Consider the following 56,921-nt stretch of genomic DNA (forward strand, 5'->3'; position numbering starts at 1 on the left):
AGCGCTTGATAGACAATCGCCAGGGGCTTTTTTTAATCACACCCCATGGGCTCGGGCAGTGTGCCCCGCTCAGAAGCTCTCCCAGCTCAGAAGCTCTCCCAGTCGTCGTCGTTGCCTCCCTTGGCTGCTGCGGGCGCGGGCGCGCTGGCAGCCGGGGCCTTGGTACTGGTTGCGGGGGCGGCTGCGCTGGTCTTGGGGGCCGTCAGGCTGGCCTGGGGTTTGGCGGGCTTTGTGCTGCCGATCTTGCCGACGCTTTTGTTCGCGGCTGCACTTCGTTGGGCCGTGAATGCGGGGGCGGCGATGGGCGCGCGGGGTGCTGGCGCTGGCGCGCTGCTGCGTGCCGTGCTGGCATCGAGCTTGAACACCGCCACGGCGTTCACCAGTTCGCCCGCCTGGGCGTTCAGCGCGCTGGCCGCTGCCGCCATTTCTTCCACCAGCGCTGCGTTCTGCTGCGTGGCCTGGTCCATTTGCGTGACGGCTTCTCCCACCTGGCCCACGCCTGCGCTTTGTTCGCTGCTGGCGGCGCTGATCTCTCCCATGATGTCGGTCACGCGCCGGATGGCGCTGACCACTTCGGCCATGGTGGCCCCGGCCTTGTCCACCAGGGCGGTGCCTTGTTCCACGCGTTCCACGCTGGCATTGATCAGGGCCTTGATTTCCTTGGCAGCCTCGGCGCTGCGCCCTGCCAGGCTGCGCACTTCTCCGGCCACCACCGCAAAGCCCCGGCCTTGCTCGCCCGCACGGGCCGCTTCCACCGCAGCGTTGAGCGCCAGGATGTTGGTCTGGAAGGCGATGCCGTCGATGACGCTGATGATGTCGGCGATCTTCTTGCTGCTGTCGTTGATGCCTTTCATGGTCTCCACCACTTCGGCCACCACGTCCCCGCCCTGCACGGCCACGGTGGAGGCGTTCACGGCAAGCTGGTTGGCTGCCCGCGCGTTGTCGGCGTTCTGGCGCACGGTAGAGCCCAGCTCTTCCATCGACGCGGCGGTCTCTTCCAGCGCGCTGGCCTGCTGTTCGGTGCGCGCCGACAGGTCGTTGTTGCCCGACGCAATCTGCGAGCTCGCCGATGCAACACCTTCNCGCGGCGGTCTCTTCCAGCGCGCTGGCCTGCTGTTCGGTGCGCGCCGACAGGTCGTTGTTGCCCGACGCAATCTGCGAGCTCGCCGATGCAACACCTTCAGCGTTGCTGCGCACGCCCGACACCACGCGCGCCAGGTTGGCACGCATGTCCCCCAGCGCCGTGAGCAGCTGGCCCATTTCGTCCTTGCCGCCTGGCGGCACCTCGGTCGTGAGGTCGCCCTCGGCAATGGCCCGGGCAGCCCGCACGGCATGGTGGGCCGGCCGGGAGACGGTGCGCGTGATGCCCACGCCCAGCAGCGCAGCCAGCACCACACACACCGCCAACGTGCCCAGCAACCACAGGCGCGCCCTGTCAAACACTTCCCGGGCGTCGGCATTGGCCTGCACCGCGTTCTCGGCGTTGATCTTCTGCAGCTCCCCCAACGTTTCCGCCGTGGCCACGAAGGCGGTTTCCGACTCTCCGGCGTACAGCATGCCCAGCGCGTCGCCCGTCAGCTCCAGGGTTTCGGTGGTGCTGAAATCCACGTTCTTGGCGATCTCGATCAGGTTCGCCTGCACCACGAGGTAGGCGGCCTTGCGCTGCTTGTACAGATCGAAGGCCTCGCGCTCGCGGGGCGTATCGACCAGGGGCGCCAGGGTCCCCTCGACCCGCTCCACATCCTTGTGCCGCGCCAGCACCTGTTCGGAAAACGCCTTCACCTCGGGGGCATTTCGCGCCGTGGCCAGGCCTCCCTCTGAGCGGCGCATGCGGTTGAGCAGCACCCGCAGCTCGCCCACCTGCGCGACGGTGGGCAACAGGTTCGTGGCCAGGTTGTCCGCGTTGCTGTGAATGCGCGACATCTGGACGAGCGCGGTCACGCCCAGCAGCGTGGTGAACAACACCATCAACAGAAAACCCGCCCCCAGCTTGACGCCGATGCGCAGATCGGAAACTTTCATGAATCACCCTTCACATTGCGTTGCCCACACAAGGCACTTCGACGCATGCCAATCCGTATTGCTCAGCACCACATATTTGTAACCAAATGCAGTCTAACAGTGTCACAAGTCCTGCAAAGCGGGCTTTCCCCCTACAGCGAGGCACCACGCGGCCATAAAAAAAGCATGCGGGTTGTGACCCGCATGCTTTTTCGAGGGAACCCCTTGATGCTATATTATTTATAGCTACAAATTAACTCCCGTCAAGCCATAGAGGCTATTTTTTATGCCAAACCACCTTCAGGCGTGGGCCTTCTTGTAGCTTTCAATGCCGTCGACGATTTCCTTCTTGGCGCCGTCAATGCCTTCCCAGCCCAGCACCTTGACCCACTTGCCCTTTTCCAGGTCCTTGTAGTGCTCGAAGAAGTGGGCGATGGCGTTGCGGCGCATGGCGTTCACGTCGTCAATGGTCTTCCAGTGGTCGTACATGGGCAGGATCTTGGACGTGGGCACGGCAATCACCTTGCCATCCACACCGGCCTCGTCTTCCATCATCAGGATACCCAGGGGGCGGCAGGTCACGACCACACCGGGGTGCAGGGGGTAAGGCGTGATCACCAGCACATCCACTGGGTCGCCGTCGCCCGACAGCGTCTGCGGCACGTAGCCGTAGTTGGTCGGGTAATGCATGGCCGTGGTCATGAAACGGTCCACAAAAATGGCGCCCGATTCCTTGTCCACTTCGTACTTGATCGGGTCGGCGTTCATCGGGATTTCGATGACGACGTTGAAGGCATCGGGAACGTTCTTACCTGGGGGGACGTTGTTGAGGGACATGTCTTTGGAGAGTGGTTTGTTGACGGTAACCCGCGAGGCATCCGGCGCTGATGCAGCGCAATGAAGCGTCGGGATTAACCCTGATTTTAGGCGCACGCCCCTTTCTGCCCGCTTGCAAACCAGCGTTTGCCTGTAAATTGGGCCTGTTGGCCAATCGACTCCTGCCGCGAAATGCACAGGGAGCACGAGGAAGCAACGCAACGGAAGCACCACCGTCCTGCGTTGTGTTTCCTTCCGTGCAACTGAATATTTCAAGGAGTGACGAATGGCTGGAAATACAGCGCTGACTGCCCCCCTGATACTGGCTCTGGTTTGCGGATTGATTGCGGTGGCCTACGGCATCTGGGCGCGGGGATGGATCCTCGCCAAGGACCCCGGCAACGCCCGCATGCAGGAGATTGCCGCCGCCATCCAGGCCGGTGCCGCCGCCTACCTCGCCCGCCAATACAAGACCATCGCCATCGTTGGCGTGGTGCTGGCGGTTCTCATCGGCATCTTTCTCGACGGCACCACGGCCGTGGGCTTTGTGGTGGGCGCGGTGCTCTCGGGCGCCTGTGGCTTCATCGGCATGAACGTATCGGTGCGCGCCAATGTGCGCACGGCACAGGCAGCCACACAGGGCATTGGCCCCGCGCTCGATGTCGCGTTTCGCGGCGGGGCCATCACCGGCATGCTGGTGGTGGGGCTGGGGCTCCTGGGCGTCACGGGCTTTTACTGGTTCCTGGCGGGCAATGGCAACCTCACGCCCACGGCCAACCTGGCCAATCTGCTCAACCCGCTGATCGGCTTTGCGTTTGGCTCGTCGCTCATCTCGATCTTTGCGCGGCTGGGCGGCGGCATCTTCACCAAGGGCGCCGACGTGGGTGCCGACCTGGTGGGCAAGGTGGAGGCCGGCATCCCTGAAGACGATCCGCGCAACCCCGCCGTGATCGCCGACAACGTGGGCGACAACGTGGGCGACTGCGCCGGCATGGCGGCCGACCTGTTCGAGACCTATGCGGTGACGCTGATCGCCACCATGGTGCTGGGCGCGCTGCTGGTGGTGAGCGCGCCGGTCAACGCCGTGGTGTACCCGCTGGCGCTGGGCGCCGTGTCCATCGTGGCGTCCATCATCGGCTGCTTCTTTGTGAAGGCCTCGCCCGGCATGAAGAACGTGATGCCGGCGCTGTACAAGGGCTTGGCGATTGCGGGCGTGCTCTCGCTGATCGCGTTCTACTTCGTCACGATGTGGATCATGCCGGACAACTCCATCCTGGCCAGCGGCAGCCAGATGCGCCTGTTTGGCGCCTGCTTCACCGGGTTGGCGCTGACGGCTGCGCTGGTCTGGATCACCGAGTTCTACACCGGCACACAGTATTCGCCCGTGCAGCACATCGCGCAGGCATCCACCACCGGGCACGGCACCAACATCATCGCGGGCCTGGGCGTGTCCATGCGATCCACCGCCTGGCCGGTGATCTTCGTGTGCCTGGCCATCCTCTCGGCCTACCAGCTCGCGGGCCTGTACGGCATTGCGGTGGCGGCCATGTCGATGCTGTCCATGGCGGGCATCGTGGTGGCGCTGGATGCCTATGGCCCCATCACCGACAACGCCGGCGGCATTGCCGAGATGGCCGAGCTGCCCAGCAGCGTGCGCGACATCACCGACCCGCTGGACGCCGTGGGCAACACCACCAAGGCCGTGACCAAGGGCTACGCCATCGGCTCCGCAGGCCTGGCCGCGCTGGTGCTGTTTGCCGACTACACGCACAAGCTCGAGAGCTACGGCCGCGCCATCACGTTCGACCTGTCCGACCCGCTGGTCATCGTGGGCCTGTTCATCGGCGGCCTGATCCCCTACCTGTTCGGTGCCATGGCCATGGAGGCCGTGGGCCGCGCCGCCGGCGCCGTGGTGGTGGAGGTGCGCCGCCAGTTCCGCGACATCCCCGGCATCATGGAAGGCACGGCCAAGCCCGAATACGGCAAGGCCGTGGACATGCTGACCACCGCCGCCATCAAGGAGATGGTGATCCCCAGCCTGCTGCCCGTGGTGGTGCCCATCGTGGTGGGCCTGGCCCTGGGGCCCAAGGCGCTGGGCGGGCTGCTGATGGGCACCATCGTCACCGGCCTCTTCGTGGCCATCAGCATGTGCACCGGCGGCGGCGCCTGGGACAACGCCAAGAAGTACATCGAAGACGGCCACCACGGCGGCAAGGGCAGCGAGGCCCACAAGGCCGCGGTGACTGGCGACACCGTGGGCGACCCCTACAAGGACACGGCCGGCCCGGCCATCAACCCGCTGATCAAGATCATCAACATCGTGGCACTGCTGATCGTGCCGCTGGTGGTCAAGTTTCACGGCGGATGAAGCGCACGGATCTGGCCTGACAAGCCGGAAATCCAGGTAAACAAGGGGCCTCAGGCCCCTTTTTGCCGCGTACCATGGCAGGCACCGGTTCCCGTCCTCCCAGAAGATGGCCTTGAAACACACCACACCGTCGGCCCCCGCCCCCTCCGCCAGTGATACCACGTCCTACCAGCACATCGTGCACGACGTGCTGGCACAGGCCCGGCCCTTGATGGAGCGCGTCGCCGAGGCCACGCGCATGGCCCTGCAGGCGCGCCAGGACCAGGCCCGCACACCGGGCGAACACCACGCCATGCAGGAAGCGCGGCAACAGCTGTCGCGGCTCACGTCCGTGATGGGCGAGCGTTACCCCGACGCACTGCGCAAGGCACTCGACCAGGAAGCAGCACAGAACGAGGAAAAACCCACGCGCTCCCTGTTCAGCATCCATTTCGACGACCTCGAACTGATGGACGAGGCACAGATCAACGACAGCGTGGAGCGCGCCCGCGCCCGGCAGGTACTGATCTCTGCAGTGGAGGGGCCACTGGCCGACCTCGACGCCCTGGTGTGCGCGGCCCTGGGCCTGCCCCGCGTGCAGCCCGAGCACAACCCCCTGCGCCCCGAAGTTTTCCTGCAGGCATTGCAGACCGTGGTGTCACAGATGCAGGTCACAGACCAGGTTCGGCACGACTGGATGGGACCCATGGCCCAGGCGCTGGGCGCTGAGCTGCGTGGGCTCTACCTGGCGCAGACGGATCGGCTCAAGCTCAGCGGCGTGCAGCCTGTGGGCTATGCGATGCGCCAGGCCGACGGCCAGGTGGTCTACGTTGCGCCGGCCGAAGGCGGCGTATCCCCCGGCTTTGCATCTGACAACGACCTGTCCACAGCGGAAGCCCACGCCGACCCCCTGCTCACACTCGACCGCCTGCGCCGCCTGCTGCTGGGCGAGTTCAGCGAGAACCCCGCGCTGGCGCAAGCATCTGCCACGACATCGACACCCGAGTCCGAAGAGAACTTTGCGGACCGGTTTGCCCGCGAGTTCGAGAACCCGGACCAACTTCCCCGCATCGACCCGCCCGCCACGGATTTCGCAGCCACCGTGCCCGCCGCCTTTGAGGCGCTGCAGGAGATGAACCAGGTCAGCCACATGATGGAGCGACTGGGAGGCCAGCGCTCCCAGGCAAGCGGCAGTGCAGGCGCCAACCCCGCAGCCCCGCCACGCAAACATTCCGGCGGGCTGGGAGAAGCCTTGAGCATGGAGGTGGTGGCGCTGATGGTGGACAACATCGCGCGCGACAGCCGGCTGCTGTGGCCCGTGCAGCAATTCATCCGCGCGCTGGAGCCCGCCTTGATGCAGCTGGCACTGGCCGACCCCCGGTTCTTCAGCCACAAGGAGCACGCCGCGCGCCGCCTGCTGCAGGACATCACCGACCGCAGCCTGGCCTTCAGCAGCACCGAGGCCCCCGGTTTCCAGAGCTTCATGCGATCGCTCATGAACATTGCAGGCCCGCTGGCCACGGCCACCATCGAGGGGCCCGACGACTTCGAGCACGTCCTGCAGCAATTGCATGCAAAATGGGCAGAGAAGGACCAGCAGCGCAAGCAGGAGCGCCAGCGCGCCATCGAAACCCTGCAGCATGCCGAGCAGCGCCACCTGCTGGCCGCCAGGATATCGCGCGACCTTTGGCTGCTGCCTGATTTCGGCAAGGTACCCGACGAAATCTCCCGCTTCCTGCTGGGCCCCTGGGCCCAGGTCATGGCCCAGGCGCGCCTGACCACCACCACCGGCCGCGCCGACCCGGGCCGCTACGAGGAACTGGTGGACGCCCTGATCTGGAGCGCGCAGCCCGAGCTGACCCGTGCAAACACCGGCCGGCTCGCGCGCCTGCTGCCCAAGCTGCTGGCCAAGCTGCGCGAGGGCCTGGCGTCCATCGACTACCCCGCCACCCGGACCGAGGCCGTCTTCGAGCTGCTGATGGAGCTGCACCAACAGGCCTTCAAGCCCGGTCCCAGGGTTGCCACCCAACCCCCCGCCCCCCCACCCGAGGCGCAGGCGGTGGCACCGCCAGTCCCCCTGGACGATGACGACCCGTGGGTGGCCCCCTCCGAGGCCAAGGAATCCGGCTATGTAGATATCTCGCAGTCCCCCGAACTGGAGAGCGTGGTACCGGCGCCAGAGTCCACCTCCAGCGATGCCACCGCGGCGCCCCACCTGGCCCCATTGGCGCCCTTGGCTATTGGCACCTGGGTGAACCTGCAGGTGGCAGGCCATTGGGAGCGCACCCAGTTGTCCTGGATCGGCTCACAAGGCAACCTTTTCCTCTTCACCAGTGCCTCTGGCCGAACCCAGTCGATGACCCTGCGCCTTCTGGACAGGCTCTTCCAGCAAGGCGCAATGCAGGTGCTGACCGAACAGACCGTGGTGGACGAAGCCCTGGACGCCGTGGCGCAGGCGGCCATGCGCAACAGCGTGGAGAGCAGGTTGTAATTTGCTCCTGAAAGAAGAGCGCCTAGCGCTTTATGGATAAGCGCCAGGGGTCATTTTTATCCCAAACATATCCTGAAAACCTGGCGCAGAACCCTGGGGGGCGGGCCCGTCACGGTCGCCGCGCTGCCTATCGTTCCTCTGGTAGTCAAACGCCATCCGGAGTGATACGCTGGGGGCGTCCAGTCCAAGGCTTTGCGACATTCGAGAGATCGAGGGGATTTGTCAGGGCCTTAGCCCGCTTCGGCGGGCTTTTTTACGTCTTCTCCGCTGCGGCGGGCCACTTTTCGTCTTTTCAGCTCTGGCGGTTTTTCACACCGACTCTCCCGCAGCGGGCAACACAAGCACCACCCTGAGGCCGCCAAGGTCGGCGGGTTCCAGGTCCAGCCGCCCTCCGTACATGGCCGCCAGGTCCTGCACGATGGCAAGGCCGAGTCCCGTGCCCGGCACCGTTTCGTCCAGCCGCACGCCGCGCTCCAAGGCCTGCGCGCGCTGCGCGGCACCGATGCCGGGGCCGTCGTCTTCTACCTTGATCAAAAGCTGGCGCAACGGTCCCTCAGCGCCCTCACCCTGCGCGTGTGCTGTCAGCCGCACGGTGGACTGTGCCCATTTGCAGGCGTTGTCCAGCACGTTGCCGAGCATTTCCTGCAGATCCTGCGCCTCGCCCGCAAAAAACAGCGGAGCATCGGGCAGTGCAATGGTGATGTCTACGCCCTGCCCGGCATGCACCTTGTTCACGACACGCACCAGTCCACCCACCACCGGCTCCAGCGCCGTGCGCTGGCCGGGCAGGTGCGCCGAGGCGGCCACGCGTGAGCGTGCCAGGTGCCAGTCGATGTGGCGCCGCGCGACCTGCACCTGGTCGTGCACCAACGCAGCCAACGCTGCGCCATCACTGGGTGCTGGCGCGCGGGCCGCGTTCTCCAGCACGGTGAGCGGTGTTTTCAAGGCGTGCGCCAGATTGCCCGCCTGGGTGCGCGCACGCTCCACCACCTCGGCATTGCGGGTCAGCACGGCGTTGAAGTCATCCACCAGCGGCTGCACCTCGGCAGGGAATGCGCCCTGCAACTGGGTGGCGCGCGCCTGTTGCACATCCTGCAAGCCCCGCTGCAGCGCCTGCAGAGGCCGCAGGCCCACGGCCACCTGGGCCCACGCGGCCGCTGCCAGCAGCACCAGCAAGGCCGCCAGCGACAGCGCCAGCACGCGCGTGAACTGCGCGGTGGCCGCCTGGGTGGCCTGCAGATCGGCCGCCACGATCAGGCGCCAGCGCGCCGCATCCACGCCCTCGGCACGCACGGTGCGCTCCAGCACCAGCAAGGGCGCGCCCTGCGGGCCTGCCACCTCATGCACATGCACCGCGCCATCGGCCAGGGCATCCACCTGTAGGGCCAGGCTGGTGTCCCACAACGAGCGCGAGCGCAGCATGCCGGCACGGCCGTTACCATCGGGCGCCATGGCGTCCACCTGCCAATACAGGCCGGAATAGGGTTTGAGCCAGCGCGGGTCCGACAGCGCCTGCGCAGCGATCACCGGCTGGCCCTGGGCATCAAACCCCAGCCGCGCCGTGACCTGGTCCAGCTGTTGCACAAGGGCCGCCTCGAACTGGCGCTGCACATGCTCGCGGAACAGCCCGCTCAGCACAAAACCAGCCAATACCACGGCCACAGCCACCCCCACCACCGTCACGGCCAGCAACCGAAACCGCAGGGAACGCGACCAATGCAACCCACCCCGGTTCATGGTGGCACCAGGCGGTAGCCCATGCCACGCACTGTCTCGATGCGGGCAGAGTGGTTCCGGTCTTGGGAGAAAGCTTGCAGTTTTTTTCGCAAGCGCCCCACAAAGACTTCGATGGTGTTGGAGTCCCGGTCAAAGTCCTGCGCATAGATGTGTTCGGTCAGCTCGCTGCGCGACACCAGCACGCCCGGCCGGTGCATGAGGTAATCGAGCACCTTGTATTCATGCGCCGTGAGCGCCACGGGCTGGCCCGCGCAGGTCACGCGGCCACTGCGGGTGTCCAGCGACCAGTCGCCACACTGCAGCACCGCCGACGCCTGCCCGCTGGCGCGGCGTATCAGTGCGCGAAGGCGTGCCAGCAGTTCTTCGAGGTGAAAGGGCTTGGTCAGGTAATCATCGGCACCGGCGTCGATACCCGCCACCTTTTCGTGCCAGTTGTCGCGCGCGGTCAGGATCAGCACCGGCATGTTGCGCCCCTCGGCCCGCCAGCGCTTGAGCACCGTGAGCCCGTCCACCACCGGCAGGCCCAGGTCCAGCACCACGGCATCCACCGCCTCGGTGTCGCCCAGAAACTGGGCGTCGCGCCCGTTGTCGGCCTCGTCCACGGTGTAGCCCGCCCCGTGCAGCGCAGTGCGCAACTGGGTGCGCAGCAGCGTGTCGTCTTCTACCAGGAGGATGCGCATGGGTGGCTAATTGCGAGGCCGCTCTTGCCGGTGTTCTCGGCCGGTTCGTTGATCGTCGCGCGATTTGATGCGCAGCACCTCGGCCGTGCGTGCATCCAGCTTGACCTTGGTCAACTGCCCGGCAGGTGTGAGCAGCTTGATCTCGTAAATCCAGCGATCCCACTCCTGCTCCAGCTCCACTTCCAGCACCTGGCCGGGCACTTCGCGCTGCAGGCGCTCCAGCACTGCGGGCAAGGGCAGCACCTGGCCTGCCTGCACGGCCTGCCGGGCGCGGTCATGGTCGTCATGGCCGCTGGCCGCAGCGGACGGCGCGACCAACGCCGTGCCCCACAGCGCCCACGCAACCGCCGCCAGGCGTGCGGCGTGGCGGCGTGGGGGTGTGCGGCAGCTCGTCGAAAACATGGGCCATTGTCCTGCGCAGTTTCTGAACGGCCGATGAACGGCTCTTTCACGCGCCGTTCAGGCCGCCGTTTCAACAATGGCAACACACGAAGACACTCAAAAGGACCCCACGATGACAACCGTTCGCCACCTGGCAGTTGCAGCACTGTTTGCTTGGACAGTAGCCAGCCCGAGCCATGCCGCAGACACCACCGCCGCCCAGCAGCTCGCCCACTGGAGCGCACAGGCCGGCAGTCCAGGCAACGCCGACAAGGGCCAAGTGCTCTTCACCACCCGCCACGGCGGCGAGTGGTCCTGCGCCTCGTGCCACGGCACGCCGCCCACCGCGCAAGGCAAACACGCCAGCACTGGCAAATCGATTGCGCCCTTGGCCCCGGCGTTCAACCCTAGGGCCTTCACCGACACCGCCAAGGTCGAAAAATGGTTTCGCCGCAATTGCAACGACGTGCTGAGCCGCGAATGCACGGCCGTCGAAAAAGCCGACGTGCTGGCCTACCTCAACGCCCTCAAGCCTTGAACTGCAGCACCATGAAAAAACTTTCCCACCTCCGCCCCGCTGCCATGGCCGCCGTCCTCTGCGTGCTCACCACGATGACGCTGTCCGACGCCCATGCAGACAGAGGGCGCGCCATGCCCCGCAACGTGCCCAGCGCCTACACGCAGGAATGCGCCGCCTGCCACACCGCCTACCCGCCTGGCCTGCTGCCCGCAGCGTCGTGGAACCGCGTGATGGCGGGCCTGGACAAGCACTACGGCACCAACGCATCGCTGGATGCCGCCACCGTGCGGCAGCTCAACCAGTGGCTGCAGGCCCACGCAGGCACCTACAAGCGCGTGAAGGAAGAGCCGCCCGCAGACCGCATCACCCGCTCGGCCTGGTTTGAACGCAAGCACCGAAAGATCGAACCCGCCACCTGGAAGCTCGCCAGCGTGAAAAGCGCCGCCAACTGCGCGGCCTGCCACACGGGCGCGGACCAGGGGCAGTTTGACGACCACGACCTGCGCACGCCGGCGGGGCTGGATGCCCGCTCACGCCGCGCCTGGAACGACTGACCGCCACGCACGGCCCTCCTCCGGAGTCCCACAAGGAGAACACGATGAACAACACACCCACCCTCCATCCCGCCGACGCAACGGCGCAACCCACTCTGGCCAAAGTGCCCAGCCGCCGGGTCATCGACGCACCCACACGCATGTTCCACGGGCTTTTTGCGCTGTGCTTTGTGGGCGCCTACGCCACGGCCGACGGCGAGCACTGGCGACTGCTGCACGTCACCCTGGGCTACACCATGGCGGGGCTGCTGGGCTTTCGCCTGCTGTACGGCATCTTCGGGCCGCGCACCTCGGGCCTGGGCCTGCTGTGGCGCAAGCTGGCGGGGGCGCCCGCATGGCTGCGCGCCCTGCCCCAGGCGCCATCGGTCACCCAGATCAACTGGCGCCAGGGCCAGAACCTGCTGATGGCGCTGGCCATCGTGTTGCTGCTGGCGCTGGTGGTGCCCCTCACGCTCAGTGGCTACGCCACGTACAACGACTGGGGCACTGCGCTGGGTGGCCACTGGATGGGAGAAGTGATGGAAGAGGTGCATGAGTTCTTCGGCAACGCCCTGCTGTTTGTGGTGCTGGCCCACATCGCGCTGATTGCAGGCTTGAGCGTGCTGCGCCGCAAGAACCAGGCACTGCCCATGCTCACCGGCCGGGTGGAGGGCAAAGGGCCGGACCTGGTCCCGAAGAACCGCACCTGGCTTGCAGCCCTGCTGCTGATCGCGACACTGGCCTTTGGTGCCTGGCAGTGGCAGCAGTCGCCCAGCGGCGGGGTTGCCAGCGGCATATCACCCGAACGCCAACGGCACCACGATGACGACTGAGTGACGACTGAGTCATAGCCACAGACCACGAAGAAAACACCCCATGAAAATCTACATGTGTGCCGTTTGCGGCTGTATCTACGACGAGGCTGCGGGCCTGCCCGACCACGGGATCGCGCCCGGCACCCTCTGGGCCAACGTGCCCGCCGACTGGCGCTGCCCGGAGTGCAATGTCGGCAAGGCAGACTTTGTGATGTGCGAGGTGTAAGAACCTGTTCAACGTCTTTTTGGAGTTGCACAAGTACCTTGCCGGGATGGGATGCTAGGCGCGGTGCGCAGCCAATAGCTCGGCTATTGGCAAGCGCCGCAACGCCGCAGACCGCTCGGCAAGGCACTTGCCCGAAGGGTTGGAGTGAAATCGGGCGATTGGGCGCCTCTGCTGCTTGCATGGGCACGAGCCCATGCGGCGCATCCGAAGCATCCACTCATCCCGATTGCACTCCAATGCAATCTCCAAAAAGACATTGAACAGGTTCTAAGGAAAGGACACCGGGCGCGGCGCACTGCGCTGCATCAGGGCTGCAGACACCAGCGCGCGGTATAACGGTTGCACCGTTGCGACCCTCCTTGCAACGCAGCTTCACGGTCCACATGCCCACTACCGACTCCACTACCGGCCTTGACCCAGCCGTTGCCGCCCAGCGCCTGCGCGAGGAAGGCCCCAACGAACTGGGCATCAGCCAGCGCCGCACGCTGCGCGACATGGCCTGGGACGTGGTCACGGAGCCCATGTTCCTGCTGTTGCTGGGCGCAGGCGCCATCTACCTCGCGATGGGCGATGCGCACGAGGCGCTGATCCTGCTGGGCTTTGTGGTCATCATCATGGCGATCACGGTGCTGCAGGAGCGCCGCACCGACAACGCGCTGAATGCCTTGCGCGACCTCTCCAGCCCCCGCGCGCTGGCGTTGCGCGGCGGCACCCTGGTGCGCATTGCGGGCCGCGACGTGGTGCGCGAAGACCTGCTGATGATTGCCGAGGGCGACCGCATTCCGGCCGACGGCACGCTGCTGCAGGCGCACGAGCTGGCCGCCAACGAGTCGATGCTGACCGGCGAATCGGAGCCAGTGGCCAAGCAACCTGCCGACAAGGTGTTTGCAGGCACGCTGGTGGTCAGTGGCCAGGGCCTGCTGCGGGTGACTGGCGTGGGACGCCACACCGAACTGGGCCGCATTGGCCAGTCGCTCGACACCATTGCGCTACAGGCCTCGCCCTTGCGCGACGAGATAACCCGGCTGACCCGCAAGCTGGTGGTCATCGGCCTGTCGCTCTGCGCACTGCTGGTGTGCCTGTTCTGGGCACTGCGCGGCGACGCGTTGCAAGCCGTGCTGGCAGGCATCACGTTGGCCATGGGCATCCTGCCGCAAGAGCTGCCGGTGATCATGATCGTCTTCCTGGCCCTGGCCGCGCGGCGGCTGGCGGCGCAGCAGGTGCTCACGCGGCGGCTCAACGCCATCGAAACGCTGGGCCAGACCACCGTGCTGTGTGTGGACAAGACCGGCACCCTCACACAAAACCGCATGGCGGTGGCGGCGCTGTGCATTGCAGGCCAGGAGCTGGATGTGCAGAACCTGCCTGCCGCAGCCGACGGCAGCGCGCTGCCCGATGCCTTCCACGAACTGCTCGAATACGCCGTGCTGGCCAGCGAGATCGAACCGCACGACCCCATGGAGCAGGCCTTTCACCGCATGGCTGCGGACCACCTGGTGGACACCGAGCACCTGCACCCCGCATGGTCGCTGGCACGCGAATACGAGCTGTCGCCCCAGCTGCTGGCCATGAGCCACCTGTGGCGCGACGGCATCTCGGCGCACGACACGGTAGCCACCAAGGGCGCGCCCGAAGCCGTGGCCGACCTTTGCCACCTGCCCGACGCCGAGCGCGCCGCCGTCAGCGCCCAGGCTGCGCGCCTGGCCGACCGGGGCCTGCGGGTGCTGGGCGTGGCCAAGGCACGGCACCACACACAAGACACCTGGCCCGACGCCCAGCACGACTTTGACTTTGAATGGCTGGGCCTGGTGGCCCTGGCCGACCCGCTGCGCCCCGAGGTGCCCCTGGCCATTGCGCAGTGCCGCCAGGCGGGCATTCGCGTGGTGATGATCACTGGCGACCACCCCCGCACCGCGCGCGCCATTGCAGCCCAGGCGGGCATCCCCAACGACCGCGTGGTCACCGGCGACGAGCTGGCCCACATGCCACCGCAGGTGCTGGCCGAGCAAGTCCGGCAGGTCAGCGTGTTTGCGCGCATCAAGCCGCACCAGAAGCTGGCGCTGGTGGAAGCCCTCAAGGCCCAGGGCGAGGTGGTGGCCATGACGGGCGATGGCGTGAACGACGCCCCCGCCCTCAAGGCGGCACACATCGGCATCGCCATGGGCCAGCGCGGCACCGATGTGGCGCGCGAGGCCGCAGCCCTGGTGCTGCTGCACGACGACTTCGCGGCCATCGTGCTGGCGATTCACCGGGGGCGGCAGACCTTTTCCAACCTGCGCCAGGCCATGGTCTACACGCTGGCGGTGCACTTGCCCATCATTGGCCTGGCACTGCTGCCGGTGCTGTTCGGGCTGCCGCTGGTGCTGGCACCGCTGCACATTGCGTTTCTGGAGCTGGTCATCGACCCGGCCTGCTCGATCGTTTTCGAGGCCGAGGAAGGCGCTGCCGACCTCATGCAGCAGCCGCCGCGCGAGGCGAACGAGCCTCTGCTGTCATCCCGCCACGTCCTGCTGAGCCTGCTGCAGGGCAGCGTGGTGACAGCAGCCGTGGTGGGTCTGTATGCCTGGCTGCTGGGCCAGGCGGCACATGCCGCCACCGCCAGCACAGCCGCCTTTGTCGTGCTGGTGGCCGCCAACGCAGCGCTCATCCTGCCCAGCCGCAGCAGCCAAACCAGCTGGCGCAGCCTGTGGGCAGGCCTCACGCCCGTCAGCCTTTGGGTGCTGGGTGGCACGCTGGTGGGGCTGGCAGCTGTCACCACGGCGCCCTGGCTGGCCGCACCTTTCAAATTTGCGCCGCTGTCAGTGCTGCAGTGGCTGGCCGCACTGGGTGCCGGGTTGGCCACGGTGGCCGTGTTACAGGGCTGCAAACGCTGGTTCCGTGTAGCAGCCACACCCCCTTAGAAATCTGCAGAAATCGCGGCCCGAAGCAGCGCCGCAGACGGCGCTACAAGCTCCTGCAGGGCCCCAGCCCGACCCTGCTCGATGGACTGCAGCACCATTTCATTGATGCCTCCCACCACCGCCACGGCCATCGCGGGATGCAAAGGAGCCCCCCGGCTCTCGCCAGTGCGCTGGTTGATCACTTCCAGCATCAGGTCCACCAACTGCTGATTGACCCGCCTCCGCGCGGCTAGGCCGGGCATGCCCAGGCCCAGGATTTCAATGAACAGGGTGCGCAGCAAGACCGGGTTGCAGGCCAGTGCACCGAAATACGCCGAAAGTGCCTGCTCCAGCTGTGCCTGCCAGTCGCTTTGGCGGTCGATGGCGCCGCGCAGCACCGCCAGTGCGTTACCGCTGGCGGATTCGTACAGCGCCGTGAGGCATTCGGCCTTGTCGGCAAAGTTCTCGTAGAAGGTGCGGCGCGACACACTGGCCTCGCGCACGATGTCGGCGATGGTGGTGTCGGCATAGCCTTTGGCCGCCACGGCGCGGGCCATGCCCTCCAGCAGGCGGGCGCGGTGCTCGGCACCCACTGCGGCGCCTGCTCGGGTGGTTTCTTGCACGGCAGTCATGGCTTGCGGATTCCCTCGTTGATCACAGGTACTTGACAGTACCACATGTACACCCCATGATTCCAGCCACTGGTACCACAAAGTACCAACAACCCCGGACTTTCTCTTTTCACTGTGCTCCCGGAGACCCTTTCTCATGACCGAACTCGTCGTGCGACGCCTGCTCATTGATCTGGAAACGCCCTTTGACCGCCACTGGTGCGGTGGCGATGCGTTTCGCACGGCGTTCTTCAATGCGCTGTCGATGAGTTTTCCGGTGGGCGAACAATTCTTCATCGACGCGGTGAAGGGCGGGCACAAGGCCATGCCGCCCGAGCAACACGCGCAGTTCGCTGACGAGGTCCGGGGCTTCATCGGACAAGAGGCGACCCACCGCCGCATCCATGCGCTGTTCAATGGGCACCTCGAAAAGCAGGGCCTGGTCAACGAATGGGCATCCCGCGCGCAGGAACGCATGCAGCTTTTCGCCGGAGCCGACCCCCGCCACCCCCTGGCCGTGACGGCTGCCAACGAGCACTTCACCGCCCTGCTGGCTGAATGGCTGCTGGCCCACCCCGAGACCCTGCAGGGGGCGGAGCCGCGCCTGGCCACCATGTGGCAATGGCATTGCGCCGAAGAGTCCGAGCACAAGAACACGGCCTTCGACATTTACCAGGCCCTCGGCGGCAATCACGAGTGGCGCATCACCTGGTTTCGCCGCATCACCATGGTGTTTGTGGGCGATGTGCTGCGCCAGACGGTGGGCAACCTGCGCCGCGATGGCACGCTGTGGCACTGGCGCACCTGGTCCAGCGCCGCGCGCACGCTGTTTGGCAAAGGGGGGCTGGTGCGGGAGACATGGCGCCCTTGGCGCGAGTACCTGCGGCGCGACTTCCATCCCAGCCAGCACGGCACCGACCTCTCTCAGCGCTGGCTGGCCGAGCACAGCGAGCAGTACGTGCCGGTTGGCGCGCAGTGAGCCGCCAAAATCGGTAGGACTTGCCTTTAACGGCTCTGCGCCAACCCGGCCCACACATCCATCGGCAGCCATTCCAGCGGCAACCGCACGTCCACCCCCTCGCGGTTGCCCCGAGCGCGCAGGTAGGCCATGGACGCATCGAAGTCGTCGAGCGGCGGCGGCATGGGCTGCATGGGTTGGCCGGGCGGCTGCCAGAAGTCGTCCCAGTGGATGGGGATGACGCGCCGGGCACCCACGGCAGCGATCACCTCGGTCCACAGCGCGTCGCGGTAGCTCTCGGGCCGCGGACCCAGGGCACCGATGCCCTGCATCACCACGTCGGCGTGCACGCCCCGCAGGGCCCCGGGCTCAAAGCCCGCGCTGCCCACGATGAGCAAGGTCTTGCCCCCATGTTCGATGTGCAGCGCATAGCTTTGGCCTTCCTTGTAGTCGCTGGCACGCACGGGCGGGTGCAAGGGCTCCGTGATCTCGCCGCCGGTAAAGCCGGTGGGCGCATGCCGGCTGGGGTACAGCGTGGCGGTAAAGCGTCCAAAACGCAGGGGCTCCCCCAGCTTCGCGGTGCGGATCTGCGCCTCGGGCAACCCCGCGCCCCGGCCCACGTTGGCCGTGGACGGCGAGCCCAGCAGCAACGCACCCGTGCGCCGTGCGACCTCTGGGGCATCCATGGCATGGTCATAGTGCGAATGCACGGGGATCACCGCTGCGAGCCTGCCGGTCTTGCCGGTCAGCCCGGCACGCTCCAAGCCCTGGGCGATGGCCTGCAGGTCGGGCTCCACCTTGCCAAGGAAGGTCTGCAGCTTGCCGGGGCGCGAGAAAAAGCCGTCGGTGAGCAAGGCCGTTTCTCCATCGTCCAGCAGCACGGTGGAGACCCCGAGGAAAGTCACCTTCAGCGGCGCCGGCGGCCCACTACCAACGGGCGCCTTCCAATGCAGGTCCGCGTAAGGTGCGAGCGATGGATGCTGCTGCAGCGCCCACCAGAGCGCAGCCAGCGCCAGCAGCAGCAGGGCCAGCACCGCCAGCAGTGCCCTCTTGAACACCGCCCGCACTATGGCACCGCCTTCACAAGGGCCTTGGCCTGCCGCCGCAGCACCAGCGTGCCAAACAACGTGGCCAGGACGTACATGCTGACCGAGTAGATCGCCGCAGGCAGCGCGAGCTGGAAATTGCCCAGCACCGACAACGCAATAAAAATCGCCAACGTGGAGTTGTGGATGCCGATCTCAAAGCTGATGGCCGTGGCCATCGATTTATCCAGCCCCGCCGCGCGCGAAAGGTAGTAGCCCGACGCGAGGCTGATGGCGTTGAACAGCAACACGGCCGGACCGATGACCGCGAAGGATTCGACCAGCGCTGTCCATTCCTTGGCGATCGCAATCAGCGCAAACGCGGCCAGCACCACGGCGCTGAAGATCTTCATGGGCTTTTCCATGCGCGCGCTGAAGGCCGGCGCGCGCCGGTGCACCGCCATGCCCAGCACCACGGGCACCAGCACGATGATGATCACCTCGACCACCTTGCCAAACTGCAGCGGCACCACCTGGCCGGTATGGGCAAAGGTGTTGATGGCCCAGTTGGTGATGACCGGCAGGCTCACGATGGACAACACGGTGTTGATGGCGGTGAGCGAAATGTTCATCGCCACGTTGCCGCCAAACAGATGGCTGAACAGATTGGCCGACACACCGCCCGGTGATGCAGCCAGCAGCATCAGCCCCACCGCGTAGAGTGGCGCCACACCCAGCAGCACGATGAGGGCATAGCACGCCGCAGGCAACACCAGCACCTGCAGCACCAGGGCCAGCACCACGGCACGTGGGTGGTGCATGAGGCGCTGGAAATCCCCCACCGTGAGAGAAAGGCCCAGGCCGAACATGACCAGCCCCAGGGCGATGAACAACAAGGTGGGAAGTACGGAAACAAAGCTCATGGGTCACACACGGTCAGACGGCTGCCGCGCTCCATTCATGCAGAAACCAAAACGACAAAACCCATGGCACCGCTGAGATGCCATGGGTCTGGCAGGGCGGATCCCCCCTGACAACAAGGGAACACGGAGAAGGGAGACCGGCCTGGGCTTACGCGGCTGCCTGGCTGGTGCGCAGCCGCACCGGGCCGCTGCGCTGCTCAATCGCCGCCTGCACTTCCTTGCGCAAACCCAGCGCAAAGGCCCACTCGGCCACCACAAACAGCGGGCCGACAATCAGGCCCACCAGGTCGTCCACAAACGCGGGCTTGCGCCCTTCGTAGTAGTGGCCCACGAACTGAATCACCCAGCCCACGGCAAACAGCCCGATGCCCGTGGCCAGCCACACCGCCAGGCTTTGCATTGCCACCCATTGGCCGCCTGCCAGCATGGCGGCCAGCAGCGCCGCCATCACCAGGCCAAAACGCGCATCCAGCCGGAAGTAGAAGACACAGCTGGCCAGCGCACCAAACAGCGCCGGGCTCAGCGGCAACTCGCCCGCCATCCACGTGGGGCGCGACAGCAGGATGACCACGGCCAACATGATCATGGGCACGCCCACAAAGTGGGTGTGGATGTTGCGTGGGTCGCGGTGGTAGTCGGCGTACTGGGCCAGGTGGTCGATCAGGGTTTTCATGGGTGTCTCCTGGTATTGTTTTGAGCAGGATCAATGGTCGCCCTGCGACGGCGCCTGCGTCTGTCGGACACACGACAAAAGAAAGTCAAAGCCCGCAAGCCCAAGACCCTTCCCGTACACACGCTGGCGGACTTCCCTCGCCGCTCCCTTTTTTGTTTTGCGCCCCTTCTTTCCCGCATGACCGACCCTGCCGCCTATCTGCCCGTGCTCCAGTCCGGACGCTGGTTTGCCCACCTGCCACCCGACTTTGCCCAGCCGCTGCTGGCCATGGCACAGCTGCGCCATCTGCAGACGGGCGAAGTGCTGTTCCTGCGCGGCGATGCGCCGTGCGGGCTGTACGCGGTGGTGCGCGGCGCGGTCAGCATCTCGGGCACCGGGGGCCGGGCCGACGAGGCACGGGCCGCGCTGCTGATCCGCCTGGAGCCGCCGCAATGGTTTGGCGAGATCTCGGTGTTCGACAACTCCGCCCGCACCCACGACGCGCAGGCCACCGAGCCGACCACGCTGGTGCACATCCCGCATGAGCGGCTTCAGCACTGGCTGCAGGCCCACCCGCAGCACTGGCATGCGCTGGCCCTGCTGCTCACCGACAAGCTGCGTTCGGCGTTTGTGGCCATGGAAGAGCTGGCGCTGCTGCCCGCGCCGCAGCGCCTGGCGCGGCGCCTGGTGATGATGGCCGAGGGCTATGGCCAGTGGACGGCCGAGGGCCAGTCGCGCCGCGTGATTGGCATCTCGCAAGAGCAGTTGTCGCTGATGCTGGCCATCTCGCGCCAAACCACCAACCAGATCCTCAAAGACCTGGAATCGCGCCACCTGGTGCGCGTGCAGCGCGGCGAGGTGGAGATCCTGGACCTGGCAGCGCTGCGTGCCACCTGCTATTGAATTGCTATCAACTATGTAGCTACTAGCGCTTTACCAACAAGCGCCAGAGGCATTTTTTACTCAAATAATAAGCACACATTCCATTTCCGGGCAAAATGACGGCCATGCAACTGAACTACATCGCCAACGCCTCGGTTCCGTCCGCCTCGGGCCGCACGATTGCCATGATCGACCCGTCCGATGGCCAGCCCTTCGACGAGATCCAGCGCAGCAACGCCGACGACATCGATGCGGCGGTGCATGCGGCACGCCAGTGCTACCACGCGGTGTGGCAAAAACTGGCGCCGGTGGAGCGCGGCCGGTTGCTGCAAAAGCTCTCTGCCAAGATCCTGGAGCATGCCGACGAGCTGACCGCGCTGGAGCAGCGCGACTGCGGCAAGCCCACCAAGCAGGCACGCGCCGATGCGATTGCGCTGGCGCGCTACTTCGAGTTCTACGCCGGCGCCTGCGACAAGTTCCATGGCGAGACCATTCCCTACCCCGACGGCTACAGCGTGCTGACCTGGCGCGAGCCCCACGGCGTGACGGGCCACGTCATCCCCTGGAACTACCCCATGCAGATCTTCGGCCGCAGCGTGGGCGGCGCCCTGGCGGCGGGCAACGTGTGCGTGGTCAAGCCGGCAGAAGACGCCTGCCTGTCGCTGATCCGCGTGGCGCAGCTCGCGGCCGAGGTGGGTTTCCCCTCGGGAGCGCTGAACATCGTCACCGGCTACGGCCACGAGGTGGGCGACGCACTGGCGCGCCACCCCGGCATCGACCACATCAGCTTCACCGGCAGCCCCAAGATCGGCACGCTGATCCAGCAGGTGGCCGCCGAGCGCCACTGCCCCGTGACGCTGGAGCTGGGCGGCAAGAGCCCGCAGATCATCTTTGCGGATGCGGACCTCGATGCCGCCATCCCCGTGGTCATCAATGCCATCGTGCAGAACGCGGGGCAGACCTGCTCGGCGGGCTCACGTGTGCTGATCGACTCACTGATTTACGAGCCCCTGCTGGAGCGCCTGGGCAAGGCGTTTGAAAAGCTGCGCGTGGGCCCCGCCGCCATGGACCTCGATGTCGGCCCGCTGATCCGCCAGACGCAGCAGCAGCGTGTGTGGGATTTTCTGTCGGACGCACAGGTGGCCGGCATCCCCATGGTGGCCCAGGGCGTGGTGGTGGACGAAGCCCCCGAGACCGGCTACTACCAGGCCCCCACCCTGCTGCGCGATGTGCCCGTGGGCCACCGCCTGGCGCAGGAAGAAGTGTTTGGGCCCGTGCTGTGCGCCATGGCCTTTCAGGACGAAGACCACGCCGTGGAGCAGGCCAACGCCACGCAGTTCGGCCTGGTGGCCGGCATCTGGACGCGCGACGGCGCCCGCCAGTTCCGCATGGCCAAGCGCGTGCACAGCGGCCAGGTGTTCATCAACAACTATGGCGCTGCCGGTGGTGTAGAGCTGCCGTTTGGCGGCGTGAAGTCCAGCGGCTACGGGCGCGAAAAGGGTTTTGAGGCGCTGTACGGCTTTACCACCCTCAAGACAGTCGCCATCAAGTACGGTTGATGGCGCAACGGCAGCGTCTGTCGCGCCCGCGCGCGACGGCTCGGCTGTGCACCGCTAACCTTTGCCTTTTTGCACGACGCTTTTCCCCATGCCCCTGAGCCCTCCCGCCCCCCGCACCTTGAAGCACGTCCGCCGGGTGAACTACCAGGGCTTTGAACGCAACGATGGCCTGTGGGACATCGAAGGCGAGCTGCACGACAGCAAGGCCTACGACGCGCCCTCCTTCCGCGACGCAACCCAACAGCGTCTGGCGGGCGAGGCGATCCACCACATGTGGCTGCGCGTCACGGTCAACCGCCAGTTGGTGGTGCAGGCCATCGATGTGGCCATGGATTCGCACCCGCTTAAAGGCTGTACCGAAGCCCAGGCCGCGCTGCAGCAGATGGTGGGCTGCAGCATGGCGCGCGGCTGGCGCCAGGCCATCCAGAAGCACCTGGGTGGCGTGGCCAGCTGCACGCACCTGCGTGAATTGCTGTTCAACCTGGCCACAGCGGCCTTTCAGTCGGTGCCGGCCGTGTTTTCGTCCAGCAACCCCGACGAGCCACCCCGCCACCTGGGCCAGTGCACGGGATGGGACTTCAACGGCAGCGGCGTGAAGGAATACTTTCCGCAGTTTTATGGCCGGGCGCCGCAGGCGCCTGCCGCCGTGGCCGCAGACACCTCCCCGCAGTCACCCACCCCCGAAATATCCTTCAAATCGGCCTCTAGCGCTTTATAGACAAGTGCTAGCAGCTATCAAATTTGATACCCCCAACAAACCCATCGGAGAGCCCATGCGCGCACAGAACAAATCCATCATCGTCACCGGCGCCGGCAACGGCATTGGCGAAGGCATTGCCAAGCGCCTGGCCGCCGAGGGCGGCAAGGTCATCGTCAACGACATCAACGAGGTCGGTGGCCAGCGCGTGGTGGCCGAGATCACGGCAGCGGGCGGCACGGCGGCCTTCTTCAAGGCCGACGTGACCAAGTCCGCCGAGGTCAAGGCCCTGGTCGATGAGGCCGTGCGCCTGTATGGCCAGCTCGATGTGGTGGTCAACAACGCCGGCTGGACGCACCGCAACCGCCCCATGCTCGAGGTGAGCGAAGACGAGTTCGACAAGGTCTATGCGATCAACATGAAGAGCATCTACCTGTCGGCCATCCACGCCGTGCCGGCGCTGCGCCAGGCGGGCGGCGGCAGCATCATCAACATCGCCTCCACCGCCGGCCTGCGGCCCCGCCCGGGGCTGACCTGGTACAACGGCTCCAAGGGCGCCGTCATCATCACCAGCAAGTCCATGGCGGCCGAGCTGGGCCCCGACAACATCCGCGTGAACTGCATCAACCCCGTGTTCAACCCCGACACGGGCCTGGCCGCCGAGTTCGCGGGTGGCCCCGTGGACGAGGCCCGCCGCGCCAAGTTTTTGGCCACCATTCCGCTGGGCCGCTTCTCTACCGCGCTGGACGTGGCCAACGCCGCGCTCTACCTCGCCAGTGACGAGGCATCCTTCATCAGTGGCGTGTGCATCGAGGTGGATGGCGGACGCTGCGTGTAAAGGCTCCAAGCGCGCTCGCAAGCCACTATCACTTGCGTTTGCGCGCGCCCAATCCGCACCAAGGCAGTGCGGATTGATTTGACGGTCTTGAAGCCACTGCCTATAGTGCCGCCGATGTTTGCGAGCCACTCCCACGACACAGCCGCCAGCGCGACCGCGCCGCTGCGCCGTGCCGCGCGCTCGCAGGCCACGCTCCAGGCCGGTGACCGCCAAGTCTGCACGCTCGCTGCAGATTCCTGAGCCCGGCGACACCCCTCCCCTCCGCGCACCTCCTGTCGCCGGGCCCCTCGCCCAGCGCCAGCTTGCGTCTTGGTAGCAGCCAGGGCGCGAACGTCAGGAGTGTCCATGCCCCCGTTTCCTTCGGGCGAGATTTCGCTCGCCCCGTGCGCCCCTGCGCTCAGCCTTCCCGCCGATGAGGCAATCGCCAACACGGCTATCGCCACTGACATCACCCGCCAGTTCATCCGTGCCAAGCGGCCCTGCGCCGACGGCTACCGCTGGTACCTGCGCCGCCAGGAGGGCGCCAGCAACTACCAGGCCCTGCTGGACGACCTGGTGCGCGAAGGCCGCGTGGAAGACGCCTGCTGGATGCTCGACCAGTTCGGCCCCACCAACGATGTACTGGAGGTGGAGCATCTGGGGGCCGATGCGCTGGTGTTTGCCGGCAGCGTGCGGTGCGGGGGCAGCGCCGATGTGGATGGTGTGCTGCGCACGGGCCGCAGCCTGAGCGTGCGGGGCGGCCTGCGGGTGGGCGGCGCACTGCGGGTTGGGGAAGATCTGCGCGTCTCGGGCGCGCTGCGCTGCGATGGCGGCGTGCGGTGGCACGGCGATGCGCGCGTGGGCGGGTCCCTGGTGGTCGCGCAGCGCCTGCAATGCACGGGCAGCCTGCGGGTGGGCGGTGAGCTCGATTGCGGCGCCTCGGCCCACATCGGCGGCCCATGTACGGTAGGTCAGGACCTGCGAGTCACCGCCGATCTGGACTGCGGCAGCGGCATCAAGGTGGGCGGCCACCTGCTAGGCGGGGCCTCCGTGCACGCCGTGCGTGGACTCCAGGTGGCGGGCGACGTGGACTGCCAGAGCCACCTGCAGGTCGGCTGGGGCGTGCGTGCGGGTGGGCACATCCACGCCGGAGGGGCCATCCGCGCGGGTGAAAGCCTGTGGGCGGGAGAAACCATTGCAGGGGGCGAGGCCTATGGCGTGTATGCGGGCCTGGTGGTGCCCCTGACGGACTGGCCAAACAGCGCCAGGGTATGCGCCCGCGAACAGCCAGCGCGGTTGTTGAGCGGCTGCTGGACCGAGGGCCATGGGGAAGCGCCATGATGCCCGAAGCCTGCGCCCTGCCCCTCGCGCCCCGCATAGCCTCCGGCACCCCGTCCGCAGGCGGCTGGCTGGGCCGGCTGGGGGCGGTGGGCCACCTGCTGACCGAACTGCGCATCGACGTGGACCTGTCGGGCCGCGACATCCAGCGCGAGTTTGACGCCCTGTACGACCGCATCCGCACCAACCCTCGCACCCGCGATGCGATGCGCCCGCTGGCCCTGCCCCTGCCCGGGCTGGAGTTCCGCCTGCGCGAGGCCGACGGCGAATATTTTGTGTATGCCATCGACCCGCTGCGCAACCGCATCGTGGCGTACACCGTGTTCAACCGGCTGGTCGAGGTGGACCGCCACACCGACCGCCACCTGCGCACGCCCCACGCCAAGGTGGTGGATGGCTACCGCCGCATGGGCATTGCATCCGCCATCTACCGCTGGTGGCTGGACTCGGGGAGGAGCCTGATAACAGGCGCACGCCAGTCGGCCGGCGCCCACGGCCTGTGGATGGCCCTGGCCCGCGACTACGAACTGGCGGCGGCGCGCATCGACACCCACAAACGCGTCCAGCAGCTGCAGCTTCCACCACCCCCGGGGTTTTTCAACGCGCTGGACACCCGGCTGGTGCTGGTGGGGCGCGATTGCCGCCTGGCGGACTTCATGCAGCCCGGGGCCTTGGGCGGCTGACCGGGTGACCCTGCCGCTCCCAGGCTCTCAGCCCAGCACCTCGCGCAGGGCAGCGTCGTACAGGCCGGTGAGCTTGTCCATCACCCCCAGCAGCCGCTCGCTGGTGGTGGCCACGGCGTTCAGCCCTGTGTCATCGGCAGGGCGGCGCAGTGCGGATTCAAAAAACAGCCACTGCGAATCGGCCAGCTCCAGCTCGTTGCGGATGGAAGGGGTGGAGACGGGCGCCGCCTTCAGCGTCTGCAGGGCCTGGCGGAAATCCATTGCGTCTGACGCCAGTTGCGCCTGCACCACCTTGGAGTCCACCTTGGCAGCACTCAAAAAGTAGTTCTTGGCCAGGCGCTGCGACAGCATGCGCTGGCGGCCCGCCAGGTTCACCAGGCGGGCACTGGGTGCCTGTGCCATCTTCTCGACGGCCTCGGTCACGGCCTGCGCAATGAGCAGCGTGCGGTCGGCCTGCTCCGAGGCCGCCACCACCAAGGCCGTGGTGGTGGCAGGCGCAGAGGTCATCTGGTTGAGCAGGGCAAACTGCTTTTGCACTTCGGCCAGCTGCCGCCCGACGTCTGCGGGCCATTGGCCCGACTGCATGCCCTTGGCCAGTTCACCGCTGCCCGTCTGCACCATCTTGCGCGCCAACCCCATCACATCCACGGCCGCACCGGGCAGCACCTGCAGGTACTGCTGGCAATAGGCCTTGGCCATGCGCTGTGAAAGGGCGCGAAACCAGCCCGCATAGTTGATGGCCCCCGACAACCCCATCTGCGCCTGGGCCCCTGTTGCCCAAGTTGCCCAGGTGGGCAGCAGAATGCCGGCCGACACCCACTGAAGGGCCACGCGGCGCTGGCATGGCGTGGCATCGGCTGAAAATTCACGCGTCAACATGGAAATCCCCTTGAAATCGGATGTGCAGATTGTTGCAATGCAGCATCCAAAACGCACTGCGCCATGTCAAAGGAGGGCCATACCACCGCCTTCGCAAAACTTGACCGCGATCAACTCCGCGCGCAGGGGCTTGCCCCCTCTGCAGGCGCCCATGCGGCAAAATCACGCCATGGCCGAACGTGTGATTCCTCTGGTGGACCAACGCATCGCCGCTCTGGCGGCGCGGGTGCCCACGCATCCCGTGGCCCCCACGGGCCTGCTCACCGACACCCGGGGCCGTCCGCTGCGCGACCTGCGCATCAGCGTGACGGACCGCTGCAACTTCCGCTGCAACTACTGCATGCCCAAGGAAGTGTTCGACAAGGACTACCCCTACCTGCCCCACGGCGCCTTGCTGAGCTTTGAAGAGATCACACGGCTGGCGCGCCTGTTCCTCGCGCATGGTGTGCGCAAGATCCGCCTGACGGGCGGCGAGCCCCTGCTGCGCAAGAACCTGGAAGCGCTGGTGGCCCAGTTGGCCGAACTGCGCACCGTGGACGGCCTGGCACCCGACCTCACGCTGACCACCAATGGGTCGTTGTTGGCGCGCAAGGCCCGCGCACTGAAGGATGCAGGCCTGAACCGCGTGACGGTGAGCCTCGATGGCCTGGACGACACGATCTTTCGCCGCATGAACGACGTGGACTTTCCGGTGGCTGACGTGCTGGCGGGCATCGAGGCCGCGCATGCGGCGGGTCTGTCGCACATCAAGGTCAACATGGTGGTCAAGCGGGGAACCAACGACCACGAAATCTTGCCCATGGCACGCCACTTTCGCGGCACGGGCACCACGCTGCGGTTCATTGAATACATGGACGTTGGCGCCACCAACGGCTGGCGCATGGACGAGGTGCTGCCCTCGGCCGAGTTGATCGAACGGCTGCGCGCCGAGCTGCCGCTGGTACAGCTCGACCCGAGCAGCCCCGGCGAAACCGCCGAGCGCTGGGGCTATGCCAATGCCCAGGGCCAATACGACCCCGCCCTCGGCGAGGTGGGCGTGATCAGCAGCGTGACCCAGGCTTTTTGCCACGACTGCAACCGCGCGCGCCTGTCCACGGAAGGCAAGCTCTACCTGTGCCTGTTTGCCTCGGAGGGCTACGACCTGCGCACCCTGCTGCGCGGCGGCGCCAGCGACGAAGCGATTGCCTCGGCCATCGCCCCCATCTGGCAGCAGCGCAGCGACCGCTATTCGGAACTGCGCAGCAGCCTGCCTGCGGACACCACGCAAGGCGGCGCGCGGCGGGTGGAGATGAGCTATATCGGCGGCTAGCTGTGGGGCCAGCCCCCCGTGCATCTCGATCCTGTGGAGCCCCTGCACCGCGCCAGGGTACGGGCGCCGATTGTTTTAAGGCACCATGGGTGGCTGCGGCCTTCACCCTTTCCTCACCCCCACCCCATGCCCCTTCAACCCACGCACCGCGCCCTGTTTCTGGCCAATGCCACCGTCCTGGTCACGCACCAGATCGATGCCGCGTACTGGCACGAGTGGGAGCTGTTCCACATCCCCGGCGGCAACCAGGTCAACCTGCTGCTCAACCTGCCCATCATTGCGCTGGTGCTGTATGCCCAGGCACAGGTCGCCCGCGGCGAAGGCCCGGCGGCCCTGGCGTTCTACAAGCTCATGCCCTGCCTGGGGGCCTTGACCGTGGCGATCCACGGCCTGTTTTTTGCCCTGGGGCACGAGGCGTTCGCGCGACCCGTGTCCCTGGGCCTGCTGGCCTGCACAGCCGTCCTCTCGTGCCTGCAACTGACCGCGCTGCGTGCCCGGCAGCCGCTGTAGCGCCCTGCTTTTCACCCATCGCCCACCCCCCCCATGATTGAAACCCAAGACATCACCGGCCTCGTGCTTGCAGGCGGACGCGGCAGCCGCATGGGCGGCGTCGACAAAGGCCTTCAGAGTTTTCGCGGCCTGCCTCTGGCGCTGCACACGCTGATGCGGCTGCAGATGCAGACCGGCGCCACCATGGTCAATGCCAACCGCAACCTCGCAGCCTACGAGGCGTTTGGTGCCCCCGTGTGGCCTGATGTACTGGCCGACTACGCTGGTCCGCTGGCGGGCTTTCTGACCGGGCTCGAGCGTTGCGAGACTCCCTGGCTGCTGACGGTGCCCTGCGACACCCCCCTGTTCCCACTGGACCTGGCCCAGCGCCTGGCGGCTGCGGCCGACGCCCAGGACGCCGACATCACCATGGCCGCAGCGCCCGAGGACGATGGCACGGGCCACGCCACCGTGCGCACCCAGCCGGTGTTTTGCCTGCTGCGCGTGGACCTGCTCGAAAGCCTGGTCGCCTTCACCCAGGCCGGCGGCCGCAAGATCGATGCCTGGACGGCCCAGCACCGCTGCGCCATCGTTGCGTTTGACCAGCCGGGCGATGACCCCAAGGCCTTCTTCAACGCCAATACGCTGGCCGAGCTGCACTCGCTGGAAAACACCAGCGCGCCGCAGGCTTCACGGGCCTCATAGACCTGACCGCCCCTTCAACCGCCATGAACGCGCGCCCAACCACGGCTATCAGTTCCGTACAGATCCGCCCCTTGGTCGCCGCAGATGCCGTGGCCTACAAGGCCCTGCGCGACGAGGCGCTGCGCACCGCACCGGATGCGTTCACGTCGGACTATGAATCGTCGGTGGGCCGCGATGCCAGCGAGTATGTGGCGCGCTTTGGCACCGTGGAATCGGGCCAGTTCTTCCTGGGTGCCTTCGATGCCGCAGGCCAGTTGCTCGGCTGCCTGGGCTGCGAACGCGAGCAGCGCACCAAGCAGCGCCACTGTGCCGTGCTGGTGGGCATGATGGTGTCGCCTGGTGCGCAGCGCCAGGGCATTGGCCAGCAGCTGGTGGCCGCCTGTGTGGCAGCAGCCCGCCGCGTACCTGGCCTGACCCAGTTGGTGCTGACGGTGACGGCCTCCAACATGCACGTCGTGCACCTGTACGAGCAGGCCGGGTTCCGCGCCTGGGGCCTGTTGCCCAACGCCATCACGGTAGACGGCGTGGGCTTCGACAAGCTGCACATGGTGCGCGTACTCATCCCTGATTCCAACGACACAGATCCATGAAAACCATTGCCCAGATTGCCGCCGAGCTGCAAGGCTACGACCCGCAGGCCCTGAGCGCTGCCGATGTGAATGCGTTTCTGCAGCGGCTGGTCGAGCCCGTGACCACCACCGAAGAGCTCCCCCTCTTCGACGCCCTGGGCCGCGTGCTGGCGCGGGATGTGGTCTCGCCCCTCAGCGTGCCTCCGCACGACAACTCGGCGATGGATGGCTATGCCTTCGCGGGCGCGCGGCTCGTTACAGGGCAGCCCCTCTCACTGCGGGTAGTGGGCACGGCACTGGCGGGCAAGGCCTGGGTGGGCGCCGTGGCAGCGGGCGAGTGCGTGAAGATCATGACCGGCGCCATCATGCCCACGGGCCTGGACACCGTGGTGCCGCAGGAGTTCACCAAGGCCGCAGCCGATGGCCACATCACCATCGCAGCCGATGTACTGAAGGCCGGTGACAACCGCCGCTTCAAGGGCGAAGACCTGATGGAAGGCGGTCTGGCGCTGGCCCAGGGCACGCTGCTCAGCCCTGCCGCCCTGGGCCTGGTGGCCAGCCTGGGCCTGCCCACCGTGACGGTGTTCCGCCGTCTGCGCGTGGCGTATTTCTCGACCGGCGACGAGATCCTGAGCCTGGGCGAGCCACCGCGCGAAGGCGCCGTGTACGACAGCAACCGCTACACCGTCTTCGGCCTGCTCACCCGCCTGGGCGTGGAGGTGATCGACCTGGGCGTGGTGCGCGATGAGCCGGCACTGCTGGAGGCGGCCTTTCGGAACGCCGCACAGCGCGCCGATGCCATCATCACCAGCGGCGGCGTGAGCGTGGGCGAGGCCGACCACACCCGCACGATGATGAAAAAGCTGGGCGACGTGGCCTTCTGGCGCATCGCGATGCGGCCCGGCCGCCCGATGGCGGTAGGGAGCATTGTCGCTACTGAAAGTCAAGAAAAAATGGCCCCTAGCGCTTATCCATCAAGCGTTAATAGCTACCAAAATAATAGCAAACAATCCCACGGCGGCGCTGTGCTGTTTGGCTTGCCCGGCAACCCCGTGGCCGTGATGGTGACCTTCCTCGCCTTCGTGCGCCCCGCCCTGCTGCGCATGATGGGCAGCACATATACCGCCCCGCCCCTGGTGCGCGCCACCAGCGCCGAAGCCCTGCGCAAAAAACCCGGCCGCACCGAGTACCAGCGCGGCACCATCACCACCGCCGCTGATGGCACGCTGCAGGTGTGCACCACCGGCAACCAGGGCTCGGGCGTGCTCAGTTCCATGGTGCAGGCCAATGGGCTCATCGTGCTACACCACGGCCAGGGCAATGTGGCGGTGGGCGATGCGGTGGATGTGATGGTCTTTGACGGCGTCATTTGACCCCCCCTGAGTCGCGTCGCGCCTTCCCCCCAGGGGGACGACGCCCTCACTGCGGGGCGGCCCTTGCTCAGCGCCCCTCCCAGGTGCCGCGCCCGTGGCACCCCGCGCAGGCGAAGCACCGCACAATGGGTTTTTCCTTTGCACTTGTTTGGAAATCTTGCACTTATGCCCTACGCCGCCCGACACCTTGCCCAACCCCCATCCCGCGATGACGTGGACCGCCTGCCCGGTGCCACCGTGGTGGAATTCGGTACCCCCTGGTGTGGCCACTGCCAACGTGCACAGCCCCTCATTGAGCAGGCACTGAAAGACCGCGCAGACGTGGCACACATCAAGGTGGAAGACGGCCCCGGCCAGCGCCTGGGCCGCACGTTTGGCGTCAAGCTGTGGCCGACGCTGGTGTTTTTGAAGGACGGAAAAGAGGTGGCGCGCCTGGTGCGGCCACAAACCCTGCAGGATGTGCTGGATGCGCTACCGGCAAACGGGGCGCCAATCTGAGCCCCCCAACGCCCTGAATGAAAAGAAGCCCCGGCGGGGCTTCTTTTCATTCTTCTTGCGCCAAGCTCTCTGGCTCGGGCCAAGGGCTACTTGGCCACGTAATTGTGTGGATGCAGCGGATGCCCTGGCTCCTCGGCTGCCACGGCCGTGTTGGCCCCCGGCACCGCCTTGCGCGCGAACAGGGTGTACATGGTAGGCACGACAAAAATGGTGAGCAGCGTGCCCAGCGACATGCCGCCCACAATCACCCAGCCAATCTGCGTGCGCGTCTCGGCACCAGCGCCCGAAGCCAGCGCCAGCGGGATGGCGCCCAGCACCATGGCGCCCGTGGTCATCAGAATCGGCCGCAGGCGCTGGGCCGAGGCTTTGACCAGCGCATCCACCATCTCCATGCCCTGCTCGCGCAGCTGGTTGGTGAATTCCACAATCAAGATGCCGTGTTTGGTGATCAGCCCCACCAGCGTGATCAGGCCAATCTGCGAATACACGTTGATCGACCCGCCGCTCCACTTGAGTGCCAGCAATGCGCCAATCATCGACAGCGGCACCGAGACCATGATGACCAGGGGGTCGATGAAGCTCTCGAACTGCGCCGCCAGCACCAGGAAAATAAAGACCAGGGCCAGCACGAAGACGATGCCCAAGGCTCCCTGCGAGCTCTTGAACTCCCGCGAGGTGCCGTTCAGGTCCGTGGTGTAGCCGGGCTTGAGCACCTTGGCGGCGGTGGCGTCCATGAAGTTCAGCGCCTCGCCCAGCGAGTATTCGGGCGACAGGTTGGCCGTGATGGTGGCCGAGCGTCGCTGCCCGAAGTGGTTCAGCTCGCGCGGGCTCACGCTCTCGCGCACCTTGACCAGGCTGGACAAGGGAATCATGGATTCATTGCGGCCCCGCACGTAGATGGTGTCAATGTTCTCGGGTGTGGTGCGGCCCCGGGCCGCCGTCTGCACGATCACATCGTATTGCTCGGCATCGCGCTTGTAGCGGGTCACGGTGCGGCCCCCCAGCATGGTTTCGATGGCCTTGGCCACCACGTCCACATTCACCCCCAGGTCCGCAGCACGCTCCCGGTTCACCTCGATGCGCAACTCGGGCTTGTTCAGGCGCAGGTCGACGTCGGGCCCCACGATGCCGGGGTTCCGCGAGATTTCGGCCATGAAAGCGTTGGTGACGGCATTGAGGTTTTCGTAGCTGTCCGAGGTCTGGATCACATAGGTGAGCGGCCGCGCCCGGAAGCCCTGCCCGAGCGATGGCGGCGTGATGAGAAAGGCGCTGACGCCCGGCAGGCCCGAAACCTTGGGCTGCAGCTCCCGCGCCAGCTCCAGGGTGGTGCGGTTGCGTTTTTCCCAATCGACGGTGCGGTAAATCACACTGCCCTGGGCAACGGTGGGGTTGCCGATGTTGGCAAAGATCCGGTCGAACTCGGGGTAGTCGCGGCCGATTTTCTCCAGCTCCAGCGCGTAGCGGTTGGTGTAGTCCAGCGTGGCGCCGTCGGGGGCGGTCACGCTGGCCAGGATGGTGCCCCGGTCTTCCAGGGGCGAAAGCTCTTGCCGCATGCTGGGGTACACCACCACCAGCGCAGCGCCACTGATGGCCATGACGGCCAACACGATCCAGCGGGCCTGAAAGATGGCGCCGCGCACACCACCACGTTCGCTGCCCTGGCTGCGCCAGCGTGCGGTGACCAGCCACCGCAACAGGCGGCCATAGGCATCCGACAGCGCGTTGAGCCAGCGCTCCATCGAGCGGTCGAACCAGTTGGGCTTGGGGTTGTGCTTGAGCAGCAGCGAGCACATCATGGGCGACAGGGTCAGCGCCACAAAGCCCGACACCACCACAGCGCCTGCCAATGCCAGGGCAAACTCCACAAACAACCGGCCGGTGCGCCCCGGGGTAAAGGCCAGCGGGGCATACACCGCCACCAGCGTCAGCGTCATGGCCACGATGGCAAAGCCGATTTCGCGCGCGCCTTTGATGGCGGCCGAGAAGGGGTCCAGCCCCTCTTCGATGTGGCGGTAGATGTTCTCCAGCATCACGATGGCGTCGTCCACCACCAGGCCAATGGCCAGCACCAGCGCCAGCAGCGTGAGCGTATTGATGGAAAACCCGGCCAGCGACATCAGCGCAAAACTGCCCACCAGGCTCACCGGGATGGTGATGATGGGGATGATGGACGCGCGGAAGGTGCGCAAAAACACAAAGATCACCAAGGCCACCAGCACCACGGCCTCGGCAATGGTGCTGTACACGCTTTTGATCGAGCGGTCGATGAACAGGGAGTTGTCGTTGGCAATGTCGATGCCGATGTCCGGTGGCAGGTCGGCCTTGAGCGTGGGCAGCATGGCGCGCACACCCTGCGCCAGTTCCAGCGGGTTGGCCGTGGCCTGGCGGATCACGCCCACCGAAATGGCCTCGCGCCCGTTCAGGCGCACCCGGCTGCGGTCGCTGGCGGCCCCTTCCTCCACCTTGGCCACGTCACGGATGCGCACCGGAAAGCCGTTCACGGTGCGGATCACCACCTCGGAAAACTGCGACGGCGTGGCCAGGTCAGTCTGCGAGGTGACGCTGAACTCGCGTTGCTGCGACTCGATGCGGCCTGCAGGCAGCTCCAGGTTGTTGCGGCGGATGGCGTCTTCCACATCCTGCGTGGTCAGGCGGTAGCCCGCCATGCGCTCCGGGTCGAGCCACACGCGCATGGCGTATTTGCGCTCGCCATAGATGGGCACATCGGCCACACCGGTCACCGTCTGCAGCCGGGGCTTGACGATGCGGTTGATGAGGTCGTTGATCTCGAGCGGTGTGCGTGTGTCGCTGCTGAAGGCCAGCCACATCACGGGCGAGGCATCGGCCTCCACCTTGGCGATCACGGGCTCGTCCACTGCGTCTGGCAGGCGGTTGCGCACCCGTGCAGTGCGGTCGCGCACCTCGGCGGCGGCGTTGTCCGCGTCTTTTTCGAGTCGAAAGCGCACGCTGATCTGGCTCTGCTCCGCGCGGCTGATGGAGGTGATCACATCCACCGCATCGATACCGGCGATGGAATCCTCCAGCGGCTTGGTGACCTGCGATTCGATCACCTCGGCCGATGCGCCTGCATAACGCACGCTCACCGTGACCACGGGCTCATCGATCTTGGGGTATTCGCGCACCGAAAGGCGCGTGAAGCTCACGGCACCAATCAGCAGCACCAGCAGCGACAACACGGTCGCAAAGACCGGTCGGCGTATCGATATTTCAGCGAGTTGCATGGCAGTCCTGGAACTTCATCGATCACGCGGGATGGCGTGGGCTGCCTTGTGGTGCCCGGCTGGGCGTGCCTGCAGGCTGGCAAGGGTTGGGGCCAGGCAACGGAGCCACGACGGCATTGGGCGATGCTGCAGTAGTGGTAGTGGCGGCCACGGGTGCTGCAGCCATCGGCTGCGCCGCCGCGCGGGGGCCGCCGGCGGTGTCGGCCGCCGTGGGCACCGGTGCATCAGCTGCCGCTACCGCACTGCCAGCACTGGCTGCGCCCATTGTCACTGCCGCTCCAGATGCAGCGCGCGCAGGTGATGGCGACGGCGACGCACCATTGCCCGGCTTGCCCAGCTCCACCACACGCACCACGGTTCCGTCCTTCTGGATGCGCTGCTGCCCTGCGGTGACCACCATGTCTCCCAGGGCCAGGCCATCCACCACCTCCACAAAACCCGGGGTGCGGGCCCCCAGCTTGACGGGGGTGCGCTGGGTCGCGCGGCTGCCGGGCTCCTTGCCATCGACGATCTTGAGCACATAGGGGCTGCTGCCGTCGGGCACCACGGCCTCCTCGGGGATCACGCGGGCATTGCTGCGCTCCGAGAACACCGCCGTCACGCGCGCAAACATGCCGGGGCGCAGTTGCAGGCGCCGGTTGTCGATGCAGCCGCGAACCGCCACAGCGCGGCCGTCGGTGTCAATCTGGGGGTTGATGGCCTGCACCACGGCGCTGTAGCGCACGCCCGGCAAGGCGTCGAACACCACCTGGGCGGTCTGGCCCGTGCGGACCTTGTTCTGCAGGCGCTCGGGCAGGCGGAAGTCCACGTAGACCGCGTCCAGGTCTTCGACATTGACGATGTCGGCGCCATCTTTCAGGTAGTCGCCTACGTTCACGCCGCGAATACCAGCAATGCCGTCAAACGGCGCCACGATCTTCAGGCGTGAGGCCGTGGCCTGCGCCAGGGACAGCTTGGCCCGCGCCACTTCGAGGTTGGCAGCGCTTTCATCGACCGAACGCTGGCTGATGAAGCCCTGGGCCACCAGCTCCTGGTTGCGTTTGTGGTTGGCCTGCGCAATTGACAGTTCGGCCTGGCTCTGCTGGACCTGGGCGCGGGGCAACTGGTCGTCAAACTGCACCAGCACCTGCCCGCGCCGCACGCGCTCACCATCGCGGAAATTGAGCGCCGTGATGCGCCCGCTCACCTCGGGGCGCAGCACCACGCTTTGGCGCGATTTGAGACTTCCCACCGCTTCGGCATCGTCGCGCAGCGCCATCTGCCGCACAGCCACGGCCTCCACCGCCACGGGGCGGCCAGCGCCCCCTCCCTTGGCTGCAGCGCCGGCGGGTGCATTGCCCCCTGCACCGGGCGCTAACGACTCGCTGCGCGGGGACTGCGCCGGTTTTTGAAGCCACCAGGCAGCGCCCGATGCGGCAGCGATGCCGATGACAGCGAAAACGATGTATTTGTTCTTGGACGCCATGGGTCAATGAAAGCGGGTAGTGTGGGGAGCGCAATCAAACAATGTATCAGTGCGTGTCTTGCGCTGCATCCAACCACGGTATGACCCCAAGGGCAATTGCGGCAGATTTACGCAGGCTTTACATGCTGCAGAAACAAAAAAAGCCCCCGAAGGGGCTTGTGGCGCAGAAACGCCGCCGCGCTGCGCTTTGGCATACGCCGGCGATCACGCGCGCCCCAGGGCCTTGTCCACGCCCCGGTTGGCCAGCGCATCGGCACGCTCGTTGCCAGGATCGCCAGAATGCCCTTTCACCCACCGCCATTCGATGCGGTGTCCACCCGTGCTCACGAGGGCATCCAGCCGCTGCCACAGCTCCACGTTCTTGACCGGCTGCTTGGAAGCCGTGCGCCAGCCCTTGGCTTTCCAGCCATGGATCCACTCGGTGATGCCCTTGCGCACATATTCGCTGTCCAGGTACAACGTCACGGCACAGGGCCGCTTGAGGGCGGAGAGCGCCTCGATCACGGCCATCAGCTCCATGCGGTTGTTGGTGGTGCCCAGCTCTCCACCAAAAAGCTCTTTTTCCGTTGATCCCGAGCGCAACCATGCACCCCACCCTCCGGGGCCCGGATTGCCCTTGCAGGCGCCATCTGTGTATATCTCTACCTGGTTCAAACTGTGTTCCTGTCTCTGTCATCGCTGCCTGTGAATAGGCGGGAGGTGCGGCCCGTTGCCCCCACCGGGCCGGCGCGGTTGGCAATGGGCACTGTGGCTGCGGACCGCTGCCGGGTGGACCGCCAGGCGGGTTCCAGCAAACGCATGCCATGGACCCGCTTGACCGCAACCAGAAAATAGGCCGCGCCAAAAATGGGCCACCACCGCTCGCCCAGGGGGTCCATGAAGCCAAAACGCTCCAGCCACTGGGTGCTGCGCACCGCTGGACGATAACAGCCAAACTGGGCCGACTCGACCTCGAAACTCAAAAGCCTGAGCCAGTCGCGCAGGCGCCGGTAGCCAATGAACTCGCCCACGTCGGGCAGGTACAGCGTGCCCTTGCCCATGCGCTGGTACATGCGCGCACGCCACCGGCGCAATCCCCACAGGCTCGTGGGGTTCAGCCCGCTGATGACCACCCGCCCCTCGGGCACCAGCACCCGCTCCACTTCGCGCAGGGCCGCATGGGGGTCCATGCTCAGCTCCAGGGTATGGGGCAGCACCAGCAGATCGAGGCTGGCCTCCGCAAACGGCAAGGCCACGGGCTCCGTCAGCAGATCCACCGCGCGGCGCTGCAGGGGGGCGTCGCCGTTACCGGTCTCCAGAAAGGCGATGGAACCCTGCACCGCCTCCTGCCCCAGCGCCAGCCACTGGTGGGGCATGCGGTTGGCACGCAGGCCATCCAGCAGGGGCATTCCGAGCTGCAGGCTGTGGTACCCAAAGATATCTGCCACCGCTTCGTCGAAGCGCGCCTGCTCCCACGCCAGCAGGTACCGGCCCGGCGGGGAATCGAACCAGTGGTGCAAACCTATAATTTGATCGCTCATGAACTTGCTGCCGCTACCCGCCTTTACCGACAACTACATCTGGATGCTGCATGACGGCCGCCAGGCGATCGTCGTGGACCCGGGAGATTCCGCGCCCGTACTGCAGGCCCTGCAGCACCTTGGTGTGCAGTTGCGGACCATTCTAGTCACGCACCACCATGCCGATCATGTCGGCGGCGTGGATGCCCTGCGCAACGCCACTGGCGCCACGGTCTATGGCCCCGCCCGCGAAAAAATTCCCGAGCCGCTGCACCGCCTGGCGCACGGCGATGCGGTGGAAACGCTGGGGCTGCGCTTTGAAGTCATCGACGTGCCGGGCCACACCGCCGGCCACATTGCCTACTACTGCCCCGACATCGACGGTGCGCCCCTGCTGTTCTGCGGCGACACACTTTTTTCGGGCGGCTGTGGCCGGCTGTTTGAAGGCACGCCCGCCCAGATGCTGGACTCCCTGGACCAGCTCGCAGCGTTGCCGGGGAACACCCGCGTATGCTGCACGCACGAGTACACGCTCTCCAACCTGAAATTTGCCCGGGCCGTGGAACCCGGCAATGCGGCATTGCTCCACTACAACCACCAATGCGAGGCACTGCGGGCCAGCCAACAGCCCACACTGCCGTCGCGCATGGCCCTGGAGCGAGACATCAACCCCTTCCTGCGCGTGCGTCAACCTGCGGTGGCCCAAGCCGCCCAAGGCTACGACACGCAGGTGAATCAAGACGATGCAGTGGCGGTACTGGCCGCACTGCGCCAATGGAAAAACGAGTTTCGATGAAAATTTTGCACATCGCCTGCCTGGCTTGCGCGCTCTGGCTCACGGGCTGCGCCACCACCGGGCCTTCGCAGGACAGCGCAGCTGGCACCGCCCCTTCTTCCTCCACCGGCGCCCCACCCCGGACCTCCCACACCCCCGTCATTCCCAACGGCCCGCTCAGGCCGATTACGGCAGCGCAGGCTGCCAGTGGCGAGGTCGCATCGCTTTCGACCCCCGCCGACCTGTGGGACCGCATCCGCCGGGGCTTTGCGATGCCAGACCTGCAGCATGAACTGGTGCAGGACCGCGAGCAATGGTATGCCACGCGCCCCGACTACATGCAGCGCATGACCGAGCGCTCCAGCAAGTACCTGTTCCACATCGTTGAAGAGCTGGAGCGGCGCGGCATGCCCACCGAGCTGGCGCTGCTGCCCTACATCGAAAGCGCGTTCAACCCCCAGGCTGTCTCCAGCGCCAAGGCGGCTGGCATGTGGCAGTTCATGCCCGCCACGGGCAACTATTTCGACCTCAAGCAGAACGCGTTCCGCGATGACCGCCGCGATGTGCTCGCATCCACACGCGCCGCGCTCGACTACCTGCAAAAGCTCCACGGCATGTTCGGCGACTGGCACCTGGCCCTGGCCGCCTACAACTGGGGCGAAGGCAGCGTGGGACGGGCCATTGCCCGCAACCAGAAGCAGGGACTGGGCACCAGCTACACCGACCTGAACATGCCGGCTGAAACCCGCATGTATGTGCCCAAGCTGCAGGCCGTCAAGAACATCGTCGCGAATCCCGAGGCCTTCCGCACCGAGTTGCCACTCATCGAAAACCACCCCTATTTCCAGACGGTGGACATCACCCACGACATCGACGTGGCCCTGGTCGCCACGCTGGCCGGCGTGCGCGAAGAGGACTTCCGGGCATTGAACCCGTCCTTCAACAAACCGGTGATCCTGGCAGCAGGCACGCCACAAGTCCTGCTGCCCTGGGACAACGCCAAGGTGTTCCAGCGCAACCTTGAAGCGCGCCGCGAGGGGCAATATGCCAGCTGGACCGTGTGGTCCGTGCCGTCCACGATGACGGTGGCTGAGGCCGCCCAGCGGGCGGGCATGAGCGAGAACGACCTGCGCAGCATCAACAACATTCCCCCGCGCATGCTGATCAAGGCGGGTTCGGCACTCATGATCCCGCGTTCGTCCGCCATTCGCCAGGATGTGTCCTCCCACCTGGCAGACAATGGTCAGGTCGCTTTCTCGCCAGAGATCGTCACCCGCCGCACGACGGTGAAGGCCGGCAAGGGCGAGACCGTGGCCAGCATTGCCCGGCGCTACAAGCTCACGGCGGCCAACGTGGCGGACTGGAACGATGTGCGCGCGACGGCGGCCTTCAAGGTAGGCCAGCAGGTGGTGGTGTATCTGCCCGTTCGGCAGGCCGCCCCGCAGGCACGGAACGCACGCACGCCGGTGGCGCGCTCCGGCGCTGCAGGCAAGCGCGCAGCCGAGGCGCCGGTGCGCCGTGGAGGCACGCCCTCCAAGGTCAAGCGCCGCTGAAACGCCACAGACGAAGCGCGAGAGGCGTGCCGAGAACCAGCCTCAGAACTTCAGGGAGTGCATGCCCAGCAGCCCCAGGATGCCCATGATGATGAGATACAGCGCCACGATGGTGCTGAGCAGACGGGGCATGACGAGGATGAGGATGCCCGCGATCAAGGAGACGAGTGGGCCGACGCTGAGGGTAAAAGACATGGTGCAATCCTTGTGGGGTAGGTGACTGGTAGGCCGAGGCTACGGCAAACCGAACGCCGACGAATGTAAGCCATCTTCCCGACCCGAATGCCCGCACCGCCACCGGAAGTGCGCGGCCTCACTTCAACATCCAAGGCTCTGGCGAACCCACCGGCACGCCAGCGGCCAGCTCCAAGCGCCCCCAAGGGGCGCCTCGCATTCAGACGTTGAATTTCTGCCGCGCCTTGCGCACAAAGTCGTTGGTGTAGGTGCGAGTCAGCTCCACCTTGAAATCCGCCAGCTCGGGGTGCACCCGCGACAACACGCGCAAGGCCGTGGCCGCGCCATCGTCGGGCATCATCCCATGGGTCGAATAGGTCTCGCGCACGCGGCTGAAGGCGGCCAGGTACAACCCCCGGTCTCCCATCAGATAGCCCGCGGGCACCGCCTTGACGATGTCTGCAGGTCCCGCCGTCTGCAACCACTTGAGGGCATGCACGATGCCGTTGGCCAGCGCCTGTGCCTGTGCGGCATGTTTTTGCAGGAAGGCTTGCGGTGCATAAAGGCAGCTGGCAGGCATGGCGCCGCCAAACATCTCCTGTGCGGCCTTGAGCGAACGCATGTCGCCGGCAATGCGTGTGTCTGCCTTTTGCTCCAGCAGCGTCATGATGGGGTCGGCATGGCACAGCGCGTGCACCTGGCCGGAACGCAGAGCGTTCATCGCGGCCATGCCCGAACCCACGCCGACAAATGCCACGTCGCGTGGGCCCAGGCCTGCCCGCGCCAGCACCAGGCTGGCCGCGAGGTGCGTGGACGAACCCACGGACGACACACCAAGTCGTCGCCCCCCCAAATCCGCCAGATCCTTGTAGGCAGGCAGCGAGCGCAGCGAAACCCCCAACGCCAGCTGGGGCGCACGCCCCTGCACCACCAGCGACCGATAGGCCTGGCCCCGCACCTGCTGCCGGATGGTGTGCTCGAAAGCCCCGGCACAGACATCCGCCACGCCGTCCTGCACCGCCTGCAGCGCCAGTGCACCTGCCGAAAAATCGCGCACCGTCACGTCCAGCCCTTCCGCCCGGAAGTAGCCCAGTTGGTCGGCCAGCGCCAGCGGCAGGTGGTAGAGCACGCCCTGCCCACCCACGGCGATGGTGACGCTGCCCAGTGCTGCGCCGTCCACCTGCGCCCGCACCATGGCAGGCGCAAACACCCCCGCCGCCGACAGGGCAGACACGGCACCAAAGGCGCGGCGAGTGAGTAAAGGACGGGTCATGAAAATCAGTGAAAATTGCAATGCTGCATTGCAACAATCGTGCCGCAGAGCCAGCAAGCCCGCATCAGGGGGAATCCCAGCGGGTTTCTACTTACCAGGGTTTAAAAATCTATAGAAACGGGACGCAACAGCCCCGCAAAAAGAGCCACAGCCCATTCAAGGGCCAAGCCGACGAGGGTCAGCGGTAGCCGAGAAACAGGATGCCAATGTTGACCAGCAGCGCCCCGGCCCAGACCGCACTGCGCACGGTGGGCATGTCGGACACGTACATCATGATGTAGAAGATGCGCAGCATCACATACAAAAGCGCCAGGATGTCCAGCAACGTCTGCCCCGCCCCCAGCAGGTGCGCAATGATCACGGCACCGATGAAGAACGGCAAGGCCTCGAAACTGTTGGCCTGCGCCGCATTGGCGCGGGCCCGCCAGTCCGTCTGCCGGGCCATCCAGGCGCGGGGATCGTGGTTGTCAAAACCGCCGTCCTTGCGCGACTTGCCCAGGCTGCCGCTCTTGGCGAGCCAGGCGCAGCCAATGGGAAGCAGGGCCGCGATCAGCACGCACCAGTAAGCCACTGTGAACCGTGCAACATGCATGGTGGTATTCATTTTTAAGCCTTTTTTGGCTCCAGCGCTTGATACATAAGCGCTAGCAGCTATTAAATTGTGAGTATTCTAGCCGCCGTGGACCCCTGGTTCCGTGAACTGACTACCGGCGGTCCACCAGTGCATGCGCAATCGTGCCCAGGTCCACATACTCCAGCTCGCTGCCCACGGGCACACCACGCGCCAGCCGTGTCACATGCAGCCCCCGGCTCTTGAGCGCCTCGCTGATCACATGGGCCGTGGCCTCGCCCTCGGCATTGAAATTGGTCGCCAGGATGACCTCCTGCACGGTGCCGTCGGTGGCCCGGTCCATGAGCTTTTGCAGGCCAATCTCCTTGGGGCCGATGCCATCCAGCGGACTGAGCCGCCCCATGAGCACGAAATAAAGCCCCTTGAACGCGCCCGTACGCTCCAGGGCCGACTGGTCTGCCGGCGTCTCCACCACACACAGGCGCGTGGCATCACGCGCTGGGTCCAGACAGGTGCTGCAGACCTCGGCCTCAGTGAACGTGTGGCAGCGGGCACAGTGGTGCACCAACCCCGCGGCCTCGTGCAGCGCCTGCGACAACACCTGCGCCCCCTCGCGGTCGTGCTGCAGCAGATGGAACGCCATGCGCTGCGCAGACTTGATCCCCACCCCCGGCAACCGGCGCAGCGCCTGGATCAAAACGTCGAGGGAATCGGTGGTGGACATTGGTTGGGATGGAAATCTGGAAAAACTTGGGGCGCTTGTAGCGGCAGGACGGCTTCGACAAGCTCAGCCCGAACGGTTGTGTGGAGAAGAGGCTTCGCCCCTCGCAAGCTCGCCACCACGAACAAACAACAAAAAAGGTCTCGCTGAACCCGGTATTCACACCCCGCCTTCACGGGCGTAGCGAGCGGGATGAGCTGCTAGGCGGACGGAGCACAGGAACCGGAACGTACTTGAAGTAAGTGAGGATTCCGAGCACCGCCCAACGACGCAGATCGCCCGCTCGATAGCCAGCCTCAGAAGGGGAATTTCATGCCGCCGGGGAGGCCTGGCATCCCTTGCGTCAGCTTGCCCATCTTCTCCGCCGAAGTTTCCTCCGCCTTGCGCACCGCCGCATTGAACGCCGCCGCCACGAGGTCTTCCAGCATGTCCTTGTCTTCGGCCAGCAGGCTCGGATCGATGGTGATGCGCTTGACGTCGTGTTTGCAGGTCATCAGCACCTTCACCAGGCCGGCACCCGATTCACCTTCCACCTCGATGAAGGCCAGTTCATCCTGCGCCTTCTTGAGGTTGTCCTGCATCGCCTGGGCTTGCTTCATGAGGCCGGCGAGTTGTCCTTTGTTGAACATGGTGTGGTTTCCTTTTCAGTTTCTATCGTTGGATACAAGTACGCAATGAGAGGGCGTGCAGCGGGTCATCATGCAGGCTTGATGCTGCCCGGCACGATTCTCGCGCCGTAGTCACGCATCAGCGATTGCACAAAGGGATCGTTGTTCACGATTTCTTCTGCGCGGCGCTGGCGCTCGGCAGCGGCAGCGGCGTTGCGGCGGGCGGGGCTGTCGATGACAACACCCACTTCCACCGTGATCTGGGTGGCGTGGCCGGCAGCCTCCAGCGCGGCGCGCAGGCGCTCGCGTGCGGTGGGCTGGTTCAGGGACTCACGCTCCACACGCAGCAGCCAGTGGCCCCCGTCGCGCGCCACCAGTTGCGACTGCAGGGCCAGCTCACGCACCAGGGCGGTAATCGACTCTGCCACCACCATCTGCCGCACGGTGGCGTGCCAGACATCGCCTTCTTCCGTGGGCGTATAGCGCGCAGAAACGGGCGTGGGGGCAGAGAGCGGCAGCGGTTGCAGCCGTTCACCCGGCTCAGGCGATTCACGCACCGGAATCGCTACAAATTCAGGAGCACCTTGCGCTTGTTGATATTGCGCTGGAGGCTGATTTCTTTCAAACCTCTCGGGTGTCCGCACCGGGAGCACCGTGGCGGCTGAACTCATAGGAGGCACGGAGCCCGGCTCGTCCGAGCCCGGCCAGGGAGGCGGTTCAGAGGAATCGGCAGGTTCGGAAGACAGGTCTTGCACCACTGGCGGTGCCAAGCCTGCGGCTGCCACCGCTGCTGCGGGTGAAGCCGCTTGCGCAGGGGGCACAGGCGCAGCGTCCACCGAAAGAGCCTGCGGTGCAGGAGCCACCGCCGTTCGAACCACGGACGCTGGCACAGCGACAGCCACTGCTGCAGGTGCCGCAGAAACCGCCGTTGCAGAACCGGAAGGCGCGGTTTCAGCCCGCGTCAGAGTTTTTTTTTCAGCCGACTCGCCCGCAGGCTTGAACGCCAACAAGCGCAGCAGCACCATGGTCAGTGCCGCGTACTCATCCGGCGCCAGGCCCAGCTCACCACGCCCGTGCAGGCACAGGCTGTAGAGCAGCTGGGTTTCGTCGGCAGGCATCAACGCAGCCAGGCGGGCTGTTTCTGCCGCTTCGGGGTCATCGGCATCCACGGCCCCAGCCATCTGGGGCACGGCCTGGAACACGGCCATGCGCTGCAGCACGGCGCTCATTTCTTCCAGCGTGGAAGCGGCAGACAGGCCGTTGAGGCGCAGCGTGTCCGAGGTTTCCACCACCGTCTTGCCATCGCCCTGGGCGAGCGCATCAATTAGCCGGAACACGTAGGAACGGTCCACCGCACCCAGCATCTGCCGCACGGCGGCTTCCTGCAACTGGCCACTGCCGAAGGCGATGGCCTGGTCGGTGAGCGACAGCGCATCGCGCATGGAGCCCCGCGCAGCGCGCGAGAGCAGGCGCAGGGCCTGGGGCTCGGACGACACGTTCTCCGACGCCAGCACCTGCGTGAGGTGCGACAACACGGTCTCTGGCGCCATGGGGCGCAGATTGAACTGAAGGCAGCGACTCAACACCGTGACTGGCACCTTCTGCGGGTCGGTTGTGGCCAGCACAAACTTGAGGTATTCGGGCGGCTCTTCCAGCGTCTTGAGCATGGCGTTGAACGCCGTGTTCGTGAGCATGTGCACTTCGTCGATCATGAAGACCTTGAAGCGCCCTTGCACAGGCTTATAGACGGCCTGCTCCAGCAGGCTTTGCACCTCGTCCACACCCCGGTTGGAGGCCGCGTCAAGTTCGGTGTAGTCGGGGAAGCGACCGCTGTCGATGTCTGTGCAGGCCGAGCAGACGCCACACGGCGTGGCGGTGATGCCGCCCTGCCCGTCTGGCCCCTGGCAGTTGAGGGACTTGGCCAGAATGCGCGACACCGTGGTCTTGCCCACGCCCCGCGTGCCCGTGAACAGGTAGGCGTGGTGCAGGCGCTGCTGGGTGAGCGCGTTGGTCAAGGCCTGCACCACGTGCTCCTGCCCCACCATTTCGGTGAAATTGCGGGGACGGTACTTGCGGGCGAGCACGAGGTAGGACATCCGGCAGATTCTACGGGCTGGGCCGGGTGTCCTTTCGGCATCCCGGGCAACGGGGCTGTTCAGAAAAGTGCGTCCGCATCCGTCGTACAATCGCAGGTGACGGGCCTCCCCGCATGGTGAAGCGGCCAACCGGGTCAGGTGGGGAACCAAGCAGCCCTAACTGTGGAGTCAGTGCCGGGGGTAAGGCTCGTCAACTTCTTTTTTCGGTGCCGTTGCGCGCCTGCGCAATGGTCCCGGCGCCATGTTCGCGCCCACCCCCTCCCCACTTTCATTCGGCCCGACATCTGTCCTGCGGGCCAGGGCAGCCTTTGGCCTCCTGTCAGCGCTGTCCGACACCGTTTTGCGGTGTGCCGGATTGCACAACCCCGGTGGAAAGCGCACACTTTGTTGCATCGCTTCATCCTTTATTTTCATCGGGTGCTGCCATGTCAACCCGCCGAATTTCGCCAGTGATTCCTTACCGCCACGGCGCGCTGGTGGTCGGTTTGAGTCTCGCAACAGCCAGTGCAGCATGGGGAGCCGATCCGCGCGGCCTGCGGTTTGCCGACGAAGCCTGGGCCAGCCTGCAACAAGAAGCCAGCAGCCGGTCTTCATCCACCTATGAATTGAACAGTGTCGTGCTGCCCAGTCTGGGCGAGACGCCTTTCTGGCAGACGACGGGAGCGGTCCACACGGGCAGCAGCGTCCACAGCACACAGCAGATCGGCATGACACGCTGGTTCACGCCAGGTTCGCCCGAATCGCTCGCATCGCCCGATGCGCGGAGCAGTTTCGGGCTGCTGCTGGGCATGACCGCACCCGCCCCATCTGCTGGCGCAGCCCCCCTCACAGCGGGCGCTATGGTGCCCGCGAGTTTGGACTTGGGGGTGCGTTGGCGGTCCCGCCTCGACAGCGGGCACCATCTGGACATTACAGCCTGGGCGCGCGCGCCCCAATGGAACCAGCCCCAGGATGCCATGGGCATGATCTGGCAGTCGCAGCCGCCGATGTACGGAACCCGGATGGAGGTGCAGTGGGCATCCTCCCGCACCGGGGGTCTGGTGCCCGAGTTTGGCGCTGTGGGCGTGCAATTGCAGGGCGGATCCCGACTGGTGCTGCGGGCGCGCAAAGGCGGGCCCATGTTGTACTACCGCGCCAAGTTCTGACCCCTGAGACGCTTCGCGCCTTCCCCCGAAAGGGGATGCCTCCAGTGGACCGGTAAAGCCGGATCCACGGTGGCACTGGCGTTGACAGTGCGCCAGGTGCTGACGGCAGGTCTTCTTTAAGCGCCTTGCGCCAGCCAGCGCAGCGCGCCCTCGCCCGCCACGCGGCCGCTGGCCATGCTGGCCGTGATCAGGTAGCCCCCTGTGGGAGCCTCCCAGTCCAGCATTTCGCCCGCGCAGAACACGCCGGGTGCAGCGGTGGCCATGAGGTGGGCATCGAGCGCTTCAAAAGCCACGCCGCCTGCGGTACTGATGGCCTCGTCCAGAGGGCGAGCGGCAATCACCGTGATCGGCAGTGCCTTGATCGCATGGGCCAGCGCCACCGGGTCGTTCACACCGTCCTTGCCCAGGTGTTCGTACAGGATGCCCGCCTTGATGCCATCCAGCCCCAGGCGGCTCTTGAGGTGGCTGGACAACGAGCGTGATCCGCGTGGATGGCGCACCTCCATCAGCACGCGTTCGGGCGTGTGGTCGGGCAGCAAATCCAGATGGAAAGTGGCATGGCCGTGCGCCTCGATCTCGTCGCGCAGCAGGTGCGACGCGGCATAGACCAGGCTGCCCTCGACGCCCGTCGCGGTGGCCACGAATTCGCCCCGCCGGTTGAAGGTGCGGCCCTGGCTGTCGGTCAATGCGAGCGCCACCGTCTTGAAGGGCTGGCCCGCAAAACGCTCGGCAAAGTGGGGCGTCCAGCCTGTAGCGGGCTCAGGCGTGCGGCCAATGAGTTCCTGCAGGAACGCGCGGCGTGTCTCGCCCGCAGGCACGTCGCCACGCAGCACGTCGAAACCGCAATTGGCGGGGCGCAGTGGTGCCACGGCAATCCCGCGCTCGGCCAGAAAGGGCACCCAGGCGCCGTCCGAACCCAGGCGTGCCCAGCTTCCCCCACCCAGCGCCAGCACCACGGCGCGCGCATGCACCACCCTGTCGTCGCCGGATGGCGCGGCAAAGCGCAGCGCACCATCGCCCGCCCAACCCAGCCAGCGGTGCCGCATGTGGAACAGCACACCCTGCCCCCGCAAGCGCTGCAGCCAGGCGCGCAGCAACGGCGCCGCTTTCATGTCGGAGGGAAAAACCCGGCCCGACGTGCCCACAAAGGTCTCCACCCCCAGCCCCTGCGCCCAGGCGCGGATCTCGGGCCCGCCAAACGCGGTGAGCCAGGGTTCAACCTGCGGCTGGCGCTCTGCAAAACGGGTGGCAAACGGCGCATGGGGCTCGGAGTGCGTAAGGTTCAGCCCCCCTTTGCCGGCCAGCAGGAACTTGCGCCCCACCGAGGGCATGGCGTCGAACAGATGGACCACCACGCCTGCATGGGCCAGCACTTCGGCGGCCATGAGCCCGGCAGGGCCTCCGCCCACGATGGCGACATCGCAGCGCAGATCGGCCACGGTATCGGGGGCGGGAGGAACGGCAACATTCATGGGAAAACCTTTGGAGGGGGCAGGAGCCTGTCGGACTTGGAAATCGGAATGACCGTCAGAACAAGGAACCCTGGGGCGAATCGTCAGCGCCGGGCCTCTGCGGCGGGGGCGGCGATGCGGTCTTCGGTTCCTGCGCGGCGGGGGCGAGAGTATGCCGCAGAGCCGCCTCGGCGACCGGCTGCACGCCAGGCCCGCCAAGGGATATCTCCGGCACCAGCACCAGGCGCCCGTCGCCCGTGAGGAAAGCCGCGCGCACGGGTTCGCCAGGCGCCTGCCCCCGTACGGCGCTGCGGTAGCGCTGCAACTGCGCCAGCAGTGCGGGCTGGCGCTCGGGCTCGGCGGCACTTTTGTAGTCCAGCACCCACCAGCCCACACGCTCGGGTGGCTGGTGGCAGTGCACCAGGCGGTCGATGCGCAGGCTCTGGCCCTGGTAGCGCAGGGGTGCTTCGTTGATGGCGGTGTCCACCACCGTGGCATCCCAGGCCCAGGCGCCTTCGCCCGCAAGGATGCGCTGTGCCGTCTGGGCCGCAACCCGCGCGGCGCCCACGGTGATGTCGAAGTCCTGCGCCAGCCGGGCTACGCGGGCCGCCGGCCAGCCCTGGGCGCGCAGTTCCATCAGCGAAACACCTGCCACGCCGGCCTGCTCCAGCAACTGGTGCATGGCCTCGCCCAGGCGCGCTGCAGGGCTGGACAACGATGCCTCCGGGTCGGCCGGATCAGTGCCTTCTTCCACCACCCGGAGAGTAGTGCGCAGTTCGGCAGGCAACACAGGCAACTCGGCCAGCGTGAATTGGTCGTGCATGCTGCCCGTCCTCGCTGCAACCCCATCGGCTTCAACGACCTCGTCCAACCCCTGCGCATCCGCAACCAAGGGCGCCAGCCGGTTCCACCAGCTGCCGGGCGCTGACACGCTGGGCAGCACGGACGACAGTGCCAGGCAATGTTTGGCGCGTGTCATGGCCACGTACAGCATGTTGAGCTCTTCGCGCTGACGGGCCTGTTGCTCGGCGGCCAGGGCGGCTTCGGCACTGGGGGGCGGGCTGGATTCGCTGGCCAGAAAGACAAAACCTGCGGGTTCGGTTTTTTCGCCGGGCCAGTCCACCAGCACGCCCATGGTCTCGGCCTTTTGTGGGCGGGTGTCGGTGTCGAGCAGCAGCACGCAGCGCGCCTCCAGCCCCTTGGCACCGTGCACGGTGAGCAGGCGCACCGCCTGCGCATCCACCCGGCCGGGCGCACGCACGCCGCCCTTCTTCATGGCACGCACAAAGGCATAGGGCGTGAGGTAGCGGCCACCGTCGTGCTGCAGCGCGGCCGACAGCAGCGCGCGCAGGTTGGCCAGCACCGCCATGCGCTGCGCGGCGGGCGTGGCAGCGGCAAAGCGGGCCAGCACGTCGCCATGCTGGTAGATGGCATGCAGCGCGTCGTGCGGTGGTAAGGCGTCCACCCAGGCTTTGTATTGGGCCAAATTGGCCGCTAGCGCTTGTTTATCAAGCGCTATTAGATCACTTTTTTGTAGCAAATCGAACCAGCTAGTGCCCGCGTGCTCTGGCTGGCGGCGCAGCTTCGCCAAGGCCACCAAGGCCTCGTCGCCCAGGCCAAACAGTGGCGACTTGAGCGCACGCGCCAGCGAGAGGTCGTGCCCGGTGGAAACCAGGGCATCCAGCAGCGCCACGATGTCCTGCACCTCGGGCGCGTCGAACAGATCGGCCTTTTCGGGCTGCACACAGGGCAAATGCAAGGCGCGCAGGGCGTCTTGCATGGCCGCAAGCCGGTCGCGCTTGCGGGCCAGCACCAGCACTTCGTTCGGCGGCGTGCCCGCAGCAATCTGCGCCGCCACCCAGGCGGCAGCCTGCGTGCATTCGCGCATGCGCTGGGTTTCTTCGGCCTCGTGGCGTGGCTCGGTCAGGCTGTCGCGCCAGGCCATGGGGTCGTTGCCGGGGCCATCGTCGGCATCAGCGGGCAGGATGGCCGGCAGGCGCAGCAAGGTGCCCGGGTCGGTCGACTCGGTGGTGTGGTCGCGAAAACCCGTGGTCTCGTGCTGCGCCTGCGCCGTGCCCATCACGTGGTTCACGGCGGCGATCACGCCCGTGGCGTTGCGGCGGGTGTGGTCGCAGCTGAGCAGGTCGCCCCCCAGCCCATCGCGCACAAAAGCCTGCGCGGCGATGAACACCTGCGGCTCGGCGCGGCGAAAGCGGTAGATGCTCTGCTTCGGGTCGCCCACGATGAACACGCTGGGCGGTTTCTGACCGCTGGCGCCGCCGCCCGAGCCCGCATAGCCTGACAACCAGGCATGCAGCGCCTGCCACTGCAGCGGGTTGGTGTCCTGGAACTCATCCACCAGCAGGTGGCGGATGCGTGCATCCAGCCGCTCCTGCACCCAGCCCGACAGGATCGGGTCGGCCAGCATGACCAGGGCCGTGCGCTCCACATCGTTCATGTCCACCCAGCCATGCTGCTGCTTGACGGCGGCAAATTCCGCGATCAGGCAGCGGGCCAGCCGGGCCATGCGCTGCTGGTGTTGCCAGGCGTCGTGCTGGCGGCGCGCGGTGAGCAGGCGCTGCAGCTCGGGCTCGGCCTCCTGCGCGGCGGCGAACTTTTCGAGATTCTTCGACAGCCGGTCTTCCTTGGCCACGAACATGGCCTTGCGCAACACGTCCAGGCGCAGGTTCAGGTCGCCGCAGGCCAGCGCATCGATGATGGCGTCGGCCGCCTTTTGTGGCGTCTTGTTGGCCTCGGCCCCCAGGGCCTTGGCGCGGGCCAGCCAGCGCTGGTGGCAAGCGTCGTCCTGCAGCGCGTCGGCGGGCTCGTTGAAAGCCGCCAGATCCGGGTACTGCATCTGGAATGGAGGCACCGAGGCATCGACCACCCCCGCCACATCGGCCAGGTCAAACTCCACCCGCTTGGAGAGCGCCGCCGCCAGCGCCTTGTGGGTTTGCGAGCGGCCATGGCGCGCGACTACCGCCTCGTAGTCGGCCCGCAGGCTGGCGCTGGTGGCGACCGTTTGCAGGAACGGCCCCCACACCTCACGCACGGCCTCGGCATCGTCTTCGAGGAGCTCAAAATTGGCAGGCAAGCCCTGGGCCTGCAGCAGTGCCAACGGGGCCGTGCCGAGCAGCGCTGCAAACCAGCTGTGGAAAGTGCGGATCTGTACCGGACGGCCACTGGCCAGCATCTGGCGGTATAGATTTTGTAGCGCCTCGCGCTTGTCCAGTGCGCGCTGGGGGCTGATTCCTCTTGCAACCAGCTCCCGGGTCAGGTCATCCAGCGGTGCCTCGGCAAACGCCTCCAGCCATTCCTGCAGGCGCTGGCGCATTTCACCGGCCGCCTTCTTGGTGAAGGTGATGGCCAGTATCTCGTGCGGCGCGGCGCCGTCGAGCAAGGCCCGCAGCATGCGCGAGACCAGCATCCAGGTCTTGCCCGCACCCGCGCAGGCCTCCACCGCCACGCTGCGCGCGGGGTCGCAGGCGATGGCGTAGAACGCCTCGCGGGAAACGGGGTGGCCGTTGTGTTCGTAGGCAGCGTTCATTCCCAGAAATCCTTGCGACACAGGCCGCGCGCAACGCAGTAGTCGCAGACCATGCCCTCACCCAGCGCGGGCATGGGGTCGCCCGCAGAGATGCGTTCGAAGTCGTGCTGAATGCCCTCCACGAGCAGGTCGCGCAGGTGCACCACCTCTTCCTGTTCGTGCATCTGCGTCTCGCCCCGCTCGCCCACGTTCACATAGGCAGCGCGCAGCGTGTCGTGGCTCAGCAAGGCGGCATAGAACGCGAGCTGGGTGTCTTCGGCGCCCGCGCCAATGCGCTTGCGTGTGACGGTGTCGTTTTCGGTCTTGTAGTCGATGACCAGTGGCGTGGGCTCGCCCGTGGACGAGACGGCATCGATGCGGTCGATGGTGCCCACCAGCTGCAGGGCGCCCAGCGGTTGGGTGGTCTGCACCTCGGCCTGCCGAAAGTGCCCCCCAGCCTGCTCATGCTGCGCAAGCCAGCGCAGATAGCCATCGCGCACCTGCGGCCAGCCTGCGGCAAACGGTAGAAAGTCGCCCTCCCCCAGGCCTTGCTGCAGCGTGACGGCCTGCGCGGCACTGTCCATGCGGGCCACCCGCGTGGCGGCGTCGTCGGTCGGGTCGGCCAGCAGCTCTTCATGAAAATGCTGGAGCACCGCGTGAAGCCAGTTGCCGAAGTCGCGTTTGTCCACTTCAGCCGCCAGTTCGTCGGCCTCTTGCAGGCCCAGCTGGCGCAGCGCAAAAAAGCGGTAGGGGCAGTGCCGCAGGTCGGAATACGCGGTGGACGACAGGCGTACCACCGGCAGCGCGCTCCCATCGGGCAAAGGACGCGCCGTGGGGTTGGCCGCCACGGTGCGCTGGCTGCGGTCGTCCGCGCCGTGGGTGGCCGCGCCGTCCAGGTGCAACGCCAGCACCAGCGCGCTGGCCAGCAAGGGCTCGCCGCCTTCGTCGCCCGTGCGCCACAGCACATCTACCACCGGTGTCTGCAGCGCGTGTTGCCAGGCGGCGCGCTGTGCCACCTCCAGCGATTTGCGCGTGGGCAGGCCCCAGGCCTGGCGCTGCGCCTGGGTCCAGTCACCCACGGGTTCGGGCGAGGGCTGCAGGCGTTTTTCATCGCAGCCGGGCAGCACCAAGGCGGCAAACGGCCGGGCCAGCAGCTGGGGCATGGGCAGAACGATCACGGGAGCATCACCAGGCTGGGGAGGCACGTAGCGCGCGGCCTCCAGCACTTCGTTGGTCCAACGGGTGAATTCGGGCAGAGACATGCGGCGGCCTGCGCCATCCCAGTCCTCCAGCTCGGCCTCCTGGCCTGCCTGCAGGCGCAGTGCCATCAGCACGCGGGCGCCTGCGGGGTCCTCATCCAGGGCAGACCACTGGCCACTGCCCACCAGCAATTCACGCAAGGCCTGCAGCCACTGTGCCAGCGGGCGCGGCGCGCGCAGGGCTTCGCGCCAGCCCTGTACCTGGGCCACACAGGCTGCCAGGGCGGGCTTGTCCGACCAGTCGCGCCCGGCAGCGCCGGACCAGGTGGCGACCGAAGCCTTGCGCAATGCACGCTCCAGACCATTGAGCACCGTGGGGTCAAAAACCGGCGCATGTTTGAGCCAGTCGAGCACCTCATCGGCCGAGGCATTCCAGGCCGAGGCCTTGAGCGCGGCCATGAGTTGCGCCGCAGCCCGAGTGGTGGACAACGTCCAGCCGTTTTCATCACGCACCGCTACACCGCAACTGGCCAGATGCGCGCCAATACGGCGCGTGAGGGCGCGGTCATTGGCCGCCAGCGCCACCGGGGTGCGGCCGGCCACCACATGCGCCAGCACACAGGCGGCGGCACGCTGGGCTTCGTCCTCGGCATCCTGCGCGGCGTGCAGCGCAATGTGGCCTGCGGCATGGGCGTCTGTCGCCCCAGGCGGTAAGACCAGGGCCGCGGCCTTGTCGCCCCAATGGACCTGCAGGGCCTGCGCCAGGGGCTCGACTTGAAAGCCTTGCAGCACCACCAAAGCGTCCACCGACTGGCGCACGCCGGGCTCGAACAACACGTCGGTGGCATGGCGCGAGGCCAGCACCCATTCCAGCGCAATGCGGGCCACCACGGCCTCAAACCGCAGGGTGGAGCCTTCGTCGGGCTCGGGCATCAGGCTGCGCGCCTGAATGCCCCAGGCTTCACGCCGCACCGGAGCGATGGCAGCCACAGCCACCGCCAATTGGGCAGCAGCCTCTTGCAGAGGCACCGCCAGCACATCGCGTTGCGCGGCCAAGCCGGCGCGATCAAGCAAGGTGCGTGCAGTGAGGGTGTCGCGTGCCACGTCTCCAGCGAGGTCATCGCCCAGCGGCACAAAGGCCGCCAGCTGTCGGGCCCAGTTGCGTGTGGTTTCGAAACGGGGGGCAAATCCGTCGGCATGGTGCAAGGCCCAATAGCGCTGAGCCCAGGGCATGAGCTGCGCATAGGGAACCAGCACCACGGTGCGCGCAGGGTGGGCCCGCAGCCCCCGCATATGTGCCTCTACCTGGGCCAGAACACGTTGCCACACTGCGGCGCATTGATCACTTTTCGCTATGACAGTCATAGCGTCGCAAGGCCCGGCCACACCGGTGAACGTGGGATTGGTTTCTGTCACAATGCCCTGACTTTAAACGTACACCGGTCACAACCCGCTCAAAATCAAGGAATCCGCCATGGCCAGCGAACTCATCAAACATGTCTCTGACGCCAGCTTTGAAGCCGACGTGCTCCAGCCCGGCTCCGCCGTGCTGGTGGACTACTGGGCCGAATGGTGCGGCCCCTGCAAAATGATCGCCCCCATCCTGGACGAAGTGGCAGGCACCTACCAGGGTAAGCTGCAGATTGCCAAGATGAACGTGGACGAAAACCGCGAGATCCCCGCCAAGTTCGGCATTCGCGGCATCCCCACGCTGATGCTGTTCAAGGATGGCCAGTTGGCCGCCACCAAGGTCGGCGCCATGAGCAAGGCGCAACTGACCGCCTTCATCGATCAGCAACTGGCCTGATCCACACCCACAACCCCGCGCCCGCCCATGCACGCGGGGTTGTTTGTTTTCACGACACAGATTGCAGCGCCAGACACAGACCGAATTCGGACCCCGTGAATCGCCCGCTTTATTTCCTGTCATAATTCCTTCAGATCACCGGCCTGCACGCATTGGCAGCCGGACCGAGATCCCCGGCGAGCCAGACCTGCAAACAGCAGCCCATCTGGCACCAGCCCTCCTCCCCCAAGATTCATACCAGCTCCGCCAAGGAGTCATTCCATGCACTTAAACGAACTCAAGGCACTGCACGTGTCTGAAGTCCTGAAGCAAGCCGAAGAACTCGAAATCGAAAATACCGGCCGCATGCGCAAGCAGGAGCTGATGTTTGCGATCATCAAGAAGCGCGCCAAGACCGGGGAACAGATCATTGCCGACGGCGTGCTGGAGATCCTGCCCGACGGCTTCGGCTTCCTGCGCAGCCCGGACACGAGCTTTACCGCCAGCACGGACGATATCTACATCAGTCCCAGCCAGGTGCGCCGTTTCAATCTGCACACCGGCGACATGATCGAAGGTGAAGTCCGCACACCCAAAGACGGTGAACGTTACTTCGCACTGAACAAACTCGACTCCGTCAACGGCGGCCCGCCGGAGCAGAACAAGCACAAGGTGATGTTCGAAAACCTGACGCCCCTGTTCCCCAAGGAGCAGATGCGCCTGGAGCGCGACGTCAAGAGCGAAGAGAACATCACCGGCCGCATCATCGACATCATCGCCCCCATCGGCCGTGGCCAGCGCGCGCTGATCGTCGCCCCGCCCAAGAGCGGCAAGACGGTGATGATGCAGCACATCGCCCACGCCATCACGGCCAACAACCCCGATGTGCACCTGATGGTGCTGCTGGTGGACGAGCGCCCTGAAGAAGTGACCGAAATGCAGCGCACGGTGAAGGGCGAAATCATCGCCTCCACCTTCGACGAGCCCGCCGCCCGCCACGTGCACGTGGCCGAGATGGTGATCGAGCGCGCCAAGCGCCTGGTCGAGCTGAAGAAGGATGTGGTGATCCTGCTCGATTCGATCACCCGCCTGGCCCGCGCCTACAACAACGTCGTGCCGTCGTCCGGCAAGGTGCTGTCGGGTGGTGTGGACGCCGCCGCGCTGCAGCGCCCCAAGCGCTTCTTCGGCGCCGCGCGCAAGGTCGAGGAAGGTGGCTCGCTCACCATCATCGCCACCGCCCTGGTCGACACCGGCAGCCGCATGGACGAAGTGATCTTCGAAGAGTTCAAGGGCACCGGCAACTGCGAAATCCACCTGAACCGCCGCCTGTACGAAAAGCGCGTGTTCCCCGCGATTGAACTCAACAAGAGCGGCACGCGCCGCGAAGAGCTGCTGCTGGCGCCCGAGATCCTGCAAAAGACACGCATCCTGCGCCAGTTCATGTACAACATGGACGAGATCGAGTCGATGGAGCTCATGATCAAGAACATGAAGGCCACCAAGACCAATGTGGACTTCTTCGACATGATGCGAAGGGGTGGGTAAGCCCACCCTTGAGTCGCCTTCGGCGCCTTCCATCCAGGGGGGGCGGCACCCGTGGCCTGGCGGACCAGTTCCACGGTGGCACTGGGCTTGGGCCGCGCCGGTTTTTGCCGCTGTGACGGGTGCGCAGTGACGTTGAACAAGACACATATTTGCCCTATGCAATAATAGAGGGCTTTTTCTGCGGAAAGTACGCTGGATGTTCCACGGCGCAAAGGTTGCACCGGGTTCAGCACGGCTCCCGCACTTGACAAGGATTGATCATGAAAGAAGGCATTCACCCCAACTACCGCGAAGTCCTGTTCTCGGACCTGTCCAACGGTTTCAAGTTCGTGACCCGTTCGTGCGTGAACACCAAGGAAATGGAAACCTTCGAAGGCAAGGAATACCCGCTGTTCAAGCTGGACACCTCCTCGGAGTCGCACCCCTTCTACACCGGTACGCAAAAGTCGGTGGACAACATGGGTGGCCGCGTGGAGCGCTTCCGCAACCGTTTCGGCAAGACCGCAGCGAAGTAATTCGCCCTTGCGTTCCCGCCAAAAAGGCAGCCCGGGCAACCGGGCTGCCTTTTTCTTTGGTTTTGCCCTTATTCTCGGTGGCTCCGCTTTTGCCGCCCTCTGACGCGTGAATCCACCAACCCCCGCCATCGTTACCCAGAACGCTGTCAGCCCCCTGCCACGCTGGGCACTGGTCCTGCTTTGTATTGCCTACGTCGTGCCCGGCTTCATCGGGCGCGATCCGTGGAAAAGTGCGGACGTCACGGCGTTTGGCTACATGCTGGAACTGGCCCATGGGCGTACGCCCTGGCTGAGCCCCCTGCTGGGCGGCATGCCCCCGGAGACCGAAGGACTGCTGCCGTACTGGCTGGGTGCATGGGCCATCCAGCTGGCGCCACAGTGGGT

General features: G+C 66.1%; 50 protein-coding genes, 1 other RNA gene and 1 pseudogene (1 of these 52 running past the window's edge). 28 read left to right on the top strand and 24 right to left on the bottom strand.

From position 1 onward, the window contains the following. Positions 1-86: 86 nt before the first annotated feature. The 3 genes and pseudogenes from ASE39_RS27045 to ppa form a co-directional block, all read right to left on the bottom strand. Positions 87-1,082 (bottom strand): methyl-accepting chemotaxis protein (locus ASE39_RS27045; protein WP_242421367.1); only part of this gene is annotated, 996 nt, incomplete at its 5' end. 1 nt (position 1,083) lies between these two features. Further along, a pseudogene (locus ASE39_RS27050) lies at positions 1,084-2,022 on the bottom strand (MCP four helix bundle domain-containing protein); the annotation flags it as partial. A gap of 279 nt (positions 2,023-2,301) precedes the next feature. Then, the gene (ppa, locus tag ASE39_RS05160; RefSeq protein WP_010458012.1) at positions 2,302-2,838 is read right to left on the bottom strand and encodes an inorganic diphosphatase; all 537 of its coding nucleotides are present in this window, start codon (positions 2,836-2,838) and stop codon (positions 2,302-2,304) included. Positions 2,839-3,103: 265 nt separating this feature from the next. Here ppa and ASE39_RS05165 point away from each other — a divergent pair, with 265 nt between their 5' ends. Continuing rightward, entirely contained in the window at positions 3,104-5,185 is a 2,082-nt protein-coding gene (locus tag ASE39_RS05165) for a sodium-translocating pyrophosphatase (RefSeq protein WP_057225827.1), read from the top strand. Positions 5,186-5,291: 106 nt separating this feature from the next. After that, positions 5,292-7,655 (top strand): DUF1631 family protein, encoded by a 2,364-nt coding sequence (locus ASE39_RS05170; protein ID WP_057270447.1) that lies wholly within the window; start codon positions 5,292-5,294, stop codon positions 7,653-7,655. 309 nt (positions 7,656-7,964) lie between these two features. Here the strand turns inward: ASE39_RS05170 and ASE39_RS05175 are convergent, their stop codons facing one another. The 3 genes from ASE39_RS05175 to ASE39_RS05185 are packed head-to-tail and all read right to left on the bottom strand — an operon-like array spanning position 7,965 to position 10,474. Continuing rightward, positions 7,965-9,392, bottom strand: coding sequence for a sensor histidine kinase (locus ASE39_RS05175; protein WP_057270448.1), 1,428 nt, complete (start codon positions 9,390-9,392; stop codon positions 7,965-7,967). Then, positions 9,389-10,072: a response regulator transcription factor gene (locus ASE39_RS05180; RefSeq protein ID WP_057270449.1), complete on the bottom strand. Its 684-nt coding sequence runs from the start codon at positions 10,070-10,072 to the stop codon at positions 9,389-9,391. Before ASE39_RS05180 ends, ASE39_RS05175 begins: the two co-directional genes overlap by 4 nt. Before the next feature lie 6 nt (positions 10,073-10,078). Further along, entirely contained in the window at positions 10,079-10,474 is a 396-nt protein-coding gene (locus tag ASE39_RS05185; protein ID WP_057270450.1) for a PepSY domain-containing protein, read from the bottom strand. A 112-nt stretch (positions 10,475-10,586) separates the two neighbouring features. Here ASE39_RS05185 and ASE39_RS05190 point away from each other — a divergent pair, with 112 nt between their 5' ends. The 5 genes from ASE39_RS05190 (at position 10,587) to ASE39_RS05210 (ending at position 15,447) form a co-directional block, all read left to right on the top strand. After that, positions 10,587-10,991: a DUF1924 domain-containing protein gene (locus tag ASE39_RS05190; protein ID WP_140426685.1), complete on the top strand. Its 405-nt coding sequence runs from the start codon at positions 10,587-10,589 to the stop codon at positions 10,989-10,991. Positions 10,992-11,002: 11 nt separating this feature from the next. Then, positions 11,003-11,527 (top strand): diheme cytochrome c, encoded by a 525-nt coding sequence (locus ASE39_RS05195; RefSeq protein ID WP_057270451.1) that lies wholly within the window; start codon positions 11,003-11,005, stop codon positions 11,525-11,527. Between the two features lie 44 nt (positions 11,528-11,571). Then, positions 11,572-12,339, top strand: coding sequence for a cytochrome b/b6 domain-containing protein (locus ASE39_RS05200; protein ID WP_057270452.1), 768 nt, complete (start codon positions 11,572-11,574; stop codon positions 12,337-12,339). A gap of 43 nt (positions 12,340-12,382) precedes the next feature. Continuing rightward, entirely contained in the window at positions 12,383-12,547 is a 165-nt protein-coding gene (locus ASE39_RS05205) for a rubredoxin (RefSeq protein WP_057270453.1), read from the top strand. A 383-nt stretch (positions 12,548-12,930) separates the two neighbouring features. Further along, entirely contained in the window at positions 12,931-15,447 is a 2,517-nt protein-coding gene (locus ASE39_RS05210) for a cation-translocating P-type ATPase (RefSeq protein ID WP_057270454.1), read from the top strand. Here ASE39_RS05210 and ASE39_RS05215 read toward each other — a convergent pair. Continuing rightward, positions 15,444-16,058, bottom strand: coding sequence for a TetR/AcrR family transcriptional regulator (locus tag ASE39_RS05215; protein WP_057225809.1), 615 nt, complete (start codon positions 16,056-16,058; stop codon positions 15,444-15,446). The genes ASE39_RS05210 and ASE39_RS05215 overlap by 4 nt on opposite strands. Positions 16,059-16,194: 136 nt before the next feature. Between ASE39_RS05215 and ASE39_RS05220 the strand changes: the two genes are divergently transcribed. After that, positions 16,195-17,016, top strand: coding sequence for a metal-dependent hydrolase (locus ASE39_RS05220; RefSeq protein WP_057270455.1), 822 nt, complete (start codon positions 16,195-16,197; stop codon positions 17,014-17,016). Positions 17,017-17,042: 26 nt separating this feature from the next. On the opposite strand, the gene ASE39_RS05225 is transcribed toward ASE39_RS05220, so the two are convergent. The 3 genes from ASE39_RS05225 to ASE39_RS05235 all read right to left on the bottom strand — a co-directional run bounded on the left by ASE39_RS05225 (position 17,043) and on the right by ASE39_RS05235 (position 19,616). Beyond that, positions 17,043-18,053, bottom strand: a complete 1,011-nt coding sequence (locus tag ASE39_RS05225) for an MBL fold metallo-hydrolase (protein ID WP_158004239.1) — start codon at positions 18,051-18,053, stop codon at positions 17,043-17,045. An 8-nt stretch (positions 18,054-18,061) separates the two neighbouring features. Next, positions 18,062-18,943, bottom strand: coding sequence for a bile acid:sodium symporter family protein (locus ASE39_RS05230; RefSeq protein ID WP_010457982.1), 882 nt, complete (start codon positions 18,941-18,943; stop codon positions 18,062-18,064). A gap of 148 nt (positions 18,944-19,091) precedes the next feature. Then, a complete protein-coding gene (locus tag ASE39_RS05235) occupies positions 19,092-19,616 on the bottom strand; it encodes an Mpo1-like protein (protein ID WP_057270457.1) in 525 nt (174 codons plus the stop codon). A gap of 177 nt (positions 19,617-19,793) precedes the next feature. On the opposite strand from ASE39_RS05235, the gene ASE39_RS05240 reads away from it, so the two are divergent. From ASE39_RS05240 to ASE39_RS05265, 6 genes are all read left to right on the top strand, one after another. Then, positions 19,794-20,498: a Crp/Fnr family transcriptional regulator gene (locus tag ASE39_RS05240; RefSeq protein ID WP_057270458.1), complete on the top strand. Its 705-nt coding sequence runs from the start codon at positions 19,794-19,796 to the stop codon at positions 20,496-20,498. A 104-nt stretch (positions 20,499-20,602) separates the two neighbouring features. Further along, the gene (locus ASE39_RS05245) at positions 20,603-22,036 is read left to right on the top strand and encodes an aldehyde dehydrogenase family protein (RefSeq protein WP_057270528.1); all 1,434 of its coding nucleotides are present in this window, start codon (positions 20,603-20,605) and stop codon (positions 22,034-22,036) included. Positions 22,037-22,124: 88 nt separating this feature from the next. Then, positions 22,125-22,754 (top strand): DUF2889 domain-containing protein, encoded by a 630-nt coding sequence (locus tag ASE39_RS05250; RefSeq protein ID WP_057270459.1) that lies wholly within the window; start codon positions 22,125-22,127, stop codon positions 22,752-22,754. A gap of 55 nt (positions 22,755-22,809) precedes the next feature. Continuing rightward, complete coding sequence (locus tag ASE39_RS05255; RefSeq protein ID WP_057270460.1) at positions 22,810-23,571, top strand: SDR family oxidoreductase; 762 nt, start codon at positions 22,810-22,812, stop codon at positions 23,569-23,571. Positions 23,572-23,916: 345 nt separating this feature from the next. Beyond that, the gene (locus ASE39_RS05260) at positions 23,917-24,891 is read left to right on the top strand and encodes a hypothetical protein (protein WP_057270461.1); all 975 of its coding nucleotides are present in this window, start codon (positions 23,917-23,919) and stop codon (positions 24,889-24,891) included. Then, a complete protein-coding gene (locus tag ASE39_RS05265) occupies positions 24,888-25,571 on the top strand; it encodes a hypothetical protein (RefSeq protein WP_057270462.1) in 684 nt (227 codons plus the stop codon). Before ASE39_RS05260 ends, ASE39_RS05265 begins: the two co-directional genes overlap by 4 nt. Positions 25,572-25,598: 27 nt before the next feature. On the opposite strand, the gene ASE39_RS05270 is transcribed toward ASE39_RS05265, so the two are convergent. Continuing rightward, on the bottom strand, positions 25,599-26,450 hold the full coding sequence (locus ASE39_RS05270) for a type IV pili methyl-accepting chemotaxis transducer N-terminal domain-containing protein (RefSeq protein WP_057270463.1): 852 nt from the start codon (positions 26,448-26,450) through the stop codon (positions 25,599-25,601). Positions 26,451-26,619: 169 nt separating this feature from the next. Between ASE39_RS05270 and moaA the strand changes: the two genes are divergently transcribed. From moaA to ASE39_RS05300, 6 genes are all read left to right on the top strand, one after another. Further along, the gene (gene moaA / locus ASE39_RS05275) at positions 26,620-27,759 is read left to right on the top strand and encodes a GTP 3',8-cyclase MoaA (protein WP_057270464.1); all 1,140 of its coding nucleotides are present in this window, start codon (positions 26,620-26,622) and stop codon (positions 27,757-27,759) included. Between the two features lie 126 nt (positions 27,760-27,885). After that, positions 27,886-28,269, top strand: coding sequence for a DUF6713 family protein (locus tag ASE39_RS05280; RefSeq protein WP_057270465.1), 384 nt, complete (start codon positions 27,886-27,888; stop codon positions 28,267-28,269). A gap of 33 nt (positions 28,270-28,302) precedes the next feature. Further along, positions 28,303-28,953 (top strand): molybdenum cofactor guanylyltransferase MobA, encoded by a 651-nt coding sequence (gene mobA / locus ASE39_RS05285; RefSeq protein WP_057270466.1) that lies wholly within the window; start codon positions 28,303-28,305, stop codon positions 28,951-28,953. A gap of 23 nt (positions 28,954-28,976) precedes the next feature. Continuing rightward, positions 28,977-29,543: a GNAT family N-acetyltransferase gene (locus ASE39_RS05290; RefSeq protein WP_057270467.1), complete on the top strand. Its 567-nt coding sequence runs from the start codon at positions 28,977-28,979 to the stop codon at positions 29,541-29,543. After that, positions 29,540-30,895 (top strand): gephyrin-like molybdotransferase Glp, encoded by a 1,356-nt coding sequence (gene glp, locus ASE39_RS05295; RefSeq protein WP_057270468.1) that lies wholly within the window; start codon positions 29,540-29,542, stop codon positions 30,893-30,895. The genes ASE39_RS05290 and glp overlap by 4 nt, the downstream gene beginning before the upstream one ends. Before the next feature lie 165 nt (positions 30,896-31,060). Next, on the top strand, positions 31,061-31,393 hold the full coding sequence (locus ASE39_RS05300) for a thioredoxin family protein (RefSeq protein WP_010457950.1): 333 nt from the start codon (positions 31,061-31,063) through the stop codon (positions 31,391-31,393). Positions 31,394-31,479: 86 nt separating this feature from the next. Here ASE39_RS05300 and ASE39_RS05305 read toward each other — a convergent pair whose 3' ends face one another. The 4 genes from ASE39_RS05305 to ASE39_RS05320 all read right to left on the bottom strand — a co-directional run bounded on the left by ASE39_RS05305 (position 31,480) and on the right by ASE39_RS05320 (position 37,620). Next, positions 31,480-34,635 carry an efflux RND transporter permease subunit gene (locus tag ASE39_RS05305; protein ID WP_057270469.1) on the bottom strand — a complete coding sequence of 1,052 codons (3,156 nt, stop codon included), beginning with the start codon at positions 34,633-34,635 and terminating at the stop codon, positions 31,480-31,482. A gap of 22 nt (positions 34,636-34,657) precedes the next feature. Beyond that, entirely contained in the window at positions 34,658-36,100 is a 1,443-nt protein-coding gene (locus ASE39_RS05310) for an efflux RND transporter periplasmic adaptor subunit (protein ID WP_057270470.1), read from the bottom strand. 204 nt (positions 36,101-36,304) lie between these two features. Further along, positions 36,305-36,754: a ribonuclease HI gene (gene rnhA, locus ASE39_RS05315; RefSeq protein WP_057270471.1), complete on the bottom strand. Its 450-nt coding sequence runs from the start codon at positions 36,752-36,754 to the stop codon at positions 36,305-36,307. Next, a complete protein-coding gene (locus ASE39_RS05320; protein ID WP_242421368.1) occupies positions 36,751-37,620 on the bottom strand; it encodes a methyltransferase domain-containing protein in 870 nt (289 codons plus the stop codon). The genes rnhA and ASE39_RS05320 overlap by 4 nt, the downstream gene beginning before the upstream one ends. Between ASE39_RS05320 and gloB the strand changes: the two genes are divergently transcribed. Together gloB and ASE39_RS05330 are read left to right on the top strand one after the other, a co-directional pair. Further along, positions 37,619-38,395 (top strand): hydroxyacylglutathione hydrolase, encoded by a 777-nt coding sequence (gene gloB, locus ASE39_RS05325; RefSeq protein WP_010457941.1) that lies wholly within the window; start codon positions 37,619-37,621, stop codon positions 38,393-38,395. The two genes, ASE39_RS05320 and gloB, sit on opposite strands and share 2 nt — an antisense overlap. Further along, complete coding sequence (locus ASE39_RS05330) at positions 38,392-39,927, top strand: transglycosylase SLT domain-containing protein (RefSeq protein WP_057270473.1); 1,536 nt, start codon at positions 38,392-38,394, stop codon at positions 39,925-39,927. Before gloB ends, ASE39_RS05330 begins: the two co-directional genes overlap by 4 nt. Before the next feature lie 42 nt (positions 39,928-39,969). On the opposite strand, the gene ASE39_RS25665 is transcribed toward ASE39_RS05330, so the two are convergent. The 6 genes from ASE39_RS25665 to dnaX form a co-directional block, all read right to left on the bottom strand. Continuing rightward, entirely contained in the window at positions 39,970-40,122 is a 153-nt protein-coding gene (locus tag ASE39_RS25665) for a DUF3096 domain-containing protein (protein ID WP_010457938.1), read from the bottom strand. A 199-nt stretch (positions 40,123-40,321) separates the two neighbouring features. Further along, positions 40,322-41,374, bottom strand: coding sequence for an ABC transporter substrate-binding protein (locus ASE39_RS05335; RefSeq protein WP_029412782.1), 1,053 nt, complete (start codon positions 41,372-41,374; stop codon positions 40,322-40,324). Positions 41,375-41,552: 178 nt separating this feature from the next. Further along, entirely contained in the window at positions 41,553-41,978 is a 426-nt protein-coding gene (locus ASE39_RS05340; RefSeq protein ID WP_010457934.1) for an MAPEG family protein, read from the bottom strand. Between the two features lie 100 nt (positions 41,979-42,078). Continuing rightward, complete coding sequence (gene recR / locus ASE39_RS05345; protein ID WP_057270474.1) at positions 42,079-42,669, bottom strand: recombination mediator RecR; 591 nt, start codon at positions 42,667-42,669, stop codon at positions 42,079-42,081. Positions 42,670-42,962: 293 nt separating this feature from the next. After that, positions 42,963-43,295, bottom strand: coding sequence for a YbaB/EbfC family nucleoid-associated protein (locus ASE39_RS05350; RefSeq protein WP_010457931.1), 333 nt, complete (start codon positions 43,293-43,295; stop codon positions 42,963-42,965). Positions 43,296-43,363: 68 nt separating this feature from the next. Then, complete coding sequence (gene dnaX, locus ASE39_RS05355) at positions 43,364-45,370, bottom strand: DNA polymerase III subunit gamma/tau (protein WP_057270475.1); 2,007 nt, start codon at positions 45,368-45,370, stop codon at positions 43,364-43,366. 98 nt (positions 45,371-45,468) lie between these two features. Between dnaX and ffs the strand changes: the two genes are divergently transcribed. Beyond that, an RNA gene (ffs, locus tag ASE39_RS25670) (signal recognition particle sRNA small type) lies at positions 45,469-45,565 on the top strand. Positions 45,566-45,795: 230 nt separating this feature from the next. Beyond that, positions 45,796-46,515 (top strand): hypothetical protein, encoded by a 720-nt coding sequence (locus tag ASE39_RS05360; RefSeq protein WP_242421369.1) that lies wholly within the window; start codon positions 45,796-45,798, stop codon positions 46,513-46,515. Between the two features lie 116 nt (positions 46,516-46,631). Here ASE39_RS05360 and ASE39_RS05365 read toward each other — a convergent pair whose 3' ends face one another. The 3 genes from ASE39_RS05365 to ASE39_RS05375 are packed head-to-tail and all read right to left on the bottom strand — an operon-like array spanning position 46,632 to position 54,056. After that, positions 46,632-47,987 carry a TIGR03862 family flavoprotein gene (locus ASE39_RS05365; protein WP_057270476.1) on the bottom strand — a complete coding sequence of 452 codons (1,356 nt, stop codon included), beginning with the start codon at positions 47,985-47,987 and terminating at the stop codon, positions 46,632-46,634. Positions 47,988-48,042: 55 nt separating this feature from the next. Beyond that, positions 48,043-51,513, bottom strand: a complete 3,471-nt coding sequence (locus ASE39_RS05370) for a UvrD-helicase domain-containing protein (protein WP_057270477.1) — start codon at positions 51,511-51,513, stop codon at positions 48,043-48,045. Further along, positions 51,510-54,056: a PD-(D/E)XK nuclease family protein gene (locus ASE39_RS05375; RefSeq protein WP_057270478.1), complete on the bottom strand. Its 2,547-nt coding sequence runs from the start codon at positions 54,054-54,056 to the stop codon at positions 51,510-51,512. The genes ASE39_RS05370 and ASE39_RS05375 overlap by 4 nt, the downstream gene beginning before the upstream one ends. 109 nt (positions 54,057-54,165) lie before the next feature. Between ASE39_RS05375 and trxA the strand changes: the two genes are divergently transcribed. The 4 genes from trxA to ASE39_RS05395 all read left to right on the top strand — a co-directional run. Continuing rightward, positions 54,166-54,498 carry a thioredoxin TrxA gene (trxA, locus tag ASE39_RS05380; RefSeq protein ID WP_008906761.1) on the top strand — a complete coding sequence of 111 codons (333 nt, stop codon included), beginning with the start codon at positions 54,166-54,168 and terminating at the stop codon, positions 54,496-54,498. A 261-nt stretch (positions 54,499-54,759) separates the two neighbouring features. Further along, positions 54,760-56,022, top strand: coding sequence for a transcription termination factor Rho (gene rho, locus ASE39_RS05385; protein ID WP_010457918.1), 1,263 nt, complete (start codon positions 54,760-54,762; stop codon positions 56,020-56,022). Positions 56,023-56,282: 260 nt separating this feature from the next. After that, positions 56,283-56,537, top strand: coding sequence for a type B 50S ribosomal protein L31 (locus ASE39_RS05390; RefSeq protein ID WP_008906759.1), 255 nt, complete (start codon positions 56,283-56,285; stop codon positions 56,535-56,537). 106 nt (positions 56,538-56,643) lie between these two features. Next, on the top strand, positions 56,644-56,921 hold the 5' end (the start) of the coding sequence (locus ASE39_RS05395) for a hypothetical protein (protein WP_057270479.1). 1,423 nt of this gene lie beyond the right edge of the window; 278 of the gene's 1,701 nt are visible here — the first part of the coding sequence; the start codon lies at positions 56,644-56,646; its stop codon lies beyond the right edge, outside the window.

The organism is Acidovorax sp. Root267, assembly GCF_001429215.1.
GTDB classification, from domain to species: Bacteria; Pseudomonadota; Gammaproteobacteria; order Burkholderiales; family Burkholderiaceae_C; genus Acidovorax; species Acidovorax radicis.

Bases quoted from the DNA above. Each gene is read 5' to 3' on its own strand.
- ppa (WP_010458012.1), bottom strand. From the start codon at position 2,838: ATGTCCCTCAACAACGTCCCCCCAGGTAAGAACGTTCCCGATGCCTTC.
- ASE39_RS05165 (WP_057225827.1), top strand. From the start codon at position 3,104: ATGGCTGGAAATACAGCGCTGACTGCCCCCCTGATACTGGCTCTGGTT.
- ASE39_RS05170 (WP_057270447.1), top strand. From the start codon at position 5,292: ATGGCCTTGAAACACACCACACCGTCGGCCCCCGCCCCCTCCGCCAGT.
- ASE39_RS05175 (WP_057270448.1), bottom strand. From the start codon at position 9,392: ATGAACCGGGGTGGGTTGCATTGGTCGCGTTCCCTGCGGTTTCGGTTG.
- ASE39_RS05180 (WP_057270449.1), bottom strand. From the start codon at position 10,072: ATGCGCATCCTCCTGGTAGAAGACGACACGCTGCTGCGCACCCAGTTG.
- ASE39_RS05185 (WP_057270450.1), bottom strand. From the start codon at position 10,474: ATGTTTTCGACGAGCTGCCGCACACCCCCACGCCGCCACGCCGCACGC.
- ASE39_RS05190 (WP_140426685.1), top strand. From the start codon at position 10,587: ATGACAACCGTTCGCCACCTGGCAGTTGCAGCACTGTTTGCTTGGACA.
- ASE39_RS05195 (WP_057270451.1), top strand. From the start codon at position 11,003: ATGAAAAAACTTTCCCACCTCCGCCCCGCTGCCATGGCCGCCGTCCTC.
- ASE39_RS05200 (WP_057270452.1), top strand. From the start codon at position 11,572: ATGAACAACACACCCACCCTCCATCCCGCCGACGCAACGGCGCAACCC.
- ASE39_RS05205 (WP_057270453.1), top strand. From the start codon at position 12,383: ATGAAAATCTACATGTGTGCCGTTTGCGGCTGTATCTACGACGAGGCT.
- ASE39_RS05210 (WP_057270454.1), top strand. From the start codon at position 12,931: ATGCCCACTACCGACTCCACTACCGGCCTTGACCCAGCCGTTGCCGCC.
- ASE39_RS05215 (WP_057225809.1), bottom strand. From the start codon at position 16,058: ATGACTGCCGTGCAAGAAACCACCCGAGCAGGCGCCGCAGTGGGTGCC.
- ASE39_RS05220 (WP_057270455.1), top strand. From the start codon at position 16,195: ATGACCGAACTCGTCGTGCGACGCCTGCTCATTGATCTGGAAACGCCC.
- ASE39_RS05230 (WP_010457982.1), bottom strand. From the start codon at position 18,943: ATGAGCTTTGTTTCCGTACTTCCCACCTTGTTGTTCATCGCCCTGGGG.
- ASE39_RS05235 (WP_057270457.1), bottom strand. From the start codon at position 19,616: ATGAAAACCCTGATCGACCACCTGGCCCAGTACGCCGACTACCACCGC.
- ASE39_RS05240 (WP_057270458.1), top strand. From the start codon at position 19,794: ATGACCGACCCTGCCGCCTATCTGCCCGTGCTCCAGTCCGGACGCTGG.
- ASE39_RS05245 (WP_057270528.1), top strand. From the start codon at position 20,603: ATGCAACTGAACTACATCGCCAACGCCTCGGTTCCGTCCGCCTCGGGC.
- ASE39_RS05250 (WP_057270459.1), top strand. From the start codon at position 22,125: ATGCCCCTGAGCCCTCCCGCCCCCCGCACCTTGAAGCACGTCCGCCGG.
- ASE39_RS05255 (WP_057270460.1), top strand. From the start codon at position 22,810: ATGCGCGCACAGAACAAATCCATCATCGTCACCGGCGCCGGCAACGGC.
- ASE39_RS05260 (WP_057270461.1), top strand. From the start codon at position 23,917: ATGCCCCCGTTTCCTTCGGGCGAGATTTCGCTCGCCCCGTGCGCCCCT.
- ASE39_RS05265 (WP_057270462.1), top strand. From the start codon at position 24,888: ATGATGCCCGAAGCCTGCGCCCTGCCCCTCGCGCCCCGCATAGCCTCC.
- ASE39_RS05270 (WP_057270463.1), bottom strand. From the start codon at position 26,450: ATGTTGACGCGTGAATTTTCAGCCGATGCCACGCCATGCCAGCGCCGC.
- moaA (WP_057270464.1), top strand. From the start codon at position 26,620: ATGGCCGAACGTGTGATTCCTCTGGTGGACCAACGCATCGCCGCTCTG.
- ASE39_RS05280 (WP_057270465.1), top strand. From the start codon at position 27,886: ATGCCCCTTCAACCCACGCACCGCGCCCTGTTTCTGGCCAATGCCACC.
- mobA (WP_057270466.1), top strand. From the start codon at position 28,303: ATGATTGAAACCCAAGACATCACCGGCCTCGTGCTTGCAGGCGGACGC.
- ASE39_RS05290 (WP_057270467.1), top strand. From the start codon at position 28,977: ATGAACGCGCGCCCAACCACGGCTATCAGTTCCGTACAGATCCGCCCC.
- glp (WP_057270468.1), top strand. From the start codon at position 29,540: ATGAAAACCATTGCCCAGATTGCCGCCGAGCTGCAAGGCTACGACCCG.
- ASE39_RS05300 (WP_010457950.1), top strand. From the start codon at position 31,061: ATGCCCTACGCCGCCCGACACCTTGCCCAACCCCCATCCCGCGATGAC.
- ASE39_RS05305 (WP_057270469.1), bottom strand. From the start codon at position 34,635: ATGCAACTCGCTGAAATATCGATACGCCGACCGGTCTTTGCGACCGTG.
- ASE39_RS05310 (WP_057270470.1), bottom strand. From the start codon at position 36,100: ATGGCGTCCAAGAACAAATACATCGTTTTCGCTGTCATCGGCATCGCT.
- gloB (WP_010457941.1), top strand. From the start codon at position 37,619: ATGAACTTGCTGCCGCTACCCGCCTTTACCGACAACTACATCTGGATG.
- ASE39_RS05320 (WP_242421368.1), bottom strand. From the start codon at position 37,620: ATGAGCGATCAAATTATAGGTTTGCACCACTGGTTCGATTCCCCGCCG.
- ASE39_RS05330 (WP_057270473.1), top strand. From the start codon at position 38,392: ATGAAAATTTTGCACATCGCCTGCCTGGCTTGCGCGCTCTGGCTCACG.
- ASE39_RS25665 (WP_010457938.1), bottom strand. From the start codon at position 40,122: ATGTCTTTTACCCTCAGCGTCGGCCCACTCGTCTCCTTGATCGCGGGC.
- ASE39_RS05335 (WP_029412782.1), bottom strand. From the start codon at position 41,374: ATGACCCGTCCTTTACTCACTCGCCGCGCCTTTGGTGCCGTGTCTGCC.
- ASE39_RS05340 (WP_010457934.1), bottom strand. From the start codon at position 41,978: ATGAATACCACCATGCATGTTGCACGGTTCACAGTGGCTTACTGGTGC.
- recR (WP_057270474.1), bottom strand. From the start codon at position 42,669: ATGTCCACCACCGATTCCCTCGACGTTTTGATCCAGGCGCTGCGCCGG.
- ASE39_RS05350 (WP_010457931.1), bottom strand. From the start codon at position 43,295: ATGTTCAACAAAGGACAACTCGCCGGCCTCATGAAGCAAGCCCAGGCG.
- dnaX (WP_057270475.1), bottom strand. From the start codon at position 45,370: ATGTCCTACCTCGTGCTCGCCCGCAAGTACCGTCCCCGCAATTTCACC.
- ASE39_RS05360 (WP_242421369.1), top strand. From the start codon at position 45,796: ATGTCAACCCGCCGAATTTCGCCAGTGATTCCTTACCGCCACGGCGCG.
- ASE39_RS05365 (WP_057270476.1), bottom strand. From the start codon at position 47,987: ATGAATGTTGCCGTTCCTCCCGCCCCCGATACCGTGGCCGATCTGCGC.
- ASE39_RS05370 (WP_057270477.1), bottom strand. From the start codon at position 51,513: ATGAACGCTGCCTACGAACACAACGGCCACCCCGTTTCCCGCGAGGCG.
- ASE39_RS05375 (WP_057270478.1), bottom strand. From the start codon at position 54,056: ATGACTGTCATAGCGAAAAGTGATCAATGCGCCGCAGTGTGGCAACGT.
- trxA (WP_008906761.1), top strand. From the start codon at position 54,166: ATGGCCAGCGAACTCATCAAACATGTCTCTGACGCCAGCTTTGAAGCC.
- rho (WP_010457918.1), top strand. From the start codon at position 54,760: ATGCACTTAAACGAACTCAAGGCACTGCACGTGTCTGAAGTCCTGAAG.
- ASE39_RS05390 (WP_008906759.1), top strand. From the start codon at position 56,283: ATGAAAGAAGGCATTCACCCCAACTACCGCGAAGTCCTGTTCTCGGAC.